The sequence below is a fragment of the Parahaliea mediterranea genome (genome assembly GCF_017255185.1).
Classification (GTDB): domain Bacteria; phylum Pseudomonadota; class Gammaproteobacteria; order Pseudomonadales; family Halieaceae; genus JAFKCZ01.
Genome location: NZ_JAFKCZ010000005.1, coordinates 288,358 through 346,028, shown reverse-complemented (window position 1 = coordinate 346,028; position 57,671 = coordinate 288,358). Strand labels below are relative to the sequence as shown.

General features: G+C 66.5%; 43 protein-coding genes (1 of these 43 running past the window's edge). 25 read left to right on the top strand and 18 right to left on the bottom strand.

The annotated features are described in order from the left end of the window. Window positions 1-278: the 3' portion of a PspA/IM30 family protein gene (locus tag JYP50_RS08350; protein WP_206560036.1), read on the top strand. 415 nt of this gene lie to the left of the window's left edge; only the last 278 of its 693 coding nucleotides appear in the window; its start codon lies beyond the left edge, outside the window; the stop codon is at window positions 276-278. Between the two features lie 235 nt (window positions 279-513). Here JYP50_RS08350 and JYP50_RS08345 read toward each other — a convergent pair whose 3' ends face one another. Then, window positions 514-1,977, bottom strand: a complete 1,464-nt coding sequence (locus JYP50_RS08345; RefSeq protein WP_347136746.1) for a coniferyl aldehyde dehydrogenase — start codon at window positions 1,975-1,977, stop codon at window positions 514-516. A gap of 180 nt (window positions 1,978-2,157) precedes the next feature. Here JYP50_RS08345 and dinB point away from each other — a divergent pair, with 180 nt between their 5' ends. Continuing rightward, window positions 2,158-3,276: a DNA polymerase IV gene (gene dinB, locus JYP50_RS08340; protein WP_206560035.1), complete on the top strand. Its 1,119-nt coding sequence runs from the start codon at window positions 2,158-2,160 to the stop codon at window positions 3,274-3,276. Between the two features lie 66 nt (window positions 3,277-3,342). On the opposite strand, the gene JYP50_RS08335 is transcribed toward dinB, so the two are convergent. Continuing rightward, window positions 3,343-5,490 carry a TonB-dependent siderophore receptor gene (locus JYP50_RS08335; RefSeq protein ID WP_206560034.1) on the bottom strand — a complete coding sequence of 716 codons (2,148 nt, stop codon included), beginning with the start codon at window positions 5,488-5,490 and terminating at the stop codon, window positions 3,343-3,345. Window positions 5,491-5,616: 126 nt separating this feature from the next. Then, window positions 5,617-6,243 (bottom strand): TetR/AcrR family transcriptional regulator, encoded by a 627-nt coding sequence (locus JYP50_RS08330; RefSeq protein ID WP_206560033.1) that lies wholly within the window; start codon window positions 6,241-6,243, stop codon window positions 5,617-5,619. Between the two features lie 112 nt (window positions 6,244-6,355). Here JYP50_RS08330 and JYP50_RS08325 point away from each other — a divergent pair, with 112 nt between their 5' ends. Together JYP50_RS08325 and acs are read left to right on the top strand one after the other, a co-directional pair. After that, window positions 6,356-7,861 (top strand): FAD-dependent oxidoreductase, encoded by a 1,506-nt coding sequence (locus JYP50_RS08325; RefSeq protein WP_241262950.1) that lies wholly within the window; start codon window positions 6,356-6,358, stop codon window positions 7,859-7,861. A 139-nt stretch (window positions 7,862-8,000) separates the two neighbouring features. Then, on the top strand, window positions 8,001-9,932 hold the full coding sequence (acs, locus tag JYP50_RS08320; RefSeq protein ID WP_206560031.1) for an acetate--CoA ligase: 1,932 nt from the start codon (window positions 8,001-8,003) through the stop codon (window positions 9,930-9,932). Between the two features lie 6 nt (window positions 9,933-9,938). Here the strand turns inward: acs and JYP50_RS08315 are convergent, their stop codons facing one another. Both JYP50_RS08315 and JYP50_RS08310 read right to left on the bottom strand, forming a co-directional pair. Beyond that, complete coding sequence (locus JYP50_RS08315) at window positions 9,939-10,631, bottom strand: 3'-5' exonuclease (RefSeq protein WP_206560030.1); 693 nt, start codon at window positions 10,629-10,631, stop codon at window positions 9,939-9,941. Beyond that, a complete protein-coding gene (locus tag JYP50_RS08310) occupies window positions 10,631-12,526 on the bottom strand; it encodes a DUF294 nucleotidyltransferase-like domain-containing protein (RefSeq protein WP_347136745.1) in 1,896 nt (631 codons plus the stop codon). The genes JYP50_RS08315 and JYP50_RS08310 overlap by 1 nt, the downstream gene beginning before the upstream one ends. A 191-nt stretch (window positions 12,527-12,717) precedes the next feature. Here JYP50_RS08310 and JYP50_RS08305 point away from each other — a divergent pair, with 191 nt between their 5' ends. Next, window positions 12,718-13,800 (top strand): alpha/beta hydrolase, encoded by a 1,083-nt coding sequence (locus tag JYP50_RS08305; RefSeq protein ID WP_206560029.1) that lies wholly within the window; start codon window positions 12,718-12,720, stop codon window positions 13,798-13,800. 12 nt (window positions 13,801-13,812) lie between these two features. Here JYP50_RS08305 and JYP50_RS08300 read toward each other — a convergent pair whose 3' ends face one another. The 5 genes from JYP50_RS08300 to JYP50_RS08280 form a co-directional block, all read right to left on the bottom strand. Further along, window positions 13,813-16,026 (bottom strand): phospholipase D-like domain-containing protein, encoded by a 2,214-nt coding sequence (locus JYP50_RS08300; RefSeq protein ID WP_206560028.1) that lies wholly within the window; start codon window positions 16,024-16,026, stop codon window positions 13,813-13,815. Between the two features lie 93 nt (window positions 16,027-16,119). Further along, entirely contained in the window at window positions 16,120-16,596 is a 477-nt protein-coding gene (locus tag JYP50_RS08295) for a hypothetical protein (protein WP_206560027.1), read from the bottom strand. Window positions 16,597-16,615: 19 nt separating this feature from the next. Continuing rightward, window positions 16,616-18,346: a sodium:solute symporter family protein gene (locus JYP50_RS08290; protein WP_206560026.1), complete on the bottom strand. Its 1,731-nt coding sequence runs from the start codon at window positions 18,344-18,346 to the stop codon at window positions 16,616-16,618. Between the two features lie 4 nt (window positions 18,347-18,350). Beyond that, the gene (locus JYP50_RS08285; RefSeq protein ID WP_206560025.1) at window positions 18,351-18,617 is read right to left on the bottom strand and encodes a DUF4212 domain-containing protein; all 267 of its coding nucleotides are present in this window, start codon (window positions 18,615-18,617) and stop codon (window positions 18,351-18,353) included. 108 nt (window positions 18,618-18,725) lie between these two features. Beyond that, entirely contained in the window at window positions 18,726-20,045 is a 1,320-nt protein-coding gene (locus JYP50_RS08280; RefSeq protein ID WP_241262949.1) for a DcaP family trimeric outer membrane transporter, read from the bottom strand. Window positions 20,046-20,240: 195 nt separating this feature from the next. Between JYP50_RS08280 and JYP50_RS08275 the strand changes: the two genes are divergently transcribed. Further along, window positions 20,241-20,912, top strand: a complete 672-nt coding sequence (locus JYP50_RS08275; protein ID WP_206560024.1) for a response regulator — start codon at window positions 20,241-20,243, stop codon at window positions 20,910-20,912. Here the strand turns inward: JYP50_RS08275 and JYP50_RS08270 are convergent. Beyond that, window positions 20,909-24,406, bottom strand: a complete 3,498-nt coding sequence (locus JYP50_RS08270) for a PAS-domain containing protein (RefSeq protein ID WP_206560023.1) — start codon at window positions 24,404-24,406, stop codon at window positions 20,909-20,911. The genes JYP50_RS08275 and JYP50_RS08270 overlap by 4 nt on opposite strands. A gap of 83 nt (window positions 24,407-24,489) precedes the next feature. Here JYP50_RS08270 and JYP50_RS08265 point away from each other — a divergent pair, with 83 nt between their 5' ends. The 3 genes from JYP50_RS08265 (at window position 24,490) to JYP50_RS08255 (ending at window position 29,214) form a co-directional block, all read left to right on the top strand. Continuing rightward, the gene (locus JYP50_RS08265; RefSeq protein WP_206560022.1) at window positions 24,490-25,242 is read left to right on the top strand and encodes a hypothetical protein; all 753 of its coding nucleotides are present in this window, start codon (window positions 24,490-24,492) and stop codon (window positions 25,240-25,242) included. 169 nt (window positions 25,243-25,411) lie between these two features. Further along, window positions 25,412-27,385 (top strand): NAD nucleotidase, encoded by a 1,974-nt coding sequence (nadN, locus tag JYP50_RS08260; protein ID WP_206560021.1) that lies wholly within the window; start codon window positions 25,412-25,414, stop codon window positions 27,383-27,385. Between the two features lie 194 nt (window positions 27,386-27,579). Continuing rightward, window positions 27,580-29,214: a succinylglutamate desuccinylase/aspartoacylase family protein gene (locus tag JYP50_RS08255; protein ID WP_241262948.1), complete on the top strand. Its 1,635-nt coding sequence runs from the start codon at window positions 27,580-27,582 to the stop codon at window positions 29,212-29,214. 46 nt (window positions 29,215-29,260) lie between these two features. Here the strand turns inward: JYP50_RS08255 and JYP50_RS08250 are convergent, their stop codons facing one another. After that, a complete protein-coding gene (locus JYP50_RS08250) occupies window positions 29,261-29,758 on the bottom strand; it encodes an Lrp/AsnC family transcriptional regulator (RefSeq protein WP_206560020.1) in 498 nt (165 codons plus the stop codon). Window positions 29,759-29,888: 130 nt separating this feature from the next. Between JYP50_RS08250 and JYP50_RS08245 the strand changes: the two genes are divergently transcribed. The 12 genes from JYP50_RS08245 to JYP50_RS08190 all read left to right on the top strand — a co-directional run bounded on the left by JYP50_RS08245 (window position 29,889) and on the right by JYP50_RS08190 (window position 43,778). Next, window positions 29,889-31,181, top strand: a complete 1,293-nt coding sequence (locus tag JYP50_RS08245; protein ID WP_206560019.1) for a cytosine permease — start codon at window positions 29,889-29,891, stop codon at window positions 31,179-31,181. Window positions 31,182-31,185: 4 nt separating this feature from the next. Then, a complete protein-coding gene (locus JYP50_RS08240) occupies window positions 31,186-32,745 on the top strand; it encodes a hydantoinase/oxoprolinase N-terminal domain-containing protein (RefSeq protein ID WP_206560018.1) in 1,560 nt (519 codons plus the stop codon). Beyond that, window positions 32,742-33,854 carry a DUF917 domain-containing protein gene (locus JYP50_RS08235; RefSeq protein WP_206560017.1) on the top strand — a complete coding sequence of 371 codons (1,113 nt, stop codon included), beginning with the start codon at window positions 32,742-32,744 and terminating at the stop codon, window positions 33,852-33,854. Before JYP50_RS08240 ends, JYP50_RS08235 begins: the two co-directional genes overlap by 4 nt. 40 nt (window positions 33,855-33,894) lie before the next feature. Beyond that, window positions 33,895-36,312, top strand: a complete 2,418-nt coding sequence (locus JYP50_RS08230) for a TonB-dependent receptor (protein WP_206560016.1) — start codon at window positions 33,895-33,897, stop codon at window positions 36,310-36,312. Between the two features lie 654 nt (window positions 36,313-36,966). Further along, window positions 36,967-37,458 carry an Rrf2 family transcriptional regulator gene (locus tag JYP50_RS08225; RefSeq protein ID WP_206560015.1) on the top strand — a complete coding sequence of 164 codons (492 nt, stop codon included), beginning with the start codon at window positions 36,967-36,969 and terminating at the stop codon, window positions 37,456-37,458. A gap of 45 nt (window positions 37,459-37,503) precedes the next feature. Then, window positions 37,504-38,943 (top strand): Fe-S cluster assembly protein SufB, encoded by a 1,440-nt coding sequence (sufB, locus tag JYP50_RS08220; RefSeq protein WP_206560014.1) that lies wholly within the window; start codon window positions 37,504-37,506, stop codon window positions 38,941-38,943. A gap of 31 nt (window positions 38,944-38,974) precedes the next feature. Further along, window positions 38,975-39,721: a Fe-S cluster assembly ATPase SufC gene (gene sufC / locus JYP50_RS08215; protein ID WP_206560013.1), complete on the top strand. Its 747-nt coding sequence runs from the start codon at window positions 38,975-38,977 to the stop codon at window positions 39,719-39,721. Continuing rightward, window positions 39,721-41,037, top strand: coding sequence for a Fe-S cluster assembly protein SufD (gene sufD, locus JYP50_RS08210; protein ID WP_206560012.1), 1,317 nt, complete (start codon window positions 39,721-39,723; stop codon window positions 41,035-41,037). The genes sufC and sufD overlap by 1 nt, the downstream gene beginning before the upstream one ends. Then, window positions 41,030-42,277, top strand: coding sequence for an aminotransferase class V-fold PLP-dependent enzyme (locus tag JYP50_RS08205; RefSeq protein WP_277602442.1), 1,248 nt, complete (start codon window positions 41,030-41,032; stop codon window positions 42,275-42,277). Before sufD ends, JYP50_RS08205 begins: the two co-directional genes overlap by 8 nt. Before the next feature lie 148 nt (window positions 42,278-42,425). Then, on the top strand, window positions 42,426-42,782 hold the full coding sequence (locus JYP50_RS08200) for a HesB/IscA family protein (RefSeq protein WP_206560011.1): 357 nt from the start codon (window positions 42,426-42,428) through the stop codon (window positions 42,780-42,782). Window positions 42,783-42,822: 40 nt separating this feature from the next. Next, window positions 42,823-43,341, top strand: a complete 519-nt coding sequence (gene sufT, locus JYP50_RS08195; RefSeq protein WP_241262947.1) for a putative Fe-S cluster assembly protein SufT — start codon at window positions 42,823-42,825, stop codon at window positions 43,339-43,341. Next, window positions 43,341-43,778, top strand: a complete 438-nt coding sequence (locus tag JYP50_RS08190; protein WP_206560009.1) for a SufE family protein — start codon at window positions 43,341-43,343, stop codon at window positions 43,776-43,778. Before sufT ends, JYP50_RS08190 begins: the two co-directional genes overlap by 1 nt. 82 nt (window positions 43,779-43,860) lie before the next feature. On the opposite strand, the gene hmpA is transcribed toward JYP50_RS08190, so the two are convergent. Continuing rightward, the gene (hmpA, locus tag JYP50_RS08185; protein WP_206560008.1) at window positions 43,861-45,039 is read right to left on the bottom strand and encodes an NO-inducible flavohemoprotein; all 1,179 of its coding nucleotides are present in this window, start codon (window positions 45,037-45,039) and stop codon (window positions 43,861-43,863) included. 182 nt (window positions 45,040-45,221) lie between these two features. On the opposite strand from hmpA, the gene norR reads away from it, so the two are divergent. Then, complete coding sequence (gene norR, locus JYP50_RS08180; RefSeq protein ID WP_206560007.1) at window positions 45,222-46,814, top strand: nitric oxide reductase transcriptional regulator NorR; 1,593 nt, start codon at window positions 45,222-45,224, stop codon at window positions 46,812-46,814. A gap of 17 nt (window positions 46,815-46,831) precedes the next feature. On the opposite strand, the gene JYP50_RS08175 is transcribed toward norR, so the two are convergent. The 3 genes from JYP50_RS08175 to JYP50_RS08165 all read right to left on the bottom strand — a co-directional run bounded on the left by JYP50_RS08175 (window position 46,832) and on the right by JYP50_RS08165 (window position 49,980). Then, entirely contained in the window at window positions 46,832-48,196 is a 1,365-nt protein-coding gene (locus tag JYP50_RS08175) for a phenylacetate--CoA ligase family protein (protein ID WP_206560006.1), read from the bottom strand. Window positions 48,197-48,240: 44 nt separating this feature from the next. Then, entirely contained in the window at window positions 48,241-49,020 is a 780-nt protein-coding gene (locus JYP50_RS08170; protein ID WP_206560005.1) for an enoyl-CoA hydratase/isomerase family protein, read from the bottom strand. Window positions 49,021-49,131: 111 nt separating this feature from the next. After that, window positions 49,132-49,980 carry a helix-turn-helix domain-containing protein gene (locus tag JYP50_RS08165; protein ID WP_206560004.1) on the bottom strand — a complete coding sequence of 283 codons (849 nt, stop codon included), beginning with the start codon at window positions 49,978-49,980 and terminating at the stop codon, window positions 49,132-49,134. A gap of 177 nt (window positions 49,981-50,157) precedes the next feature. On the opposite strand from JYP50_RS08165, the gene JYP50_RS08160 reads away from it, so the two are divergent. The 3 genes from JYP50_RS08160 (at window position 50,158) to JYP50_RS08150 (ending at window position 55,235) form a co-directional block, all read left to right on the top strand. Continuing rightward, window positions 50,158-52,512: a TonB-dependent receptor gene (locus JYP50_RS08160; RefSeq protein WP_206560003.1), complete on the top strand. Its 2,355-nt coding sequence runs from the start codon at window positions 50,158-50,160 to the stop codon at window positions 52,510-52,512. Window positions 52,513-52,594: 82 nt separating this feature from the next. After that, the gene (locus JYP50_RS08155; RefSeq protein WP_206560002.1) at window positions 52,595-54,034 is read left to right on the top strand and encodes a Na+/H+ antiporter NhaC family protein; all 1,440 of its coding nucleotides are present in this window, start codon (window positions 52,595-52,597) and stop codon (window positions 54,032-54,034) included. Between the two features lie 190 nt (window positions 54,035-54,224). Continuing rightward, a complete protein-coding gene (locus JYP50_RS08150; RefSeq protein WP_206560001.1) occupies window positions 54,225-55,235 on the top strand; it encodes an HPP family protein in 1,011 nt (336 codons plus the stop codon). 30 nt (window positions 55,236-55,265) lie between these two features. On the opposite strand, the gene ppnN is transcribed toward JYP50_RS08150, so the two are convergent. After that, window positions 55,266-56,627 carry a nucleotide 5'-monophosphate nucleosidase PpnN gene (gene ppnN, locus JYP50_RS08145; RefSeq protein WP_206560000.1) on the bottom strand — a complete coding sequence of 454 codons (1,362 nt, stop codon included), beginning with the start codon at window positions 56,625-56,627 and terminating at the stop codon, window positions 55,266-55,268. A gap of 280 nt (window positions 56,628-56,907) precedes the next feature. Next, window positions 56,908-57,411, bottom strand: a complete 504-nt coding sequence (locus JYP50_RS21790) for a PEP-CTERM sorting domain-containing protein (RefSeq protein ID WP_241262946.1) — start codon at window positions 57,409-57,411, stop codon at window positions 56,908-56,910. Window positions 57,412-57,671 lie beyond the last annotated feature (260 nt).

Sequence of the window (57,671 nt, the reverse complement as noted above, 5' to 3'; positions counted from 1 at the left end):
TGCAGTTATTGGCCTCGGAGGTGGCCCGCGGCGGCTGCCAGGTGGTGGAGCGCTACCGCGATACCGTCGCTGGGCACCTGGCCACGCTGCGCGAGACCCGCGAGCACATCAGCGGCGGCGTCGCCGCCAGCGACACCGCGGAAGCGGGCATGGCGGAGGCCATCGAGCGCGTCGACGGGGACCCGCTGGAGCGCCAACTGGCGCGGGAGGGGCTGGACGACGAGTCGCGGCGGCTGGATGCGGTGTTGTCGAGGTTGCGCGGTCTCGGGGCGCAATAGAGAGGCCGGGGCTTTTTGGTCGAATGAATTCGACCCTACACGGACGGTGGCGCATCCCCCTGTAGGGCGGAATTCATTCCGCCGCTTTTGGTCGAATGAATTCGACCCTACACGGACTACACGGACGGTGGCGCATCCCCCTGTAGGGCGGAATTCATTCCGCCGCTTTTTGGTCGAATGAATTCGACCCTACGGGGGCGCGCCGCGGGTACGGGTGAGGTGGCGGGGTTTTACGTCAGCCCTTCATTTTCACCATGGTGTCGAGAATGCGGGTGGCCAGCTTGCCGTAGGGGGGCGCCAGCAGTTTCATCGCGGTCCGCTTGGCCTGGTAGAACACCGGGCGCATCTTGGAGCAGGCCACGAAACCTTCGTAGCCGTGGTAATGCCCCATGCCGGAGGGGCCGACGCCGCCGAAGGGCAGGTCGTGCTGGCCGACGTGGAACAGGGCGTCGTTCACCGTCACCCCACCGGACATGATGCGCTCGATATACATGTCGGACAACTTGCTGTCGTTGGTGAAGGGGTAGAGCGCCAGCGGCCGGTCGTGGCTGTTGACGTAGTCCACCACCTCGGACGGCTCGCTGTACTCGAGCACCATCAGCAGCGGCCCGAAGGTCTCGCGCTGGCGGATGGTCATCTCCGGCGTGGTGTCCAGTACAAGGTGCAGGGGCATTTTGCGCAGTTCCGCGTTCGGCTCCTGGCCCTCGCAGAGATTGATCACCGTGGCGCCCTTGTCGCGGGCATCCCCCAGCGTGTCCCGCAGGCGCTGGAAGGAGCGATCGTCGATGATCGAGGTGTAGTCGATGTGGTTGATGTCGGGGCAGTGCTTCGCCGCGTAGGCCCTGGCCAGCTCGATAAAGGCCTCGCGCTGGCTCCGGTGCACAAACACATAGTCCACATTGGTGCAGATCTGCCCGGCGTTGAACTGCTTGACGAACATGATCCGCTCGACGGCCTTCTTCAGCGGATAGGCCGGGTCGATCACCGCCGGCGCCTTGCCGCCGAGCTCGAGGATCACCGGGGTCAGGTTCCGCGCCGCGGAGGCCATCACCGCGCGGCCGGTCTGGCCGGAGCCGGTGAAGATCAGCAGGTCGAAGGGCACCTGGGAGAACTGGATACCCACCCCGCCGGTCTCCTCGAAGAAGGCCAGTTTGTCCTCCGGGAAGTAGCGCGGCGCCAGTTCCTTCAACAACCGCGACAGGGCAATGGAGTTCTCCGACATCTTGACCATCGCGCGGTTGCCCGCGGCGAACACTGCGGTGAGCTGGGAGAACGTCAGGTTGACCGGGAAGTTCCAGGGAATAATCAGCCCCGCCACGCCCAGGGGCTGGGGAATGAGCCGGTTTTTGGCGCCGAGGTACATGGACTTGTCCACATGCCGCTTCTGCGGCTTCATCCACTTTTTCAGCTGCTTGATGGTGTCGTTGATGCCGTCGGTGACGGTGACGATCTCGGCGAACTTGCTCTCGTGGCGCGAGCGGTTGCCGTAGTCCTCGCTGATGGCGTCGATCATCGCGTCGAGGTTCTCGCTCACCATGCGCTTGAGATTGAGCAGGTCCTGTTTGCGCTCATCGAAGCTGGGGTAGGGTGCCTCCAGGTAGGCCGCCCGCTGGCTCTCGAAACAGGCCATCAGTTCGGCGCGCACGGCCTCGGCGGCTCCGGTGTCAGTCATGGGGCTGACGGTCGCAGGGTTGTTCACAGCGCTTCCTCCCGCCTATCGCAATAGGCAATTCCCGGTTAATGCAGCGTAGCACAGCGCCGGCCACGGCCGGCCGCGACGCACATGGATGTCCGGGGGCACTATACTCCCCCGCGGGGCGCAAGACTGGCAAACAAGCGACATTTGCCGCGCCCGCGACCGAAGCCTACTATCTGCGCCATGCCCACCGAGCCCAGCGACAATCTCCGCAAGATCATCCATATCGACATGGATGCCTTCTTCGCCAGCGTCGAGCAGCGCGACAACCCCGCGCTGCGCGGCAAGCCCATTGCGGTGGGGGGCTCCTCCGCCCGCGGCGTGGTGGCGGCGGCCAGCTACGAGGCGCGGGAGTTCGGGGTGCGCTCGGCGATGCCCTCGGTGACCGCCAGGCGGCGCTGCCCGGAGTTGATTTTCGTCAAGCACCGTTTTGAGGTATACCGCGAGGTCTCGCGGCAGATTCACGGCATCTTCGCGCGCTATACCGACCTGATCGAACCCCTGTCGCTGGACGAGGCCTACCTCGACGTGACCGCGGACAAGCGGGGCGTGGGCAGCGCCACTGGCATCGCCCAGCGAATCCGCCACGAGATTCGCCGGGAGACGGGACTCACCGCCAGCGCCGGGGTGAGCTACAACAAGTTCCTGGCCAAGATCGCCTCGGACCAGAACAAGCCCGACGGCATTTGCGTGGTGCGCCCCGACCAGGGCGCCGACTTCGTGGCCGCCCTGCCCGCCCGCCGCTTCTACGGCGTGGGACCCAAAACCGCGGCGAAGATGGCGCGCCTGGGTATCCACACCGGCCTGGAGCTGCGCGAACGCGACCTCGATTTCCTGCGCCAGCACTTCGGCAAGTCCGCCGAATACCTCTACCGCGCCAGCCGCGGCGTGGATCACCGCCCGGTCAAGCCCGACCGCATCCGCAAGTCGATCGGCGCCGAACGCACCTACGGCGAGGACCTGCTGGAGGACGCGGCCCTGTACCAGGCCCTCGAGGTGATCGCCGACACGGTGTGGGAGCGCATCGACAAGAACGGGGCCCGCGGCCGCACCGTCACCCTCAAGGTGAAGTACAGCGATTTTCGCCAGATCACCCGGGCCCACTCCCTCGTCGACCCGGTGCGCGACCGCGCGCACCTCGGCGAGCTGGGCCGCGAACTGCTGGCGGCGCTATTGCCGGTTCCCCTCGGCGTGCGCCTGCTGGGCCTGACCCTCTCCAACCTGCTGGACAGCGCAAGCGCGGACGAACCCGCCGCCGCGGTGGCCGAGCCCGCACCCGCCCAGGGGCGCTTTGACTTCTAGGCCCCGGCCGGTGGCGGCACCGGCACGACACCGCCGCCGGCCGGGGCGGCATCAAGCATCCGCCACTCAGAAGCGGTAGTTGAAGGACAGACGGTAGTCCCGCGGCGCGCCGAACTCCAGCTGCCGGTAGAAACCGATCTGGCTGTAGTAGGTTTCGTCGAGGGCATTCTGCACATTGAGCTGGGCCGACAGCCGGTCGGTGAAGTCGTAGCGCAGCATCATGCTCACCAGGGCATAATCGTCCTGCTCCACCCGCTCGGGGGCGCCGGTCACCGCGTTGAAGGTGTCGGTGTAATTGCCGTCCTGCCAATTGACGCCGCCGGACACCGTCAGCCGGCTCCACGCGCCGGGGAAGCGGTAGGTGGTGAACACCTTGAACAGCTTGTGGGGATTTTCGGTGTTGACGGCGTTGCCGTCGGCGTCCTCGGCGTCGAAGTCGGTGTAGCTGGCGCTGATATCCCAGCCCTCGGCCAGCAGGCCGGTCACCTCCACTTCGTAGCCGGTGCTGTTGGCACCCTCGGCCTCGTAATAGGCCTGCTCATTGTCGGTGCCGGGGACGATGACGACGCCATCGGCCTGGGCGAGGTTGTCCTGCTCGACGTCGAAAAAGGCTACCGTGGTCTGCAGCGCGCCGTCCAGGAACTGGCTCTTGAGTCCGATCTCGTAGCTCGTGCCGATGATCGGGTCGAGGAAGTCGCCATTGCGGTCCCGCCGCGACTGCGGCTGGAAAATTTCCGTGTAGCTGGCGTAGACGCGGTGGCTGTCGGTCAGGTCGTAGAGGACGCCGGCATAGGGCACCACCACTCCGGTGTCGCCGTAGTCGACCGCAACCCCGTAGGTACTGCCCGACTGCTCCCAGTCCGCCACCCGCGCGCCGAGAATCACTTTCAGCGGGTCGGCCAACGACAGGCGGGTGGCCGCGTAGACGCCGCGCTGCTCCGTGGTCATCTCCACATCCCGGCCCTTCGCGCCCCAGTCGGGCTGCGGGTAATTGCCGTTCCAGGCGAAAAAGTCGCCGGGGTCGGCAATGTTGCTCCGGGCATGGGACCAATTATCCTCGTCCTGCTCGCTGTCGATGGCCCCGAGGGTCAGTTCGTGCCGCTGGCCGAACAGGCGATAGGTACCGTTAACCTGGGCGCTGATATTGAGCTGTTCGCGCTCGGTGTCCGCCTTGCGCGGGGAGGCGCGCATGCCCAGGCCGGTGACCGGGTCCGGGGCGCCGGACAGATACAGCAGCAGCTGCTCCGAGGCATTGGTATTGTGGTTCACACTCAGCTTGGCCTGCCAGTCGCCGCCAAAGTCGTGCACCAGGTCGAGGTAGTAGTTCTCCACGGTGGAGGACCAGCTCGCCCAGCGCGGCGCGGTGGTGTCGGAGCGGTCCCAGTCGGCCAGGCTGCCGTCCCCCAGCCAAATCGGCAGCCCGCCCCAGGTGGAGGCGGTGGGCGAGTTATCCTGGTAGCTGCCGCCCACGCGCAGCAGCGTGGCCTGGCCGAGATCGGCTTCGACCACCCCGTAGAACACCGATTTTTCATCACCGGCGTAGTCGCGGAAGGAGTCGCTCTCTTCAAGATTAACCACCACCCGGCCGCGCACGCTGCCGCTGCCGTTCAGCGGACTGCTGACATCGGCCATCGCCCGGTAGCTGTTCCAGCGCCCGGCGCTGACGATGGTTTGGCCAGTAAACTCGCGGCTGTCGGCGTGCTTGCGCACCAGGTTGATGGAGGCCGAGGGGTTGCCGGCGCCGGTGAGCAGGCCAGTGGCGCCACGCACCACTTCCACGCGCTCGAACAGGGTCGTGTCGGTCTGTGTCTCGCCGGCGTTACCGCCCGGCTCCCAGCTGATCGGGATGCCGTCGATCTGGTAGTTGTCGATCGCGAAACCGCGCGCGGCGTAGCTGTAACGGCTGCTGTCCTGGGCGCGGGCGGATATACCGGCGGCGTTGTTGACCACGTCGGTGAGCGAGCGCAGGTCCTGGTCAATAATGCGCTGGGCGGTCACCACGCTGACTGACTGCGGCGTTTCGGCCAGTGTCAGGCCGAGGCCGGTGGCGGTGTCGATGCGCTCGGAAATGGTGTACTGGCCGGTGACCACCACCTCTTCCAGCTGCCCGCTGGCGGTGCTGTTGTTCGCGACCTGCGCGGCGGCGGCGTGGCTCCCCAGCAGGGCAAGGGCGAGGACCAGCGGGCGGCGGGTCAGCGGCGGAACGGAACGCATGGTGAAGACTCCTGCGATGAAGGTTCAAAGAGGCCTGAACCTTAATGATAAACATTATCATTTGCAAGTCTTCTAAACGATGGCTCCTCCCGGACCGGCATCCAGACGCGATCAACCATGCGCGACTCAGCTCGGCCACGGGGCCTGGAACCCGGCGCTGATAAAGCGCTTCAACTCGGCGATGAGGCTTTCCAGGTCGGCGGCGCCGACACCTTCCCCGGATGACACGTGAACGGGAAAATTGACACAGGCGAGACTGTTCAGCATCGCCTCGAGCGCGAAGCCGTAGCGCAGGCGCAGCTGCTCCCCGGGCAGCCCCGGCAGCGCGCGCGCCAAGGCCTCCATCAGCTTGTCCACGGGTGAACGAAATTCCTCGATCAGTGGAAAATGCGGTTCCTCGCCCTGCTCCGAGTAGAGGCGCGCGATAATCCGCACGTAGTCCCGCCCACCCTCGGGATCGGCCAGCAAAATCCGGCTCAGCGGCGCCAGCAGAAGCTCCACCACATCCTCGACCGCCGGCTCAGCGCCCGCCAGCAGCGCATCGATAGGCCCCTCGCGCTCCGCGAACGGCGGCATCCGGCTGCGCAACACCGCGTTGATCAACTGCTCGCGGTTCTTGAAGTGGTAGTGCACCGCCGCGGCGCTCAGCCCCGCGGCCTCGTTGATCTCCCGTATGGATACCGACAGCCCGCGGCGCGCCAGCAGGCGGGTGGCGGTGTCGATGATGATGTCTCTGGATGACGGCTTGGGCATTAATGGTTTCCCCGATGCGATGAACTGGCTTGACGGCCGATACTTATCATGTGATAAGTTACGCGCTGAAACCAGCGAATACAAATACGGCGCCATTTTTCGAGGAGACAGCATGACCCCCACCCTGCCCGGCGACAAGATCCGTCCCTTCGAGGGGATATCCGACTTTGCCTGCGACACCGAGGTCCTGGTCTGCGGCTACGGCGGCGCCGGCGCCGCGGCGGCGCTGGAGGCGGCCCGGGCCGGCGCGCGGGTGACCGTGCTGGAGCGGGCGAGCGCGGGCGGCGGCGCCACCGCCATGTCGAGCTGCGAAATGTACCTGGGCGGCAGCGGCGGCACCGCGCTGCAGAAGGACCTGGGCATCGAGGACAGCAGCGACAACATGCTGGCCTATCTGCGCGAGGCCCTCGGCCCCCGGGGCGACGACGACAAGATCCGCTGCTATGTCGACGGCGCGGCCGCGCACTTCGACTGGGTGGAGTCCCTGGGTGTCAGCTACCGGCGCGCCGCCTTCCTCGAGCGCACCGTGGTTCCCCTCACCGACGAGTCCCTGCTGTATACCGGCAACGAAAAATCCCACCCCTTCAACCGCGTCGCGCAAGCCGTTCCCCGGGGCCACGTGCCCTCGAAGGAGGGCGACGAGGGCGGCAAGCTGTTCATGGACGCGATCATGCAACGCGTGGCCGAGGCCGGCGTGGAGGTCGTGAACGACTGCCGTTTAATGGCCTTGCTGGTCGACAGGGCCGGCGCCGTGCGCGGCGTTATCGCCAAGCGGGACAACCGCGAGATCGCCATTCGCGCCCGCCGCGGGGTGGTGCTGACCACCGGGGGCTTCGTGATGAACGAGCAGATGACGCGGCACTACCTCCCCGAGATCCACTCCTACGCCGTACCCTACGGCAATACCTACGACGTCGGCGACGGCATCGCGCTGGGCATGGCCGCCGGCGGCCAGGTCGTCAATATGGACCAGGCCTTTATGTCCTTTCCCCTGTACCCGCCGGCCAGCCTGACCCACGGCATCCTGCTGAACCAGCTCGGGCAGCGCTACATCAATGAAGACGCCTACCTGGCGCGCCTGGCCTGGTTTTCCTGCCAGCAGGCCGAACGCAAGTTCTACCTGCTGGTCCAGGAAGAGGACTATGCGCCGTCGGACTACCTGGAGCGCGCCCCGATTATCGCCACCGGCGACACCATCGAGGAAGTGGCCGCCGAGGCGCCCTTCCCGGCCGGCATGCTGGCGCAGACAGTGGACTACTACAACCGCCACGCCGCGGAAGGGCGCGACCCGCTGTTCCACAAGACCGGGGAGTGGCTGAAGCCACTGGACAAGCCGCCCTACGCGCTGCTGGAGTACTCCGCCAGCGAAATGAAGGCGGTGATCATGCCGGGCACCGCCGGGCCGCTGATCTTCACCCTCGGCGGCCTGAAAACCCGCACCAGCGGTGAAGTCCTGGACCAGGACGACCGCGCCATTCCCGGGCTCTACGCCGCCGGCCGGGCCACCGCGGGCCTGCCGCGCACGGCCCAGGGCTACGCCAGCGGCATGTCGGTGGGCGACGCGACCTTCTTCGGCCGCCGCGCCGGTCTCGCCGCGGCGGCCAACGGCGAAGCCTGAACCCCGCGGGGACCGGCCCCGGCGCGGAGCCGGGGCCATCCCGGCCCGCGGGAGCGCCGTTCGACCTTGGTCGAGTTGCCCCGCCCCACCCGAGGAGTATCATCGGGGGCCGGTATTCATAACAAACGGACCGCGAGACATGTCTGAATTCCCGCTTCATAAAGTACCCGACAACTTCCAGGACGCCCATATCAACGCCGAGCAGTACCGGGAGATGTACCGGCGCTCCATCGACGACCCGGCGGCTTTCTGGGCGGAACAGGCCGAGCAGTTCCTGACCTGGGACAAGCGCTGGGACCGCGTGGTCGAGGCCGATTTCACCCAGGGCAAGGCCGAGTGGTTCGGCGGCGGCAAGCTCAACGTCAGCGTCAACTGCATCGACCGCCACCTGCCCGCGCGGGCCGACCAGACCGCCTTCATCTGGGAGGGCGACGACCCCGCCGACAGCAAGCACATCGCCTACGCCGAATTGAAGGACGCGGTATGCAGGCTGGCCAACGCGCTGCGCGAGCGCGGGGTGAAAAAAGGCGACCGGGTGTGCATCTACATGCCAATGATCCCCGAGGCGGCCTACGCCATGCTGGCCTGCGCGCGCATCGGCGCCATCCATTCGGTGGTGTTCGGCGGCTTCTCGCCGGAGGCCCTCAAGGACCGCATCCTCGACTCCGACTGCCGGACCGTGATCACCGCCGACGAGGGTCTGCGCGGCGGCAAGAGAGTCCCGCTCAAGGCCAATACCGACGCGGCGCTCGCCCACTGCCCCAACGTCCACACCTGCCTGGTGGTGCGGCGCACCGGCGGCGACATCGCGTGGCAGGAAGGCCGCGACACCTGGTACCACGAGGCCACCGAAGGCGCCAGCACCGACTGCGAGCCCGAGTCGATGGACGCCGAGGACCCGCTGTTCATCCTCTACACCTCCGGCTCCACCGGCAAACCCAAGGGTGTGCTGCACACCACCGCCGGCTACCTGCTGCAGAGCGCGCTGACCTTCAAATACACCTTCGACTACCGCGAGGGCGAGGTCTACTGGTGCACCGCCGACGTGGGCTGGGTCACCGGCCACACCTATATCGTGTACGGCCCGCTGGCCAACGGCGCCATCTCGCTGATGTTCGAGGGCGTGCCCACCTACCCCGACGCCGGCCGCTGCTGGGAAGTGGTGGACAAGCACCAAGTGGCGACCTTCTACACCGCCCCCACCGCCATCCGCGCCCTGCATGCGGTGGGCGACGAGCCGGTCAAGCGCGCTTCCCGCGCCAGCCTGCGCCTGCTGGGCACGGTGGGCGAGCCGATCAATCCCGAGGCCTGGGAGTGGTACTACACCGTGGTCGGGGACAGCCGCTGCCCCATTGTCGACACCTGGTGGCAAACCGAAACCGGCGCCCACATGATCACCCCGCTGCCCGGCGCCACCGACCTCAAGCCCGGCTCCGCCTCCTTCCCCGTGTTCGGCGTGAACCTGGCGCTGCTCAACGAGGACGGCTCCGAAATCGAGGGCCCCGGGGCCGGCTACCTGGTGGTGAAATCGCCCTGGCCATCGCAGATCCGCAGCGTGTACGGCGACCACCAGCGCCTGATCGACACCTACTTCAGCGCCTACCCGGGCTACTACTTCACCGGCGACGGCGCCTCCCGGGACGAAGACGGCTATTACTGGATCACCGGCCGCGTCGACGACGTACTCAACGTCTCCGGCCACCGCATGGGCACCGCCGAAGTGGAGAGCGCGCTGGTGTTGCACGACAAGATCGCCGAGGCCGCGGTGGTGGGCTTCCCCCACGACATCAAGGGCCAGGGCATCTACTGCTACGTGACCCCGATGGCCGGCGTGGAACCCTCCGACGAACTGCGCAAGGAACTCATCGACCTGTGCGTGAAAGAGATCGGCCCCATCGCCAAGCCCGACGTGATCCAGTGGGCTCCCGGCCTGCCCAAGACCCGCTCCGGCAAGATCATGCGTCGCATCCTGCGCAAGATCGCCGAGAACGAGCTGGAAAACCTGGGCGACACCAGCACCCTGGCGGACCCGACGGTGGTGGATCACCTGGTCGAGAACCGGGCCTCCTGACGGCGGTCAGTGCCGGCTCAAATCCCCCAGCCGCGCCGGCCGCGGCCGGCCCTGGCGGTCCACCCCGCCGCGGTGGCTGGCGATCGCCAGTAGCAGTTCCGCCGTGGCCACGGCGTCCACCAGGGCGTTGTGGGCCGGGTAGTCCGGCAGGCCGTAGCGGCGCCGGCAGGCGGTGAGGGTGAGCGCGCCCGGCTGTGGCGCAGTGTCCAGCCGTTCGCGGCGCCGCTGCTCGATGGCCAGGGTATCGAGATAGGGTAGCAACAGCGGCGCCGAGAACAGGCGCCGGCTGGCGCGATCGAGGTAGGCCAAATCCAGCGGCGCGTGGTGGAACACCAGGATGCGCCCGCGTGCCGCCTCGCAAAGGCGCCGCAGCACCAGTGCTTCCGGCTCCGCGCCGTGCAGGTCGCAGTCGCGCAACTGGTGGATGCCGGCGCTTTGGCCCACGCTGCGGCTGGCGGCCACCAGGTGGTGGGCGGCGCTGTCGAGCCGCACCTGCCCCCCCTCGACCACCACCCAGCCCAGGCTGAGCAGCTCGCCGCGCGCGACCTCCAGCGCCGACATCTCGGCATCGCACACCAGGTACTCATAGTCCAGCCACGCCTGCCGCGTCGACGGCCAGGGGCGCGCCCAGCAGTCCGCCAGCGGGGTACCGCGCACCCGGGCGCGGTAGTACCACCGGCGCCAGCGGTGGCGCCGCATCAACCCAGCCCCTGGCGAAAGCGCAGGCGCACCGCCCCCTGGGCGTCGTGGATGATGGCGAAGGCGTCACGCAGCTGTTCCCGGGCCATTTTCGGCAGCTGCCGGGGATTGAGGAAGTTGCTCAGGGGCTCGCCGCGCAACTGCTGGTCGACGTGGTTCTGCAGGCGCAGGCGTTGCAGGCAGTGCAGGGCGTCGGTGAGGTTGCGGGCGTCCACCAGGGCCAGTTCGCCGCTGTCCGCCAGGGCCTGCAGACGCTCGTCGGTGTTGACCGCGCCGACCCCGCGCGCCAGGGCGTGCAGGCGAACAATATCGGTGATCGGCAGCACCCCGCGCTTTTTCAGGTCGAGGCTGTCGCGGTGCTGGCCGTCGCGATCGACCACGAACCGGCGGAAGATACCCAGTGGCGGCGGCCGGTCCAGGGCGTTGGCCGCCAGCGCCGCCAGGAAAATGGTATTGCGCGAGGACTGCTCCAGCATGGTCTGCTGCAATTGCCGGCACAGCGCCGCCTCGCCGTGGATCGCCCGCAAGTCGAAGAAGATCGACACCCGCATGACCGCGTCCGGTGTCGGCGTGCGGGTCCAGCTGCGCACGGTTTCCCGCCAGCGCTCCAGCGGCTGCCGCCACTGCGGATTGCTGGCCATGACCTCGCCCTTGCAATAGGGATAGCCGCAGGCGTCGAGGCCGTCGCAAACGAAGGTCGCCAGCTGTTCAAACCAGGGCGCATGCTCCGGCGCCATGGCGTCGTCGATGACCAGGCCGTTGTCCTGGTCGGCGCCGAGCAGTTGCTCCTGGCGACCCTGGGAGCCGAAGCCGAGCCAGCAGTAGGGCACCGGCGGCGGCCCCAGCTCCTCCTCCGCCAATTGCAGCAGGCGCACCACCACCGCGTCGCTGATCGCGGTCAGCACCCGGCTGACCTGGCGCGCGCGAATACCGGCGCCCACCCACTGCACCATCAGGTTGGGCACCCCCCGCAGCACCTCGACCATGCCCGCCACCGTCTCCTGGCGCGAGATGTGCTGCACCAGGTAGACCGGGTCGTCCTGGCGGGCCAGCATCAGGTCGGAGGTGGTGACCACTCCGACCAGGCCGCCGTCGTGTTTCACCGGCAAGTGGTGGCAGCCGTGACGGGTCATCGCCAACGTCGCTTCGAACAGGCTGGCGTCGGCATCGATCCACAGGGGGTCGGCGGTCATCACCGTGCGCACCGGGGTATCGGGCGACAGCGCCGGCGCCAGCACCCGCGCGCGCAGGTCGCGGTCGGTCACGATGCCGCACAGCTCACCGCCCGCCATCACGAAAGCGGAGGACACCCGGCGCTCGCTCATGACGACGGCGGCGTCGCGCACCGTGGCGTCGGCGGCGACGGTCAGCAGGTCGCGGCACATCACCGCGGATACCGGCTGGGTCATCAGGTGGGGTTCGGGTTCGTAGCGCGCGGCCCGGCGCAGGCGCCGATCGCGCTGGCCGTGGAAGTGGCGATCGAAACGCCGGTCGGCATCGCGCAGCGCGCGGTAATCGGCGTCGGGCAACAGGTACAACAGGCAATCCTCGATCACCGTGGCCGTCACCTTGTCCTCACCCGCGGTATTGAGACGACCAATGTGGAAGCTCTCGCCCTCGCCGAGCCGGTCCAGCAGTTTGTTATTGGCGTCGCGGAGGTCGATCGCGCCACTGCGCACAATGCGCAGGGCGCTGTCGCTGTCGCTGTCGGCGTGAAACTGCTCGCCCTGGCGGTGGTAACTGACCCGCATCGCCGCCGCGGCGGCCACCAGCGCCTCGGGTGACAGCTCGCCGAAGGGCGGCGTCTGGCTGAGAAAATCGACCACCGCCTGCAGCTCCGGCGCGATTACCCGCGTGTCTCCAGGCTGCTTCGCTCGAGGCTCTTGCGCGCTCACCCGGCTCCCTCCCGTGATCCAATCACTCACAGTATGCGGCCCTTGCGGTGGCGAAGCCAAGGCGACCAAGGTCGATAGCGTGCCGCCCGTATCGAGGCCGGCGCACCTGCAAGGGTGTTCAATGCGCAAAGTGGCGCCCCCCGCCGGGCTGGCCTACCTTGTATCAATAACAGGCACGGGGAGGGCGGGCCATGTACGTGGTCACCAATCGGGTACTACACGAAGGCCGGGGGGGGCTGGAGGTCTTTGGCAAGGAGCCCAATCCCAGCGGGCCCAATGAGCTGCGCCTGGTGGAGGTTACCGGCAAGACGCGCTTCACCACCACCGTGCTGGAGGATCGCCTGCAACAGGCGGAGGTGGAAGACCTGAAAAAACGCTACCGCCTGCCCATCGACCCGCAAGAAACCTGGTTCGTAAGCCTGAAGGTGGCCTGCGAACTGTTCGAACGGGCGCGGCGGGAAAGCCGGCACCTGCTGCTGTTCGTCCACGGCTACAACAACGACATGCGGGATGTGATCACCACCGCCAAGGAACTGGAAGCGCTGTATAACGTGATTGTCATTCCCTTTTCCTGGCCCGCCGACGGCGGCGGCCAGATTGAGGGCACCATCGCCTACAAGAGCGACAAGGACGATGCGCGCGCCTCCGCCACCGCCCTGCACCGCACCATCGGCCTGATGCACAAATACCACAGCCTGTTGACCCGCGGCCTGCAGTCGGACCTGATGGAGCTCGCCCGCCGGAAACACCCCGACAACCGGGAAGAGGCCCACGCCCTGTTTACCCGCCTGCTGGAGCGCGAGTGCAAGCTGACCCTCAACCTGCTGTGCCACTCAATGGGCAACTACCTGGCCAAGTATGCCTCGAAGCCGGGCACCAGCAGCCTGCGGCAACTGGTGTTCGACAATATCGCCATGGTTGCCGCCGACGCCAACAACCCCGGCCACGAGGAATGGCTGGGCAATTTCCTCACCCGCAATCGCCTGTACGTGGTGATCAACGAGAACGACTACGCCCTCAAATGGTCCCGGCGCAAGCCCGGCGGCGAACAGCGGGAACGCCTGGGCCAACATACCCGCAACCTGGTCTCGGGCAACGCGAACTATATCGACGTCACCGGCAGCAAGGGCGTCGGCTCCGATCACAGCTATTTCCAGGGGAAGCCCGTGACCGGCAACCCGTCGCTGAGGCAGATGTTCCGGCGCATGTTCGAGGGCGGCAATGCCGAGGCCGGGTTGACCTACCATATGGACCGCAATCTCTACCGCTTCTAGTGAGCCGCGGCGCTAGATCACCTTCAGCAGACTATTGAAACGCTCGGCGGCGCCGGCATCACCCTCCAGCACCTCCCCGCTGAGCTGGTAAATGCGCGTGAAGAATTCAGCGGCATGGGCCTTGAGCGCGGCCATCTGCTGCGGCTCGACCCGGTCCCGCCGATCGTACTTCTCCACCAGCTGCTCCACCGCGGCCAGATTGTCGCGCATCAGGGTCTCCAACTCGGGGCCCAGGGTTTCACTCAACTCGCGAATGCGCCCCCGCTCCCGCTGCGTCTGCAGCCACGCTTCCCAGGCCACCACCAGGCGCGGGGCGTTTTCGATGTACAGGCCGTTGTTGGTGTCCATTACGAAGCTGCGCACGTCCGCGTTGGCCGAGCCGACAAACAGTGCATCGCCGAACAGCATGACCTTGCTGTGCAGGCTGAGCAGGGGCGCGCCGGGCCGCGCCTGGTATTCGCCGTAACTGAAATCGGCGGCGCCCGGCGCGCCGTCGTGCGCCCGGCGATAATCGTCCAGCGCCTTGAGTTGCCAGGCCGCCGCCAGATTCACCGCGTTTAAATCGGTGGTGGCGAAAGAATTGGTGACTACTTCGATGCTAACGTTACCGCAATCCCGACTACCGTCGAGCATGCCGCCCAGGGCACGCAGCAGATTGGCCGGCAGCAGGAAATAGGCGTTGTGCATAACCACCCGCGTGGCCTCGCCACCGCAACTGCCCTCCAGCGCCGCCAGCCACTGGCCGTGGATGTGCTTGCTCCAGGCGTCGGGGGCGTCGTCCTCGGCGCCGTAGCCACGCTGCCCGTCACGGAAGGGCAGGTTTTCCAGGTAGTACAGCCGGGCCCCCGGGTCCAGTGGCAAGGCGGGCGCGGACGGCGCGGGGCGGTATTCCCCGCGATAGCGCGCCAGGTGCCGCTGCATCAACTGGCGTTGGTCGGCGAGCCGTTCACCCGGATCCCGCAGGCGCGCGGCGAACTCCGAGGCGACGCAGACTTCCCGCTCGCTCCGCGGCCGGCCCTCGCAGCGGGCCATTGCCGCGCCGTGCGCGGCCAGGGCGGACAGGGATTCATTCGGCGCGTGGGCGCGGACTTCCCCGAGCGTGGCCACCATCGCGCGAAAATCCCACAGGCGCTCGAAGGAGGCGGTGATGTCGTCTCCGCCACCGGCGATTTCCGCCACCAGGTCACTGTCCTCGAACACGTATTTCGCGGTCAGCTCGCCCGGGTGCATGTGGTAGCTGTCCTGTACATTGCGCCCGCCGAGCTGCAGCCGCCGCCCATCCACCCACAACAATTTGTGGTGCAAAAATTCACTCTGGTAATCCCAGTCGCGGCGGGCGGCGCGGTTGTCCGGGCGCTCCAGCGGCATATAGGCCGACAGCGCGTCGTACACCGGGTTGATCTGCTCGCCATAGAGGCCGCGGGCAAAAGCCAGCTGAATGCGCGCGCTCACCGTGTCCAGGCCACCGCCATAACGCGCCTGGAACCACAGCTTGCCCAGGCGCTTGAGCGACTCCCGCCCGGCGCTGTCGGCGCCCCCGGCGCGCCCCTTGAGCGCCTCGGGGTCCACGCCCTGGCCTTCCTGAACCGCCAGCGCCATCAACTCCGGGTCGCGGCCGTACAGCCCCGCCAGGAAATCGCCCGATCCGGCCACATTCAGGTTGGAAATATTCAGCGCCGCGGCGCTGGCGCCATCGATACGCTCCTCGGCAAAGCGCCGCTCGAGATCGGCGAACTTCCGCGGCGAGCAGTCGCCGCGATCACCGGCCGCCGCGGTGCAGCCCAGGGTCACGTAGGCCGCGTCCATCACCATGTTGCGCGTGGGCCGGTTGTAGAAGCGCACTTCCAGCCGCCCCCCGCTTTCCGCCTCCAGCATGTCGAACCAGTCGAGCCGGCTATAGGCCGCGCTGTAATCCGTGAGCAGGCGCACGCGCACGCCGCGGCGCGCGGCGCGCAGCAGGGCGTCCGCCAGCACCGAGGAACTGTAGTCGCGGTCAAAGATGTAATAGGCGATATCGATGGTGTGGCTGGCGGCGTCCACCAACGCCAGCTTGCTGGCAAAGGCGGCATCGTTGTCCAGCAACAGCTCGCCGCCGCTGGCTTCCAGTACCGCCGAGGCGCGACTCTCCACACCCCCGTCATTCCTGTCGCCGGGTTGACTGCCACAACCACCACAACCCACCAGCAGGCAGCACAGCAATACGGCTGGCATCCCGAGCGCTTTCATCGCGCCTCCCAGTTGGCGAACTTCCACCACCTCCGGCGCCTGCTAACTGATAGCGTAGCCGCCTTGTCGTCTAGAAAGTGTAGACGGCCCGGACTACTCGTCCACCCGGGCAAAGCGGGTGGCGACCTCGGCGGTAAAGCGGTTGTCGCTGGTGGCGGCCACCAGGCGCAGCCGCGCACCCTCCGGCGGCACCGCCGGCAGCGACAATTGCCAGTGCGTTCCACTGGCATCCGAGGACGCCATGGCGCGGGGAGGGGGAGCGTCGCCGGCGGCCGCGCCGGGGGGTACCACCGCGACCAGTACGCCCTGAAGCTCGACGCTGGAGTTCAAGGCCAGCCGCGGGGAGCTATCCGGCGACAGCAGCCGCAGGGTCAGGGACACATCGCCATTGACCATTTGGCAGCGGCCACTGGGGTAGCGGCAGTTGCTCTTTTCCAGCAGGGGGTAAACGCCGCCGGCCACCGCGGCATGGGGCTGTTCCCCCACCAGGTTGCCCACCGCGAACCAGGCCAGGAGCGAGAGCACCGGCGCGACCAGCAGGGCGAGAATCACATGCTTGTTGGTCAACATGGCGATGCTCCCGCGGCGCTCAGTGATCGTGGGCCGTGGTGGCCCCCACCGGTACGCGGATGTGGTCCACCAACTCCTGCACCGACTCCGGCGGTTCCGCGGTCACCCGCGCCACTATCACGGCCACCGCGAAGTTCACCACCGCACCCACCGCGCCGAAGGCGTTGGGCTCAATACCCAGGAACCAGTTCTCCGGCATGTCGCCGAGGAAGGCGGTGCCGGGTATGAACATGATCCCCTTGTGCTGGAAGACATAGAACAGGGTTACGCCGATACCGGCCACCATGCCCGCGATGGCGCCCTCCTTGTTCACCCGGGTGGAGAAAATCCCCATCATCAAGGCCGGGAAGATCGACGAGGCGGCGAGACCGAAGGCCAGCGCCACGGTGCCCGCGGCGAAGCCCGGTGGATTGAGGCCGAGATAGCCGGCGCCGACGATGGCCAGGGCCATGGCGACGCGGCTCGCCGTCAATTCCGTTTTCTCGCTGATATTGGGCGCGATCATGCCCTTGAGCAGGTCGTGGGAGATCGCCGAGGAGATCGCCAGCAACAGCCCCGCCGCGGTGGACAACGCCGCTGCCAGCCCGCCCGCGGCCACCAGGGCGATCACCCAGTTGGGCAGGCGGGCGATTTCCGGATTGGCGAGCACCATGATGTCGTTGTCGATCTTGACCATCTCGTTGCTCTCGGCCTGGGACGTGTACTGGATCAAGCCGTCGCCGTTCTTGTCCTCGAAGGCCAGCAGGCCGGTGGTCTCCCAGTTCTTGAACCACTGGGGCCGCTCGTCGTAAGCCAGGTATTGGCCCGGTTCGGGCTCGATGGTCTGCATCAGGTTGAGGCGCGCCATGCCGGCGACCGCGGGCGCGGTGGTGTAGAGGATGGCGATGAACACCAGTGCCCAGCCGGCGGAGGAGCGGGCGTCCCGCACCTTGGGCACGGTAAAGAAGCGGATGATCACGTGGGGCAGGCCCGCGGTGCCGATCATCAGCGACAGGGTGTAGGCGAACATGTTCAGCGTCGACAGCCGCGCATTGGTGGTGTACTCGGCGAAACCAAGGTCCGTCACCACCTGGTCGAGCCTATCCAGCAGGTAGGTATCGGTACCGGCCATGGTGCTGCCCAGCCCCAATTGCGGCAGGGGGTTGCCGGTCAGCTGCAGGCTGATAAAGATCGCCGGGATGGTGTAGGCCAGGATCAACACGCAGTACTGGGCGATCTGGGTGTAGGTGATGCCCTTCATGCCGCCGAGCACGGCGTAGAAGAACACGATAATCATGCCCACGTAGAGCCCGGTGTCGTAATCCACTTCGAGGAAGCGGGAGAACGCCACCCCCACGCCCTTCATCTGCCCGATGACATAGGTCACCGAGCAAATGATCAGGCAGATCACCGCCACCACCCGCGCGGCGCGGGAGTAGTAGCGGTCGCCGATAAACTCCGGCACGGTGAACTTGCCGTACTTGCGCAGGTAGGGCGCCAGCAGCATCGCGAGAATCACGAAGCCGCCGGTCCAGCCCATGAGAAAGACCGAGCCGCCGTAACCCATGAAGGCGATAAGCCCGGCCATGGAGATGAAGGACGCCGCCGACATCCAGTCCGCGGCGGTGGCCATGCCGTTGGCGACGGGGTGCACGCCACCGCCCGCCACGTAGAAGTCCTTGGTGGAGCCGGCCCGCGACCAGATCGCGATGCCGATGTACAGGACGAAGGTCGCCCCAACCACAATGTATGTCAGTGTGCGAAGATCCATGGGACTACTCCTCGTCTACATTGAACTCTCGGTCCAATGCCGCCATGCGCCGTGTGTAGTAGAAAATAAGTGCGACAAACACGTAGATCGAGCCTTGCTGGGCAAACCAGAAACCCAGCTTGTAGCCCCCGATCTGCACCTGGTTGAGCACATCCACCAGCAGGATGCCGCAGCCGTAGCTGACGACAAACCAGATCACCAGCAGCTTTACCATTAGCGCGAGGTTGCGTTTCCAGTAGGCCTCGGCCTGTTGTTCGGTCATCTTGGACATGACAGATCTCCGTTTAGCGTTGTTATGGTGAGTGGCGCCCACTATAGCACCGGGCTCCCCCGCCTTTGTGTTCGACTTTGGTCGCAGACACCGACGCGGGGACAAACATCAAAAGGCGTACTTGACCGCGAACTGCAGGCGGTTCAAATCGCCCTTGCGGCCGTCCTCCAGCTCCTTCCTGCCGTAGCTGTACTCGCCGCCAATCTGCAGTTTCGGCGCGGGCAGCCAGTTGAGGTTGGCGTGCACCGACTGGTATTCGCTGGCCAGGCTGCCGGCGGCGCTAAAATCGTCACGGCCCGGGTTGTCCGCGGCGCTGGCGGACAGCGAGAAGGTACTGCGCCAGGCATCGCTCCAGTAGTGCTGGTAAGCGATAAACCCGCCCCACTGGTCAATGGTCTCGATGTTGCCACCGGCATCGATATAACCGTCGTTGTAGGCATTGAGCCCGAGGTAACGCCCCAGTGCATCGCCGTAGCTGAACATAAAGCGCAGGTCGTCGCGCCCCAGGGTCCACTTGCCGGCGAGGCTGAGGCCATAGCCAAAGCGGCTGTCGTCGGCCACCTCCACCGCGCTACCGGAGCGGGCCTCATAGCTGAGCTGCCGGCCCAGCGCCGCCACCGACCAACTCAGCTCGCCCGCCTCGCCGTTGTAGCGGGCGATGATGTCCGGCAGGGTCTCGACATCGTCCAGGCGCGTGGTGACGCCGCCATCACTGGACTCGTTGAGCCGCGTCGCGGGGTTCTCCAGCGACAACTGCAGCGGCCCGCTGGTCCAGCGAATCTGGGGCTGGCGCACGAAGATGGTGCCTACCGGCCCCACGAAATCCAGCACGTCGGGCAGCGCGCCGACGTTGAAGAAGGTACTCCAGCTCTGTCCCGCCATGAGCGAGCGGCCCTCGCCGTATTCCCAGTTGACAAAGGCGTGGCGCAGCCGCGAGTTCCAGGAGTTGGAAATGCGCTCGTCGCCGCCGGGGCTCAACATGAAATCGAGCTCCAGGCGGGTGGAAATGGCGCCGGCGTCGGTGCGTGTCTTGGTGGTAAAGAAGAATCGCGACGACTTGGCGTGCAGGTTGAAATCGCTGTAGGCATCGGCGTCGCCGGAGGACGGCTCCACCGGAATCAACGAGCCAACGACAAAATCGTCGATGAGGGCGCTGGCGGGCTTGCCCTCGGAATAATTGCTGGCGATGCCGTCGAGCTGGATAAAGCCACCGTAACGCATGCTCGTGCCGGCGGCCACGGGCCTGGCCTCCTCGATGTCGCGACTGTTGTCGGTAATGGATTCGTCATGCGCGGCTACCTGGGCCTTGAGTGCGGCCAGTTGCCGCTCCAGCTCGGCGATGCGGTCGTCGATACCCTGGGCCAACACCGGACCGGCGACCATGGCCGCGCCCGCGGCCAGCAGTAACTGCCTGATAGGCTTGTGCATAATCAACGCTCCTATTGTGCTTATCCGTTGAACACTGACAGTATTGGACGCGAAGGGCCGGCAACGGTATTAGACCTTGGTCAAAATTCGACCAAAGTCTAGTGCCCCCATCGCCTTGCGGGAGCGCGAACCTTCCGTTTGACGGTGGCACGGGCTACATTGCCGGGTACATCCGGAATTCCCTGGAGCGGGAATGTGAACGAGCACTGCATACTGATCGCCGACGACCACCCGCTGTTCCGCGCCGCGCTGGAACAGGCGGTCACACAACACTTCCCCGAACACCGGGTGCGACTGGCGCCGGACGTGGGCGAATTGCAACAGCTGACCCTGGGCGGCGAACCCATCGACCTGTTGCTGCTGGACCTGCATATGCCGGGAGCCGTGGGGTTTTCCGCCCTGTCCTGGTTCGGCGCCCACGCGCCGCGGACGCCGGTCATCATGATTTCCGCCAACACCCACCCCGACACCGTCCGGCGCGCTCTCGATCACGGCGCCGCCGCCTTCCTGTCGAAATCGGCGGACCTCGAGGCGATACAGGACTGCATCGCGGCCGTCATGCGGGGGGAGCGTGGCCTGCACCCCGGTCTGACAGTGGGCGACCAGGGCGCCAGCCTGCAATCCCTCGACGCCGCCGAGTCCCTCGCCAGCCTCACTCCGCAACAGTTCCGCGTGGCCTCGATGCTGGTGGAGGGCCTGCTCAACAAGCAGATCGCCTACGAACTGGCGGTAAAGGAAGCCACCGTCAAGGCGCACCTCACCGAGATTTTCCGCAAGCTCGGCGTGCACTCGCGCACCCAGGCGGTACTGGCGCTTGCCAGCCTGAGCGTGGAACCACCGGAGGACCTGGCGGGCCCGGTCAACTAATCGCGCAGCAGCGCCAGCAACAGGGCGCGCAGGCGCGCGGTGTTCACCGGCTTGGGCAGGAAGCGGTAGCCCGCCGCGCGCACCCGCTCGCGGACTTCGGCGCCATCGTCCGCCGACAACACCACCACCGGCGGCAAATCCCGCGCCCAGGCCGCGAGCGCGTCGACACCGGTATCGCCGGCGTCGAGGTGGTAATCGACCAGCAACAGGTCCGGGGCGCGCTCCGCCAGCACCTCGTGCAGGGCCGCGCGATCACTCACCGGGCGCACCGCGGCACCAAAGCCCAGCAGCAACTGACACAGTCCCTCGAGCACCAGCGGATCGTTGTCGAGACAGACGATATCGACACCGGCGAGATCCGCGACCGGCGCCTCGGGGGCGCGGCCGGCCAGCGCCCGGGGCTCGCCGTAGGGCACCAGGATGGAAAACAGCGTGCCGCGGCCCGGCGTGGAGTCCAGGCGCAATGGATGCTCAAGCAGCGCGGCGCAACGCTGGACGATGGCCAGGCCCAGGCCGAGGCCTTCCGCTTCCGCGCCCGCCGGCCTGGCCAGGCGCTGGAATTCCTCGAAAATCCGCACCCGGTCCTCCTCGGCGATACCCGGGCCATTGTCCAGCACCTGCAATTCGGCGCCATCGCGCCGCCGGCGCACACCGACGCACACCCTGCCGCGGGGGTTGTAGCGCAGGGCGTTGGACAGCAGATTCTGCAGGATACGGTGCACCAGCGCCTCATCGGAGTGCAGCCAGCAATGGCTGGAAACCACCCGCAAGCGCGCCGCCGCGTCGGCGGCGCCGGCAAATTCGTCGCGCAGGGCGTCGAGGATGCGATCGACCGGAAAGTCCGCGAGCTTCGGTTGCTGCCGGCCCGAATCCAGGCGCGCGATCTCGCGCAACTCCTCGATCATCTGTTCCGCGCGACGCAGCGAGCGGTCGATCTGGCTCACCACCCGGCCGCCGTCCCCGCCACCGTCGTCAGTCAATTGCTGCTTCAGGCTGGCGGTGAACAGGCGCGCGGCGTTGATCGGCTGCAGCAGGTCGTGACTGGCGGCCGACATGAAACGCGACTTGCCCAGGTGCGCCTCCCGCAGGCGGGCCTCCGCCTCGGCGCGCAGGCGGTTTTCCCGTCGCAACAGGGCGTTGCTGGCGCTGAGGGACTCGGTGCCGGAGACCACTTTCTGCTCCAGTTCTTCCTTGGTGTCCTGCAGTTCCGCCAGCATGTCGCGGTACTGGGTAATATCGATATAGGTGGTGACAAAACCGCCGGTGGGCATCGGCTTGCCCTGGATGTCGATGACCCGGCCGTCGGGCAGGGTGCGCTCCAGGCGGTAGGGGCTGCCGTCCCGCAACCATTGCAGGCGGCGCGCGATCTGCTCGTCGGTGGAGCTGTCCGGTCCCGCCTGCAGGTAACCGCGCTCGGCGTTATAGCGGTACACGCGCTCGATGGGGCAGCCGATGTACAGGAAGCGCTCGGGATAGTTGAACAGGTCCCGGTACACGCCGTTCCACGCCACCAGCCGCAACTGCTCGTCCACCACCGACACCCCCTGCATCAGGCTTTCCACCGTGGTCTGCAGGAGTTCGCGGTTGAACGTGTGCAGGCGGCTGGCGTCGCTGACCATCGCCGCCAGGTCGTCGTAGGCCAGCTGCTGGAAGCTCTCCAGCTGGGCCATCGCCTTGTGCGCCGAGGACGCCCCGATCATGGTGGCCAGCACCGATTCCACCTGGCTGATCACGAAGCGGGGCACGCGGTCGCCGGGGAGCAGGCGCTGCTGGTAGCGGTCCTCGAAGGACTGCCACATGTCCCGCAGCTCCGCCGGCTCGACGAAAGGCCCCAGCAGCGCCTGCAACTGACTGCCGCGAATCAGGCTCAATTCGAATTCGGAATCCGGGTCGTGGCCCTGGCCGGGCTCGCCGAGAAACAGGCCGGCCTGGCGAATATCGGCCCGCGAGGGCCGCAGCAGGTAGGAGACCGCCACCAGGCACAGGCTGTTGAGGGACAGGCTCCAGAGCGCGGCGTATACCAGCCGGTCGTCACCCCCAATGCCGAACAGGCCCAGCGGGCGCAACCACTCGATGCCCAGCGGTCCGGCGACCAGTAGCGGCGCCTCCGGCGACAGCACCGCCGGCAGCACCCCGCTGTAGAACCACAGGCTGATGCCCACCAGGATTCCCACCGCCACCGCGCTGCCGTGGGCCCGTCGCCAGTAGAGCCCCGCCACCAGGGCCGGAGCCAGCTGCGCCGCGGCCAGGAAGGAGATAAAGCCGATCTGGGTCAGCCAGGGCAGGGCCATCAGCTGCCGCGTCACCAGCCAGGCGGCCAGCAGGATGGCGACGATGATCAGCTGCCGCGCGCGGCGCAGGCTGTCGCCCAGGCGCAGCACCGCCGTCGGGGACTCGCGGTTGAAGCGCAACAGCAGGGGCGCCAGCACCTCGTTGGTGAGCATGATCGACAGGCTCACCGTGGCCACGATCACCATGCCGGTGGCGGCGGAAATGCCGCCGAGGAATGCCGCCATCGTCGCCACCGGCGCCTCCAGCGCGATGGGCAGCAGTTGCACGAAGGTGTCGGGATTGACGTCCCCGGCCACCGCGAACACCTGGCTGCCGGCGAGGCCGACCGGCACCACCATCAGCAGGAACAGCAACAGGTAGACCGGCAGCAGCCAGCGCGCCAGGCGGGTATCGGTGCCCGGCTGGGCCTCGACGACCATGACGTGGAACTGCCGTGGCAGGCAGAGAATGGCGAGGCCGCTGATCAGGGTGCGCACCAGAAATTCCCCCGTCAGGGAGAACTCGCCCAGCGCGGCGGTAGCGACATCGAACTCCTCGCTGGCAGGCAATTTGGCCAGGTAGCCCACCGCCAGTAGCGCCACCACCAAAAAAGCCAGCAGCTTGACCAGGGACTCCACCGCCACCGCCGTCACCATGCCCTGGTGCCGTTCGTGGCTGTCCAGGCGACGGGCGCCGAACAGGATGGTGAACACCGCCAGCAGGATGGCGGTGAACAGCGCGCTGTCCATGCCGATCTCGCGCAGCGGCTGGTCCGAGCCGCCGACAATGGCCCAGGCCTGGGCCAGTGCGCGGAACTGCAGCGCGATGTAGGGCAGCACCGCCGCCGCGGCGACCACCGTCGCCAGCACCGCCAGGCCCTGGCGCTTGCCGAAGCGCGCGCCGATATAGTCGGCGATGGAGGTCACGCGGTGCTGCTCCCCCACCGCCATCAACCGGCGGATCAGCGGCCAGCCCAGCAGGAACACAAGAATGGGGCCGAGGTAGATGGGCACATGGCTCCAGGGTTCCGCGGTGGCGCTGCCAACCGCGCCGTAAAAGGTCCAGGAGCTGCAGTACACCGCCAGCGACAGGGCGAACACCACGCCGCGCCAGGCGGGCCCGCGGGCGGCCCCCCGGTCGGTATTGCGATCGACGCGCCAGGCCACGACGAACAGCACGCACACGTAGAGCAGCGCCAGACTGAGCAGGTTCGAGGATGTCACCGGGCCCGGCTCCCGTGGTTGTTATGCACGTGTCGGCCATCTGCTAGACTGGCCATTCCCACAGCGATAATAACAGAGGCACTATGGACTGGCGCGTCGCCTTCGGCCTGGGGGTCACCCTGACCTGGATCAGCGCTGGCCTGATGTACCTGCTGGGCATCGTCGGCTGGGACAACTTCCTGCACCTGCCCACCGCGGATATTGGCAGCTTCCTCGAGGGGGCCTTCGCGCCGCTGGCCTTCCTGTGGCTGGTGATCGGCCACTTCATGCAGCAGAAGGAAATCACCGCCAACACCAAGGCCATCAGCCTGCAGGAGCAGAGCGCCCGCCGGCTGGAGCTACACTCCCAGCGCGACAGCTACTTCAAGCTGTTGAGCCTGGTGCAGGACCAGCTGGGTTCCATCGCCGGCTTTCACTACATGTCGGTCTGCGGCCCCACCGGTACCGGAGAAATCACCCAGGAGGAATTCGCCGAGCAGCGCTCCCACGCCACCACCGGCGACCACGCCTGGTTCATCCGCAAGATGATCGCCCTGGCCATGGAACACCGGCACGACGACGCCATGCTGCAGGACATTTTTTTCGGCACCGAGGTGCGGCGGCGCCACTCCGACAATTTCTCCCAGACCTTCGCGCGCCTGCTGGACGCGGCCCGGCAGGTGGATACCGGGGACATGGTGACCCACGCCCTGCTCTACGGCTCGGCCTCGGGCATGTTTTACCGCATCATTCGCCACGCCCGGGGCGAGGAGGCCATGGACCCGATCACCGGCCTGTCCACCGCCGCGACGCCAACCCCGGAAGCCGTCGCGGACAGACCCCAAACACAACCTTAATCCCCCGGTCACCTCCCGGTCACAAAAGCAACACGCAAGCTCGCTACCCTCGCGGGAGCGCTGCCCTCGAATTCCGCCGTTAACAGATCGCCCTACTGCCTCCTGTTACGCGGGGGGGACGGCGCGGCCGACAACAGCCAAACCGCATACGTCAAAGAGGGAAGAGACCATGAAACGCCTACCGAGGGCCATAGCCGCGGCCTCCCTGGGCAGCCTGTTGCTGCTCGCGGGCTGCTCGGACAGCAGCGACAACCCGAACACCCCCGACCTGCCGGACACCACGGAGCCCCCCACCGAACCCGAGCCCGAGCCCGCGGGACAGCCACTGGATCTCACCATCCTGCACATCAACGACCACCACTCGCACATTCCGGCGGAACGCTTCGACTTCGACGTGTCGGGCCTCGGCCTGTCCGCCGCCACCGAGGCCGGCGAACCCGTCGCCGAGGTGGAAGTCACCTACGGCGGCTTCCCGATGATGGTCACCCTGTTCGACCAACTGGCCGCCGACAGCGAGCACGTGCTCAAGCTGCACGCCGGCGACGCCATCACCGGCACCCTCTACTACAGCCTGTTCAACGGCAGCGCCGACGCCGACGTGATGAACCAGATCTGCTTCGACGCCTTCGCCCTGGGCAACCACGAGTTCGACGACGGCGACAGCGGCCTGGCCGCCTTCCTGGACGAGCTCGCCGGCGGCGCCTGCGACACGCCGACCCCGGTACTGGCGGCGAACGTGGTGCCGGGCGACTCCTCGGCCATCCGCGAGGGCTACATCGCGCCCTACACCATCGTCGAGCGCGGCGGCGAGCAAATTGGCATTATCGGCATCGACATCGCCGGCAAGACCAAGAACTCCTCCCAGCCGGACGACGACACCGAATTCCTGGACGAGACCGAAACCGCCCAGCGGTACATCGACGAACTGCGCGACATGGACGTCAACAAGGTCGTGCTGCTGACCCACTACGGCTACCAGAACGATGTAGCCATGGCCGGCGCGCTCGATGGCGTGGACGTGATCGTGGGTGGCGACTCCCACTCGCTGCTGGGTGACGACACCTTTTCCACCCTGGGCTTCAACCCGGTTGGCGAGTATCCCACCCAGGTCACCGACTCAGCCGGCGCGCCGGTGTGCGTGGTGCAGGCCTGGGAGTACGCTCACCTGATGGGCAAACTCGACGTCAGCTTCGACGCCGAGGGTATGGTGACCGCCTGCGCGGGCAGCCCGCTGATGCCCGTCGCCGACCAGTTCAGCTACGAATACAGCGACGCCGAAACGCGCATCCTCGACGCCGGCGACGCCATGGCCGTCGCCGATCGCCTGAGCGCGGAAGACGAGATTGTGGTCACCGCGGCCGACGCCGCCACCACCGCGCTGATCGCGGGCTTCGACGAAGAGGTCTCGGTGCTCGAGCAAACCGTGATTGGCACGGTGGCCGGGGACCTGTGCCTGGAGCGCTTCCCCAACCAGGGCCGGTCCACCCTTTGCGATGTCTCCGCCACCTATAATAGAGGCAGTGACATCTCCAACATCGTCGCCAAGGCCTTTATGACCGTAACCCCCACCGCGGACATCGGCATCCAGAACGGCGGCGGCGTGCGGGTGGACGTGGCCGCCGGCGACTTCACCATCGCCGACGCCTTCACCCTGCTGCCCTTCTCCAACACCCTGGTGACCCTGGAGATGACCGGGCAGGAGATCATCGACGTGCTCGAGGACGCCCTGGCCAACGCCCTGGACGAGGGCGGCTCGAGCGGTTCCTACCCCTACGCCTCGGGCCTGCGCTACGACGTTGACGCCTCCCAGTCCTTCGGCGCCCGGGTTAGCAACGTCGAGGTCAACCCCCGGGTCGCAGGCAGCTGGGCTCCCATCGACACCGGCATGGTCTACACCGTGGTCACCAATGACTTCATCGCCTCGGGCCAGGACGGCTACGACACCTTCGGCCCCATCTTCGACGCCGGCAACTTCGTGGACACCTTCACCGAATACGCCCAGGGCTTTATCGACTACGTGGAGGCGCAAACGGCGCTGGGCATGCCGCTGGGCAAACTGCCCGCGGAGGAATATTCCACCCAGTCCTACATCGGCAGCGACGGCTGCGATCACGGCGCCGCCACCGACTGCGAGGGCTTCTGAGCCCTCCCCCACCCACCCGCCGCGCCAGCGGCGGGCATCCCGCCCCTCGCAACAAGCACCTTTGCGGCAAGATACCGCCGCTGTACTATTTTTGATCAGCGCCAAGCTTGTTAAACTAGTGGCGGACCATTACGTGAAACAACAATGTATCTGCCGCCAGCGGTCATGGCGGTAAGGGGATGCCTGGTTAGTCAATGAAATATCACCGCCTGGGGGCAGCGGCGACCGGCCTGGCACTTTGCGCCATGGCGGCGTTCGCCCACGCCTCCGACCCCACCGGGACATCAAGCCCGGAACCTCCCGCCAACACCACCACCGCCAGCCAACGCGAATCCGGACCCGAAAACCCGTCTGGCGGGGCCGACGATCTCGCGTCCCGGGCGCGCGGAACCGGCGAAGACGCGGGGGAAGCAAGCCCCGCCGAAGTGCGCAAGGCGCGCAATGTCGCCCTGGATCAACCGATCTCCAGCGAGGAAGCCTCCAGGCCCGCCAGCGAACCGGCGGACCCCAATAGCGCCGCGCCCGCCAGCGCCGCGGCGGCGGAGGCCGACCGCGAGGCCCCTACCACCGAGGCGCAGGAGGATGTGGCGGAACCCGCCGCCGATGCCGGCGCGGCGGAACAGCCGCCCGCGCCCGCCGAAGCCGCGTCCCCCACCCCCGCGACGGAGGCCGACGACGACGGTCCCGACTCACCGGCGCCCTTCGTCCTGCTGGGCACCGAGGTACCGCCGGCGACATCAACCCGCCTGGCCTGGGCGCCCAGCCAGTCCTTCGAGGGCATCTACAGCGCCACTCCCGTGCTGGTGGTCAACGGCGCCGAGCCCGGCCCCACCCTGTGCCTGACCGCCGCGGTGCACGGCGACGAACTCAACGGCGTGGAAACGGTGCGCCGGGTGCTCTACAACCTGGACGCGGACAAACTCAAGGGCACGGTGGTCGGCGTGCCGATCGTCAACCTGCAGGGCTTCCACCGCAGCTCGCGCTACCTGAGCGACCGCCGCGACCTCAACCGCTACTTTCCCGGCGACCCCGGCGGCAGCTCCGCCTCGCGCATCGCCCACTCCTTCTTTCACGAGGTCATCAAGCACTGCAGCGCGGTGGTCGACCTGCACACCGGCTCCTTCTACCGCACCAACCTGCCGCAGCTGCGCGGCGACCTGCGCAACCCCCAGGTGGTGAAACTCACCGAGAGTTTCGGCTCCACCGTGGTGCTGCACAGCGAGGGCAGCGCGGGCACGCTGCGGCGGGCGGCGGTCGAGGCCGGCATCCCCGCGGTCACCCTGGAGGCCGGCGCGCCGATGGTGCTCAGCGAGGACAGTGTCAGTCACAGCGTGAAGGGTATCCGCACCCTGCTCAACCACCTGGATATGGTGAGCAAATTCAGCCTCTGGGGCGACCCGGAACCGGTGTACTACAACTCCACCTGGCAGCGCGCGCCCGAGGGCGGCATCGTGTTCAGCAGCGTGAGCCTGGGCCAGGTGGTGCGCAAGGGCGACCTGCTGGGCACCGTGACCAACCCGATCACCAACGTGCGCACCGAGATCCGCTCCAGCTACAACGGCCGCATCCTGGGCATGGCCCTGAACCAGGTGGTGCAGCCGGGCTTCGCCACCCACCACATTGGCATCCAGGCGCCCCAGGAACAGATCAGCGCGCCCGAGGACGTGCCGGTCGCGCCCACCGGCGAACCGGAGGCGGGCGCCCCCGCGATCGATACGCCCGATGCGGGCCCGGAACCACCGCCGGCCAGCGCCGAGGACGAGGACTTCGAGGCCGACCCCGCGCCGGCGGACGCCATCGAGGACGACATGGCCGCCGCCGAGGAATAGCGGGCGGCGCGGCGGCGGTGCGACTTGCCGGCCTAGCGGCCGGCCGCTACAACCACTTCAGCTTCTCGATCGGGTAGCCCAGGTAGAACTTGGGCCGCTCCAGCACGATGCGGGTCACCACCCGGCTGATGCCCAGCGCCTCGTTGCCGCTGAGCTCATCGCACAGGCGGTTGAGCTCGTTGACGTCGCTGCAGCAGGTGAAGGAGATATAATCGGTGTCGCCGCTCAGGCGCAGGCAATCCATGAATTCGGGCATGGTCTCGATGGCGGCCTCGAAGCGCCGGCGCGCGGGCAGGCTGTTGTCGCGCAGGGTGAACTCCACATAGGCGATCACGTGCTCGCAGATGCGGTCGAGGTCGACCTCGGTGTGGCAATTGAAGTAATACCCGGCGTCGCGCAGGGCCTTGGTGCGCTGGGAGCAGGCGGCCGGGGACAGGTTCACCAGTTCCGCCAGCTTGGCGTTGGTGATATCGGACTGCAGGTGGATAGTGGCCAGGATCTTGCGGTTGATCGCATCCAGTTTGACCGACTTCTTCTTGGCCATAACAAAAACTTCTTTCAATTCATAGCGCGTGACCCGAAGATTCTAAAGCACCGGCAGGGCAGTTCAATAACCCATTTTCCCGCCGCCTCGGCATAATTTCTCCCCTCACGCTCACCGCCTGGTACCCGCGATGGAGACAGAGGCCAACGAATTCGCCACCGAGCCGGTCCCGGACGCCAACACCGTCGGCTGGTTCCGGGTCGCCATGGTATCGGCAATGGTGGCTTTTTCCCTGCCCACCTTCCTCACCGGCCTGGAAGTGGCCGCGGTCTACTCCGCCGCCGATACCGCCAGCGTGCTGGTCGCCGGCGCCGCCATCCTCACCCTGCTGGGCTGCATTACCGGCGGCATCGGCGCCGCCACGCGCCTGAGCTCCTACATGCTCAATCGCATCGCCTTCGGCGAGCGCGGCGCGGCGCTGGTCAATCTCGCCTTCGCGGTGTCCCTGCTGGGCTGGTTCGGGGTCAATATCGATCTGTTCTCGGACGCAGTGTTGCGCCTGTCCCGGGACCTGTTCGCCCGGGACATCCCGGCCTGGCCAGTGGAGCTGTTCGCCGGGGCGCTGATGACGCTGACTACCTTCTTCGGCTTCCGCGCCATCAACCTGCTGTCCATCCTGCTGGTGCCGGTGCTGATGGTGGTCACCGTGCAGCTGATCGCGGGTTCCCTCGCCGTGGCTTCCCTCGACGAACTGATGGCGCGACCGGCCACGGCGCTCGCCGCCTACGGCAACGGGGTTTCAGCGGTGGTGGGCGGCGTTATCGTCGGCGCCGTCATCCTGCCCGACATCACCCGCTTCCTGCGCCACTGGCGCCACGCGATCTACGGGGTGGTGCTGTCCTACTTCTTCGTCACCATCGTGGTCATGGGCGCCGGCGCTATCGCCTCCACGGCGCTGGTGGACGACGACCTGCTGAATATCCTGGTCGCCCTGGGCATCGGCTGGGCCGCCTTCGCGGTGGTGATCTTCGGCAGCTGGGTGCTCAATTCCCTGAACCTCTACAGCACCATGCTCAGCGTGGAGTCCACCCTCCCCGCGCTGAACAACCGGGTACTGATCCTGGCCAGCGGCGCGCTGGGCACCGTGGCGGCCTTCTTCAACATCCTGGAGTACTTCCTGGACTTCCTGTTTTACCTGTCCATCGCCTTCGTGCCGGTTTCCGGGGTGATCGCGGTGGACTACTGCCTGTGCCGGCGCGAGGCCTACCACGGCGCGCGTATCCGGCAATTACAAGCGGCCCGCGTGAGCGCCATCAGCGCGTGGCTGGTGGGCGCGGCGGTGGCCCTGATGGGCTCCTGGGGCTGGTTCGCCCTGTCCAGCATCGCCGCCATCGACGCGGTGCTGGTGGCCAGCGCTGTGTACTACCTGTTGCAGCGGGCGCAGCGGGGCGCCCCGGTAAGTGGCAAGACAATCGAGGAGTGATGCGGTGAGAATTGGCATAGACGTCGGCGGCACGCATACCGACGCGGTACTACTGGACGGGGACCAGGTGGTTTCCGCGATCAAAACCCTGACCACGGCGGATGTCAGCGGCGGCGTGTTCAACGCCCTGGAACACCTGCTGGACGACAGCGCCGTGGAAACCGACCGTATCGAGGCGGTGATGCTGGGTACCACCCAGTTCACCAATGCGGTGGTCGAACGCCGGCAGCTGTCGGAGGTCGCCGCCATTCGCATCGGCCTGCCCTCCGGCCGCGGCCTGCCGCCGATGACCGGCTGGCCCGGGGATATCGCCGGCGAACTCGGCGGCCACGCCTACATGGTGCACGGCGGCACCCTGTACGATGGCCGCCCGCTGGCGGAACTGGACGCGGGCGAGATCGCCACCGTGGTCGCGGACATCCGCCGCAAGGGCCTGGATACCGTGGCGATCAGCGCCGCGTTCTCGCCGATGGCGGCGGCCCCGGAGCTGGCAGTGGCGGAGCAGCTGCGCGCAGCCCTGCCCGGGGTGAATATCACATGCTCGCACCAGATCGGCCGCCTCGGCCTGCTGGAGCGCGAAAACGCCGCCCTGCTGAACGCCTCCCTGCTGGCCTTTTCCGACCGCGTGGTGCGCTCCTTCAGCGAGGCCCTGGTCCGGCGCGGCCTGCGCTGCCCCTTCTACATCAGCCAGAACGACGGCACCCTGATGGATGCCGAATTCGTGCGCCAGTTCCCCGCCCTGACCTTTGCCTCCGGCCCCACCAACTCCCTGCGCGGGGCCAGCAAGCTGACCGGTCTCGAGGATGCCATCGTGGTCGACATCGGCGGCACCACCTCCGACATCGGCGTGCTGCAGGGCGGCTTCCCGCGGGAATCCAACGTGGTGATCGAGGTGGGCGGCGTGCGCACCAATTTCCGCATGCCCGACATCCTGGCCATCGGCCTCGGCGGCGGCAGCCTGGTGCGCGACGACGGCCACAGCATCGGCCCGCGCTCGGTGGGCCACAAGCTGGTCACCGAAGGCCTGGCCTTCGGCGGCTCGACCCTGACCGCCACCGACCTGCTGGTAGCCGCCGGCAAACTGGACCTGGGCGGCGACGCGCGCCCGGTCTCCCTGGCGCCGGCAGTGGTGGCCAACGGCCTCGCCACCATCGGGCGCATGCTCAACCAGGGCATCGAGCGCATGCTGCCCAGCAAGGACCGCCTGCCGGTGGTGCTGGTCGGCGGCGGCGCGGTGCTGGTGAGCGGCGAACTGGAGGCCGCGGCGCGCATCCTGCGCCCCGAGCACGCCGGCGTGGCCAATGCCATCGGCGCCGCCATTGCCCAGATCGGCGGCGAGGTGGAGCGCCTGGTGTCCTACAGCGAGGAGCCCCGGGAGGACGCCATCCGCCGCCTGTCGCGGGAAGCCCACGCCAATGCCGTGGCGGCGGGCGCCGACCCCGCCACGGTGCGGATCGCGGACATTGAGGAGACCACCATTTCCTACATGGCCGAGGGTTCCACCCGCCTGCGCCTGAAGGCGGTGGGCGACATTGCACGCATCAACAAAGGAGTGGCCGCATGATCAAGCTGGGCAGTGAATCCCTGGCCGACCTCTCAGCCGGGGCGGTATTTTTGGCCACCGGCGGCGGTGGCGACCCCTACGTGGCCCAGCTGGTAGCCGAGCAGGCCCTGGACACCTACGGCCCCGTGGACCTGATGGCGCCAGAGGAACTCGACGACGAGGCCTACGTGGTGGCCATCGGCGGCGTGGGCGCGCCCACCGTCAGCCTGGAGTTGCTGCCCTCCATCGACGAGGCCATCGCCACCCTCGACGCCTTCGAGCAGCGGGTTGGCCGGCGCATTGACGCCCTGGTGTCCTTCGAGATCGGCGGCGGCAACTCCCTAATCCCCATCGTGGCGGCCGCCGCCCGCGGCATCCCGGTGATCGACGGCGACGGCATGGGCCGGGCCCTGCCCGAAGCGCAGATGATGACCTACCCGATCTCCGGCGTGCTGCCCACCCCCGCCGTGGCCACCGACTACGAGGGCAAGGTCACCACCTTCGACACCACCGACATCCTCGCCTTCGAGCGGGACATCCGCCAGTGCGCCCTCAGTTCCGGCGGCATGATCACCTCCGCCGAACACCCCATGAGCGGGCGCCAGCTCAAGGCCGCCATCGTGCCCAACACGGTGAGCTTCTCCATCGCCCTGGGGCGGGTGTTGCGCGCCAACCGCGGCAATGCCCGGCAGATCTTCGAGCCCCTGGCGGCGCTGTTCCGCGATTCCATCTACGGCGGTTTGCACCATCTGTTTACCGGCAAGGTCGTCGACAGCAGCACCCGGATCATCGGCGGCTACGACATTGGCCAGGCCCACATACAGGCCTTTGACGACGAATCCCGGGTGCTCAATATCAGTATCAAGAACGAATACCTCACCGCCGAGCTGAACGGCCAGTTGCTGGCCTCGGTGCCGGACCTGATCACCATCGTCGACTACGAGACCTCCACCCCGATCAATGCCGAGCGCCTGCGCTTCGGCCAGCGGGTCACGGTGTTCGGCATTGGCTGCCCGGCCTTCTACCGCAGCGCCCGCGCGCTGGAGTTCGTCGCGCCGGGCTGTTTCGGTTTCGATTTCGACTACCGCCCCATAGAAGAGCTGGTGGCCACGCGCACGCCAGCCGCCTGAGCACGCAGCCCCATACAAGTTAATCCAAGAGGGACAAGCCATGAACCTACCCTATTCCAAAACCCTGCTGTCCGGCGCCGTGTTCAGCGCAACCCTGGCCACCCTGCCCGCCACCGCCGTGGCCCAGGGCCCCGCGCTGGAGGAAGTCGTGGTCACTGCCACCCGCAGGGACGCCTCGGTACAGGACGTGCCCTACAACATCAGCGCCCTGACCGGCAACGACCTCAACAAGGCGGGCATCAGTTCCGCGGCGGACCTGTTCCGCGTGACCACCGGGGTCAACTTCATCGAGCAGGGCCCGCGCAGCGGCGTGAACAACGCCAACCTCATCATCCGCGGCATCAACTCGGAAGTGCTGTCGCGCAACCAGGGCCCGATGCAAACCGCCCCGGTGGTCTCCACCTACATCAACGAAACGCCCCTGTTCGCCAACCTGCGCCTGCGCGATATCGAGCGGGTGGAAGTGTTGCGCGGGCCCCAGGGCACCCTGTACGGCTCCGGTTCCCTCGGCGGCTCGGTACGCTACATCTACAACAAGCCCGACCTCAGCGCCTTCTACGGCGAGCTCAGCGGCGGCGTGAGCCAAACCAAGAACGGCGACGGCATCAATTACGAGAGCGACCTGATGCTGAACCTGCCGGTCACCGACACCTTCGGCCTGCGCGCCAGCGTCGGCTACGCCGAGCAGGCCGGGTTTATCGACCAGGTGGCGCGCTACAGACGCCACCCCGACGGCTCGCCGGTGCTGGACAACGGCGCCACCGACCCGATCAACGACTCCGCCAATGTCTACGCCGGCCAGCCGGTGTTCGAACACGCCGAGGGGGTCAACGACGCCGAGACCGAAAGCTATCGCCTGGCAGCTGCCTGGCAGCCCAGCGACAGGATGGCCGCCCACCTGAGCTACCACCACCAGAGCGACGACGTGGGCGGCACGCAGATGAACTCCTACGCGATGTTTGGCGAGGACTCGCTGAAAAACGCCGCGCTGATCGCCGAGCCCTTCGAACGGGAGGTGGATGTGTTCGCCCTGGATGTCGACGTCGACATGGGCTTCGCCACTTTTACCGCCTCGGCCTCGCGCTACCAGTCCGAGGGCCAGGGCTCCCGCGATCTCACCGGGTTCTACGAGCTGTTCAGCTTCTGGGAAGCCTATTACGGCAACAGCCCGCGTCCGCTGATCGAGGACAAATCCGCCTTCGACGATGAAGGCGACGTGTTCGAGGCGCGCCTGGTATCCCAGGGGGACGGCCCCTTCAACTGGGTGGTGGGCGCGTTTTACATGGAGCAGGACACGGCGATGTCGGCCCGCCAGTACTACTACGGCTACGACGACTACGCCAATGCCTGTTTTATCGAGACCGGCACCTTCGGCGGCAACCCCTGCGGCCTGGGCACCCTGTTCGGCTTGCAGGATTCCAACGGCCCGGTGCCCATCGTCAAGGACGAGGCCTACCTGGTGGACCAGAACAACACCTTCGAGGACCGCGCCCTGTTCGGCGAGCTGACCTGGCACATCACCGAGCAGTGGCAGGTGACCGGCGGCGTGCGCTACTACGACCAGACCTTCGAGACCACCCAGGTGGGCGGCCTGGAGTTCGTGCCCGGCGGCATCGCCGCGCGCAGCCTCGACACCGAGGACTCGGACTCGCTGTTCAAGTTCAACAGTTCCTACTACCTCAACGACGACACCAACCTCTACGTGGTGTGGTCGGAAGGCTTCCGCCGCGGCGGCGCCAACGGCCTGCCCAACGAGGCCTTCGGCGCGGCGATCAACAACAAGGCCTTCCTCTACGAGCCCGACACCACCGAGAACCTGGAAGTCGGCGTCAAGGGCAGCCTGGCGGGGCGCTACCGCTACTCCCTGGCGCTGTACGACATCGACTGGGACAACATGCAGTCCAACCTGTCCTGCACCGGGCTCGGGCTGCTGTGCGTGGTGAACGTCGGCGAGGCCCAGTCCCGCGGCGTGGAGGCGGAGTTCAGCGGCCACCTCAGCGACAACCTGGAAATTCGCACTAGCTACACTTACAACGACACCGAGCTGAAGTCCCTGTCCCCCACCCTGCTGGAGTTCATCGCCGACGGCACGTCCTTTGTCGCGGTGGAGCCCGGCGTCGCCCTGCCCGGCGCCAGCGAGCACACCCTGTACCTGGGCGCCAACTACTTCCAGGACCTGGCCAACGGCTGGGAGCTGGTCTACGGTGTCAACGCCTCCTACCGCAGCGATGCCGAATCCAGCCTGGAAACCTCCAAGGTCACCCTGGACGGCTTCTGGCTGGTCAACGCCGGCCTCAACCTGAACGCCGACCAGTGGAGCCTGCGCGCCTTCGTCAACAATGTCGCCGACGAGCGCGGACTCACCGCCGCCGACTCCGCGGAGCTCTGGGGTCCCCGGGCCAACGCCATTGTCAGCACGCCCCGGACCTTCGGCCTGAGCGCCCGCTTCCATTTCTGAGGCGCGGCGCGCACGGAACAAGGGCCGGGCTGAACTACAGCCCGGCCCTTTTTCGTTGTAATGAACAACCCACACCCCGCGGCCATTCACGCCCCACACCCTGTAGGGTCGAATTCATTCGACCAAAAAGCGACGCAATACATGGCGCCCCACAGGGAATAAACCCGAGCCCTGTAGGGTCGAATTCATTCGACCAAAAAAACGACGCATGCATAGCGCCCCACAGGGGATAAACCCGAACCCTGTAGGGTCGAATTCATTCGACCAAAAAGCGACGCAATGCATGGCGCCCCACAGGGGATAAACCCGAACCCTGTAGGGTCGAATTCATTCGACCAAAAAGCGACGCATGCATAGCGCCCCACAGGGAATAAACCCGAACCCTGCAGGGTCGAATTCATTCGACCAAAAAGCGACGCAATGCATCGCGCCCCACAGGGAATAAACCCGAACCCTGTAGGGTCGAATTCATTCGACCAAGGCGCAATGCATGGCCCCCCAAGGCGGGAGATACCCTTCCCCCTGCCGCATCGAGAGCCCGCCCTTTGCGGGCGGCGGAATACCCGAGTATTGCGCGGGGTTTTATACTCGACTAAAATAGTCAGGTATGAACAGACTCAATCGGGATCCCTCGCCTTCGGGCGCCGACCAGCCATGCGATTAACCACCCGCGGCCGCTACGCCGTCACCTCCATGCTCGACCTGGCGCTGCACGAAGGGCAGGGCCCCATTCCCCTGGCCGGCATTTCCGCGCGCCAGGATATCTCCCTGTCCTACCTCGAGCAGCTGTTCTCGCAGCTGCGCCGGGGCGGGCTGGTGCGCAGCGTGCGCGGCCCCGGCGGCGGCTACCACCTGGGCAAGTCCGCCGGGGAGATCAGCGTCGCCGAGGTGATCGAGGCGGTGAACGAGAGCACCGACGCCACCCGCTGTCACGGCAAGGGCGACTGCCAGAAGGGCAGCACCTGCCTCACCCACCACCTGTGGATGAACCTCAGCGACCAGATCCACGACTTCCTGTTGGGCATCTCCCTGTCCGACCTGGTGGAGCGCCGGGAAATCCGGGACATCGCCCGGCAGCAGGAGGAGCGCACCGCGCCCGCCGACACGATCAAGGCGGACCTCATCACCGATTTGGAACAGGCCTAGCCCCCGCCGCCCGGGGCCGCCCAGTCAACTTACAGGTCACACACTATGTCGCAGCAACAGATCGATCGCGCCATTTCCAAGGAATACGCCGCGGGCTTCACCACCGACATCGAGTCGGATACGCTCCCGCCGGGGCTGGACGAAGACGTCATCCGCGGGATTTCGCAGCGCAAGAACGAGCCGGAATGGCTGCTGGAATGGCGCCTGGAAGCCTACCGCGGCTGGCTGGAGATGCAGGAGCCCAGCTGGGCCCACGTCAATTACCCGCCGGTGAAGTTCGACGAAATTTCCTACTTTTCCGCGCCCAAGGGCCTCAAGGACCGGCCCAAGAGCCTGGACGAGGTGGACCCGGAGCTGCTGGAAACCTACAACAAGCTGGGCATTCCCCTGCACGAGCAGGAGGCCCTGGCCGGCGTGGCGGTGGACGCGGTGTTCGACTCGGTCTCCGTCACCACCACTTTCCGCGAGAAACTGGCCGAGGCCGGGGTCATCTTCTGCCCCATCTCCGAGGCGGTGCAGGAGTACCCGGAGCTGGTGCGCAAATACCTCGGCAGCGTGGTGCCGCGCAAGGACAACTTCTACGCCGCGCTGAACAGCGCGGTCTACACCGACGGCTCCTTCGTCTATATTCCCAAGGGCGTGCGCTGTCCCATGGAGCTGTCCACCTACTTCCGCATTAACGAACAGAACACCGGCCAGTTCGAGCGCACCCTGATCATCGCCGACGAGGGCAGCCACGTCAGCTACCTCGAGGGCTGCACCGCGCCGATGCGCGACGAGAACCAGCTGCACGCCGCGGTGGTGGAACTGGTGGCCCTGGACGGCGCCGAGATCAAGTACTCCACGGTACAGAACTGGTACCCCGGCGACGCCGAGGGCAAGGGCGGCATCTACAACTTCGTCACCAAGCGCGGGGTGGCCCACCGCGACGCCAAGATTTCCTGGACCCAGGTGGAGACCGGCTCGGCCATCACCTGGAAGTACCCCAGCTGCATCCTGCGCGGCGACAACGCCGTGGGCGAGTTCTACTCGGTGGCGCTGACCAACAACGCCCAGCAGGCGGACACCGGCACCAAGATGATTCACCTGGGCAAGAACACCCGCTCCACCATCATTTCCAAGGGCATCTCCGCGGGCAAGAGCTCCAACGCCTACCGCGGCCTGGTGCGCATGAGCCCGCGGGCCGACGGCGCCCGCAACTACACCCAGTGCGACTCGCTGCTGATCGGCGACCAGTGCGCGGCCCACACCTTCCCCTACATCGAGAGCCGCAACCCCGGCGCGGTGGTGGAACACGAGGCCACCACCTCCAAGGTGAGCGACGACCAGCTCTACCTGTGCCAGCAGCGCGGCCTGGACCCGGAAAAGGCGGTGTCGATGATCGTGAACGGCTTCTGCAAGGAAGTGTTCCGCGAGCTGCCGATGGAATTCGCCATGGAAGCGGGCAAGTTACTCGAAGTGAGCCTCGAGGGCTCGGTAGGTTAGGCCTGCTCACACTATTTGAAGAGAGACAGACATGCTGAAGATCGACAACCTCCACGCCCGCGTGGAAGACAAGGACATCCTCAAGGGCCTCAACCTCGCCGTGCAACCCGGCGAGGTGCACGCCATCATGGGCCCCAACGGCTCCGGCAAGAGCACCCTGGGCCACGTGCTGGCCGGGCGCCCCGGCTACCAGGTGACCGCCGGCACCGCCACCCTGCTGGGGCAGGACCTGCTGGCCCTGGAAACCGAGGAGCGCGCCCACCTGGGCCTGTTCCTGGCCTTCCAGTACCCGGTGGAAATTCCCGGGGTGAGCAACATGGAATTCCTCAAGGCGGCGGTGGACGCGGTGCGCGAGGCCCGCGGCCTTGAAGCCATCGACAGCGTGGGCTTCATGAAGAAGGCCCGCGAGATCTGCAAACAGGTGGACCTGGACCAGAGCTTCCTCAAGCGCGGCGTCAACGAGGGCTTCTCCGGCGGCGAGAAGAAACGCAACGAGCTGATGCAGATGATGCTGCTGGAACCCAAGCTGTGCATCCTCGACGAGACCGACTCGGGCCTGGACATCGACGCCCTGCAAGTGGTGGCCAAGGGCGTCAACGCCATGCGCGACGCCGGGCGCTCCTTCGTGCTGGTGACCCACTACCAGCGCCTGCTCAACTACATCGAGCCCGACCACGTGCACGTGCTGGCCGGCGGGCGCATCGTCAAGTCCGGCGACAAGTCCCTGGCCCTGGAACTGGAAGAGAAAGGCTACGCCTGGCTGGAGGACGCGGCCTGATGAGCGACTTCATGCAACAGCCCCAGGAGGCCGCGGCGAAAACCGCGCCGCCGTGGCTGGCGGACATCCACGCCCGCGGCCAGGCCGTGTGGCAGGGCAGCCCCATGCCCACGCGCAAGACCGAGGACTGGAAGTACACCAACCTGCAGCCGCTGCAGCAGAAATTCATCGCCCCGCTGAGCGGCAGCGCGCCGCAACTGTCCAATGTCAGCTACCCGGACCTGCCGGGCAGCCTGCTGGTGTTCACCGACGGCGGCTACCGCGAGGATTTGTCCCGTCTGGAACTGCCCGAAGGCGCCCGCCTGCTGCGCTTCGCCGAGGCGGATAGCGACCAGGCCGAGGCCATTCGCGAGCACCTGGGCCGCGCGGTCAACACCGGCCGCCACCTGTTCGCCTCCCTCAACGAGGCCACCCTGGCCGACGGGGTGTTCCTGCAGGTGGACCCCGGCGCGGTGATCGAGCAGCCCATCCACCTGGTGTGGCTCACCAGCGGCCAGGTGGACGCCCTGAGCGTAACCCAGCGCCTGCTGGTACGGATGGGCGCCAACAGCCAGGCCACCGTGGTCGAGAGCTTCGCCAACACCGCCACCGGCGGCACCGCCTTCACCAACGGCATCAGCGAACTGCTGCTGGCCGACGGCGCGCGCCTGGACCACTGCCGCCTGCACCTGGAACAGGGCGAGGCGGTACACATCGGCGGCGTGCACGCGACGCTGGCGGCCAACGCCACCCTGAACGGTTTCCACCTGGCCCTGGGCAGCCGCCTCAAGCGCATCGACCTGGTGGTGGAACACCGCGGCCAGGGCGCCCACTGCGAGCTGAACGGTATCTACCTGCCCCGCGGCGAGGAGCAGGTGGACTACCACACCTGTATCGAGCACGCGGTGCCGCACTGCACCAGCAACGAGACCTTCCGCGGCATCATCGGCGACTCCGCCAGCGCGATTTTCAACGGCCGTATCCACATCCACCCGCAGGCGCAAAAGACCCGGGCGGAACTGTCCAACAAGAACCTGCTGACCAGCCACCAGGCGGAGGTCAACACCAAGCCGGAGCTGGAGATCTACGCCGACGACGTGCAGTGCGCCCACGGCGCCACGGTGGCGCAGATGGACCCGGCCACCCTGCACTACCTGCGCACCCGCGGCGTGCCCCGGGACGAGGCCGAGGTCATGCTCAGCTACGGCTTCATCAACGAGCTGGTGGAGAGCGTGCACTGCGCGGCGGTGCACGATTTCCTCAAGCCGATGCTGGCGCGGCGCTTCGCCCGCAACCCCAAACTCACCCGGCACATCCTGGAAGACGGCGATGAGTAGCATGGCTCCCGCAACACGCCCGGCCTTTGATGCCCAGGCGATCCGCGCCGACTTCCCCATCCTGCATCAGGAGGTGAATGGGCACCCGCTGGTCTACCTGGACAACGCCGCCACCACGCAAAAGCCGGAGCAGGTGATCGAGGCGATCGCCAACTACTACCGCCGCGACAACGCCAATGTACACCGCGGCGCCCACGCCCTGTCGGACCGCGCCACCGCGGCCTTCGAACAGGCCCGGGAGACCGTGGCGCGCTTTATCAACAGCCCCGCCGCGCACCAGTTGATCTGGGTGCGCGGCACCACCGAGGCGGTGAACCTGGTGGCCCACAGCTGGGGCCGGGAGAACCTGGGGCCGGGCGATCGCGTGCTGGTGCCCTACCTGGAGCACCATGCGAACATCGTGCCCTGGCAACTGGTGTGCGGCGCCACCGGCGCGGAGGTGGTGCCGGTGCCGATCACCGAGGCCGGCGATATCGACTTGGCCGCCTTCGAGACGCTGCTGGACGAGCGCGTCAAGATGGTCGCGGTGAACCACGTATCCAACGCTCTCGGCACCGTGAACCCGGTTGCGGAAATCATCGACAAGGCCCACGCCGTGGGCGCCCGGGTGCTGCTGGACGGCGCCCAGGCCATCGCCCACTTCCCGGTGGACGTGGCGGCCCTGGACTGTGACTTCTACGCCTTTTCCGGCCACAAGCTGTTCGGGCCCACCGGTATCGGCGGCCTCTGGGGCAAGGAGGAGCTGCTGGAGGCCATGCCGCCCTTTTTGGGCGGCGGCGAGATGATCGAGACCGTCAGCTTCGCCGGCACCACCTTCAATAGCCTGCCCTTTAAATTCGAGGCCGGCACCCCCAATATCTGTGGAGCCATCGGCCTGGCCGCCGCCATCGACTATTTGCGCGGGGTCGACATGGCCGCCGCCGCGACCCACGAGCTGGCCCTGCTGGAGCGCTCGATCGAACTGGCCAGCGAGGTGGACGGCCTGCGCCGCATCGGCAGCCCGGCGCGCTCCATCGGCATCTTCAGCTTCGTGCTCGACGGGGTGCACCCCTCGGACCTGGGCATGCTGCTGGACCAGCAAGGTGTCGCGGTGCGCACCGGCCACCACTGCGCCCAGCCGTTGATGGACTTCTACAGTGTGCCCGGCACGGTGCGCGCCTCCTACGCCCTGTACAACACGGCGGAGGAAGTGGAGCGGCTGTTCGAGGGTATCCACAAAGCGAAGCGGCTTTTTACATAGAGTGATTTCACCGATCTCCCGATCGGTGAAATCATCGCCCGGGAAATCCCGGCGCAGATGTGTGCATCTGCTTGGATTTCCCGGGCTCGCGCCGGCATAGCCGGCGGGGACACATCCGTGTGCCCCCTGGATTCGGAGGAGTTATTACATGTCAGTAGAGACCTTTGATGCCAGCCGCGACGCCATCCGCGTGTCGGAGGCCGCCGCCAGCCACCTGAAGAAGCAGCTCGCGCAGAAGGGCGGCCGCGGCGTGCGCATCAGCGTCAAGGAAAGCGGCTGCACCGGCTACATGTACGTGATGGACGAGGTGGAGCACGGCGAGGAAGGCGACCTGGTCATGGCCCTGGACAACGGCGTGGAGCTGTACATCGACCGCGCCTCGTTGCCGGTACTGCAGGGCACCGAGATCGCCTACGAAAAGGAAGGCATCAACCGCACCATCAAGTTTCTCAACCCGAACGTCACCGCCGCCTGTGGCTGCGGTGAAAGCTTCAGCGTCAATTAAGCGAGGGCCGACCAAGACCATGAGTGCCCAGGAACGCACAATGCTGACCACCCGGCGGGACTGCCCCGGCCGGCTGGTCCCGGTGGGCGACGCCGTGACCATACCCGCCCATACCTTCGTGACCCTGACCCAGTCGCTGGGCGGTAACTACACCGTAATCCACAACGGCAACATGGTGCGGGTGGACGGCACCGACGCCGACGCCCTGGGCCTGGAACCCCTGGAGCTGGCCTTCGAGCCACCGGCGGACGGCCGCATCAGTGAAGACCAGGTATGGGAAGCGCTGCACACGGTCTACGACCCGGAAGTGCCGGTGGACCTGGTGAACCTGGGCCTGATCTACAAGCTGGACATCGACCAGGACGCCGGCCGTGTCGGCATCCACATGACCCTCACCGCCCCCGGCTGCGGCATGGGCCCGGTGCTGGTGGGCGACGTCAAGCACCGGGTGGCGCTGGTGCCCCACGTCAATAGCGTGCAGGTGGAACTGGTGTTCGACCCGCCCTGGAGCCGGGAGATGATGTCCGAGGAAGCGCAGCTGGAAACGGGGATGTTTTGATGTCGGACAACAACCCCTTTGGCGACAGCATCACCGCGGACGATATCGTCGACACCCTGTCGTTCTTCGACGACTGGGAGGAACGCTACAAGTACATCATCGACCTGGGCAAGGAACTCCCGCCCCTGCCCGAGGCCTTCCACACCGAGGACCGCAAGATCCGCGGCTGCCAGAGCCAGGTGTGGATCGACACCCGGGTCGAGGACGGCAAGTTGCAGATGGCGGTCGACTCCGACGCCTTTATCGTCAAGGGCCTGCTGGGTGTGGTACTGGCAGCCTACAACAACAAGGCGCCGCAGGACGTGCTGGCCTTCGACATCGACGGCTACTTCAACCAGCTCGACCTGCTCAACCACCTCTCGCCGACCCGCGGCAACGGCCTGCGCGCCATGGTGGCGCGCATCCGTGAGATTGCGACCCAGGCCGAGGCGGCCTGACTGGTCGCACCCCCTACTCCTTCCGGGCGATAAGCGCCCTGTGTGGCGGGACCGATAACGCCCCGCCCACACACAAGCGCCGCTAGGATGCCAGCTCTTCGGCCGGGCCGAAGAACTCAAAATGCACCTGGTCCTCGGGCACACCCAGTGAGGAGGCGATGCGGCGCGCCTGCTGCATGAAGGGCTTGGGGCCCAGGAAGTAGAACTCCACATCGCGCTCGTCCCCGAGCTGCTCCGCCACCAGTTCCGCCGAGACAAACCCGCGGGCGTGGGGTTCGCAGTCGGCGGAGGGCTCGTTGTAGACATAGCAGGCATGAACATGGCTGTTGGCCGCGGCGAGCTCATCCACATGCGCGCGGAAGGCGTGCACCTGGCTGTTCAGGGCGGCGTGGATAAAGTGGATGCCGCGCCCGCTGGGCAGGGCGCTGTTGAGCATGCTGATGGCCGGGGTGATGCCCACGCCCCCGGTCAGCAGTACCAGCGGTTTGCCGTTGTCGCGCAGCACGAAATCGCCGCAGGGCGGCAGGATGTTCACGCTGTCCCCCGGCTGCAGCGTATCGTGGAGGTAGCCCGATACCAGGCCCTCCGGTTCGCGCTTGACGCTGATACGGAAGTAATCCCGGCCGGGCGCGTCCGACAGACTGTAGTTGCGCCGCACACTCTGACCGTCGATGTCCAGCACCAGGGTGAGGAACTGCCCGGGGCGGAATCGGGGCAGCTCGCCGCCGTCGGCGGGACGGAAGTAGAAGGAGGTGATCACCGCGCTTTCGGGTACTTTCTCCACCAACTCGAAGCGGCGCTCGCCGCGCCAGCCCCCCGGCTGGGCGGCATTGGCGGCGTACACCGCCTCCTCGGCCTCGATCAGCAGGCCGGCGAGCTGGCCGTAGGCCGCGCCCCAGGCCGCCAGGACCTCTTCGGTGGCCGCCTCGCCCAGTACCTCGGCGATCGCCGCCAGCAGGCACTCGCCGACGATATCGTACTGGTGGGGCTGGATGCCCAGGGCGCAGTGCTTGTGCACAATGCGGCTCACCGCCTCGTCGAGGTTGCCCAGGGCGTCAATGTTGGCGCCGTAGGCGACCACGGCGTTGGCCAGCGCCCGGGCCTGGCTGCCGGTGCCCTGGTGGCTCTGGTTGAAGTAAGGAATGACTTCGGGATAGCGCTCGAACATGAGCGGGTAGAAGCACTGGGTGATCTGCTCGGCGTGGGCCTTGACGGCGGGTACGGTGGCCTTGATGGTGGCGACGGTGGCTGCGTCCAGCATGAACGGCTCTCTCCTGTAGGTGGCTCTGGTCGGTTACCGAGCGGCGCCTTGCCGCCCCGGCACATCCAGGTAGTCAAAAATCGTGCCACCCTGTAAAACCGCGCCGCACCCGGCCCGCCAGACAAAAAGAGTCATAATGACCCAAGCAAGAAGGCGGTCAATTTGACCCAGAAAGGGTTATAATGACACGCATGAACATCCTGCCCTTTATCGACCTGATCGAAGACCTCAACCGCGAGCTCACCCCGGCCCAGCGCCACCAGCGGGTCGTCGAGGCGATCCACGCGGCCATTCCCTGCGACGCGGTGGCCCTGCTGCAGCTGGAGCGCGGCAGCCTGCGCCCGATGGCGGTGATCGGCCTGCATCACGAGGCCCTCGGCCGCCGCTTCGACATCGAACAGCACCCCCGCCTCTCCAACATCCTCACCGGCGACGGCCCGGTCCGCTTCCCCGCCGATTGCGACCTGCCCGACCCCTACGACGGCCTGGTGGAGGGTGGGGAAGAGGCGCTGCACGTTCACGACTGCCTCGGCTGCGCGGTGTATGTCGGCGGCGAGCTGTGGGGCGCACTGACCCTCGACGCCCTCACGCCCGACCGTTTCGACGGACTCAAGCTGACCGAGTTGCGCGCCTATGTCGCGGCCACCTCCGCGGCCATCCTCACCAGCCAGACCATCGACGCCCTGCGCGAGCGCGCGGCGCACACCAGCGAGGTCGCGCGCCACCTGATCGCCGCCGCGGCGCCGCCGGAAATGATCGGTGACAGCATCGCCATGCGGGCGCTACAGCGGGAAATCCACACCGTCGCCCCCAGCGACCTGTCGGTACTGATCACCGGCGAGACCGGTGTCGGCAAGGATCTGGTGGCGCGCGGCATACACCGCCATTCAAAGCGGGCGGACGAGGCCCTGGTGCAGGTCAACTGCGCCGCGCTGCCGGAATCGGTGGTGGAAAGCGAGCTGTTCGGCCATGTGCGCGGCGCGTTCACCGGCGCCCTGCGGGACCGCATTGGACACTTCGAGCTGGCCGACCGGGGTACCCTCTACCTGGACGAGGTCGGCGAACTGCCCCTGTCGATCCAGGCCAAGCTGTTGCGCGCCCTGCAGAACGGCGAAATCCAGGCGGTGGGGAGCGACCGGGTCAAATCGGTGGACGTGCGCATCATCGCCGCGACCAACCGCGACCTGCAGCGGGAAGTAGCCGCCGGCCGTTTTCGCGACGATCTGTACCACCGCCTGAGCGTATACCCCCTGTCCGTACCACCGCTGCGCGAACGGGGACGAGACATCGAGACCCTCGCCGGACATTTTCTGGAACGCCTCCAGCACAAGCTCGGCTACCACCGCCTGCGCCTGGACCGGGAAGCCACCACGCTGCTGCGCGATTACGACTGGCCCGGCAACGTGCGGGAGCTGGAACACATGCTCGCACGGTCGGCGCTCAAGGCCGCCAGCGAGCAGGGACGCGACGCCGGGATCATCAGCGTGGCGCCCCGGCACCTGGACATTCCGCAAGCCCCGCGCGCCGAAAGCCCGGAAATACCCGACGAGCCCATTGTCGAAACGGCTTTCGCCGGGAAGGAGGCCGGCCTGCGCGAACAGGTTGACGCCTTCCAGCGGCAACTGATCACCCGGCAGCTGCGGGCCTGCGACGGCAACCTCGCCGCCACCGCCCGCGCCCTGCGGGTGGACCGCAGCAACCTGGCGCGGACCCTGCGCCGACTGGGCATCGCGGAACCGACGCCCGAGCGCGGCGGCCAGGCGGTCGTCAACTGAACCGCCGACGAGGGCTCTCAGCCCGCCGGTTCTTCCAGCAGTTTGACCTTGCCCGTGGCGCCGTACTCCATGACCAGCTCGCCCTCGGGATACAAGCGGACATCGGCGCGAAAACGCAGCTGGCGCTGGATTCGCTCCTCCAGCCGCCGCTGCAGGTCCGCCCGGGCAGCGTCATCTGGCCGCCCCCTGCACTCAACCCTGACCGCCATCGGCGGCTGGATCACCGGCGAGGCATCGGTTTTGACGACGCGGACATTGCCGGTCACCTCGCCCTCGAAACCCAAAACAAGGTCGCGCACCGCGCTGGGGAAGACGTTGACCCCCTTGACCAGCAGCATGTCGTCCACCCGCCCCAGGATATTGAAACGCATGCCGGGCAGCCCGCAGCCACAGGGCTGCATTTTTACCCGCATCTTGTCGCCGTCCATAAAGCGGATCAGCGGCCCGCATTCGCGGTCGAGCCCGGTGTAGACAAATTCGCCCTCGGCGCCGTCTTCCCAGGGTAATACCTCACCTTTCTCACGGTTGTACAGCTCGATATAGGCGCTGTCCGGAGCGATAAAGTGCATGCCATCGTGCTCCCGGCACTGGCTAAAAATCGGGTTGAGACAGCCTGTGCCGCCGCTCATGTCAAAGATTTCCGCGCCGCCAAAGCCTTCGGAAAGCTCGCGCACGATCTCCGGCACACTGCCGCCGGGCTCGCCGTAGACCGACAGCGTGCGCACCCCCATGACGCTGAGATCGACCGCCATCTCCTGGCGCGCCTTTTTCAACAGCTGGCGCGCAAACGAAGGCGTACAAACAATCACCTCGGGGCGGGTGAGCTCGATCATCTCGATCACCTTGGCCGAGCCGACCAAGCCGCCAATGGGGATGACATTGGCGCCGTAGGCGAGTAGCGCATCGACGGTGGGAATGCCCGCCACCCACATGCTCATCACCCCGGCCATCATCACCCGGTCCCCCGGCCGCAGGCCGGTCAATTCCGCCATGCGCGCGAAATTGCGGTTCATGATCGCGCGGTCGTTGGCCGTATGTCCCTGGAAGCTCGGCGTTCCGGTGGTGCCCGAAGAGGCGCTCATGCGGTTGACCGCCCGGTGATCGCAGGTCAGGTGCATGCCCAGGGGATGCCCCAGCTCCGCCCGCGAGCGCGCCTGGCTCTCGCGCTCCTCGTACTTGTCGAACAGGGGGTAGTCCCGGTATTGCGCCAGCGATGTAAGCCGCCGGGGATCCACCCCCGCACGGTCGAACTTCTCCCGGTAGTACGGCGAGTGTTCGTAGACGCGCAGCAACTGCTTTTTGAGCAAAGTGAATTGCATCTGCCGCACCGACTCGCTGGTGATGTCCAGGCGCGAGGGATCTTTCCAGGAAGTGTTACTCATGGGACTCCATGTTCTCGTGATTCAGTGTTGCCGGGCGCGCCGGATCAGGCGCCGATAAATTTCGGCGCGCGCTTCTCCAGAAAAGCCCGACGGCCCTCGGCGGCGTCGTGGCTGGCCAACAGCGCGTCGCGACGGCGGGCCCCCAGCGCGGCCGATTCGGCGAACCCCCGGCTGTGGCCGCGCGCGGCCATGTCCTTGGTGATGCGGTTGGCCAGCGGGCTCAGGGCAGCGATCTTTCGCGCCCACGCCAAGGTTTCGTCCAGCACCTGGTCGTCGGGCACCACGCGATTGACCAGGCCGGTGCGGCGGGCCCATTCGGCGTCGCGCTGCTCGCCGAGCAACAGCAGTTCCAGGGCATTGGCGGTGCCCATGATGCGCGCGCCATGCATGGCGGCGTTGATAGTGGGCAGGCCCACGCGGCTTTCCGGAAGGGCAAACCGCGCCCCTTCCCCGGCGATGCGCAGGTCACAGCCCAGCGCCATGCTCAGGCCCTCGCCAATGCAATAGCCCTGTATCGCCGCGAGGATCGGCTTGTCGCAAAAGTACTCACCCTCCAGCTCGATATCGAAGGTTTGCGCCAGCGCGCCGGGATCGTCCGCCGACGCCGCCAGTGCATCCAGCGCCTTGATATCGACTCCGGCGGAAAACGCGCGGTCGCCAGCCGCCGCGATCACCGCCACCCAGGCGGCGTCATCGTCGCGGAAGCGGGCCGTGGCGGCATTGAACGCGCGATACATATCGGGATTGAAAGTGTTCATCGCCTCGGGGCGATTGAGGGTAATCAGCGCAACGTGGTCCTGCAGTTCATAAGTCACCACCGGCATATCCGTATCTCCTGCATCACTCGGGAAAGTCATCCTGTCGGAGACGGATTATGTCGATGTGTCCACACCCCCGCCATGACCCGGCAGGTCCGGGTAGCCCGGGTGACGGTATCAGTAAAGCAGCAGCGGATGCTCCCCGCCCTGTGCCAGCAACGCCACCAGGTCCAGCTCCTCGTCCCGCGGGGTAAAGGTCATCATCGCCATATTGGGTACCGACGAAAACACCAGTGGCCCAAGCAGGTTCTCGATGTGGCTGTGAATGACGAAGCTGTGAACCTTGCCCGCCACCAGCAGGTTGGCCTGGAACTGCTGGCCGGCATCGCGCGCGGCCGCCTGGGTCGCCCAGTTCGCCGGGGCGTAGGGTGAGGACTCCAGCCGCCGCAGCAGGTTCAGCACGCTCTCATCCTCGTCCCCCTGCAAAAACAGCAACTGCTGCAGCGACAGCATCAACACCGACAGCGTGCCGCTCCACTGCTGGGGCAAGGCATTCAATGCCGCGTAGTCGAACAGGAAACCGAAGATATTGCCGGTGTCGGCCACCCGGCGCTCCGGGTCAAGCTGCGCCTGCAGCGCGGCCCAGGCGCGGTTGACCATCAGAATCTGCCCGGTCATGTCCACCAGTAGCGAGGGATGGGGGTCGAGCGCCTTCAGCTTGAGCAGCAGCTCTTCCCGGCGGTGCTGGAATTCCGGCTGATCCAGGTGCAGGGAACGCGAGTAGTCGGTATAGCCCGCGGCCAGCAACAGGTTGGTGGTATCTCGCAGGCCCAGGGACAGGGCGCCGGCGATGCGCTCGACCATCTCCTTGCTGGGCCGCGCATCGCCTTTTTCCAGGCGGCTGATATAGCGGCTGGCGGACTCGATGCGGTGGGCTAGCTCTTCCTGGCTGATATCGAGGGCGCCGCGCCAGAACTTGAGCATGCGACCGAATGCCGCCGGCCCGGGGTCACCTGAATTTGCCATGCTACGTACGCGCCCTGCCTGAGCGTTACCTCGCCCCACCACATACCAACCGATTGACCTTGCGCCCAACCGGACCTGCGAGGTCATGGTAACGCGGGCACCGGCTACCCACAATGCGCAACATCCCTCACCAGCGGCGCTGGCCGCGGGGCACCATAGAACAACAGGAGAATGGCCATGACCCATCCGCGTTTTCACTACCGTCCGGGACCACTGTGCGCCGCGCTCGCGCTGGCCGCCTGCGCCGCGCCGGCGGGCGCACAGGATGCCAGCAGCGGCAACTGGGCCCTGGAGGAAGTGGTCGTCACCGCCCAGAAACGCGCCCAGAGCAGCCAGGATTTGGGGCTGTCGGTATCGGCCTTGAACGGAGACGCCCTGCGCGAACAGGGTATCGCGCAGGTCGAGGATCTCGCGCGGTTCGTGCCCAACGTCAGCTCCCTGAACATCTCAGGCGGCGGCGTTCCGATCGTCATCGTGCGCGGCGTGGGCCTGCAGAACTTTCGCGTCAACGACAGCCCCACCACCGCGCTGTACATCGACGAGGTCTACCAGACCTCGGTCATCTCCGCCGACTTCACCATGTTCGACCTGGAGCGGGTCGAACTGTTGAAGGGCCCCCAGGGCGGCCTGTACGGGCGCAACAGCATTTCCGGCGCCATGCAGGTCATCTCCAACAAGCCCTACGTCGGCGAACCCGCCGGTGGCTACCTGAACGCGGAATATGGCAGGTACAACCGGCGCCAGCTGGAGGGCGCCGCCAGTTTCCCGCTTAACGACACCGCGGCGATGCGCGTCAGCGGCCGCTGGGAGCAGAGCGACGACACCCAGTTCAAGAGCCAACCCGGGGGCTTCCACCACGGTGAAGCCGACCGCTGGGCGGCGCGCAGCCTGTTGCGCCTGGAGCCTGGCGACAATGTGGACATCCTGTTCAAGGTCCACGGTGGCGCCGACCAGTCAGAATTGCCGTTGCTGCAACCCGTCGGCACCTTTGCCGACCTCGGTACCGCGGCGGACGCGGGCCTGGATATCGCCAACGCGGACAACATCGCGCTCGGCTCCCTGATCCCCGCGCTCTGTCCCTCGCTACTCGCGGGACGCGGCGTCAATGGCGACTGCGTCTATAACACCGGCGGCCGCCCCTCGGACTACGGCCTGGACGGCGGGCGCTACCAGTCCGCCGCCGATTTTGGCGGCTACTTGGACAATACCTGGTACGGTGCCAGCATCAACGCCAACCTGGCGCTGGGTGACTACACGCTGACGTCCATCAGCGCCTACGACAACATCGACTACCGCCGCGACACCGATCTCGACGGACTGCCCATCGAACACACCCACAGCGATTACCGGACCCAGATCGACTCCTGGTCGCAGGAGTTCCGCGTCGCCTTCGACGACAGCGATACCGTCTCCTGGGTCGCCGGCCTCACCTACGGCGAGGACGAGCTGGTCGAGGCCAGTGACCTGCGCGGCAGCGAGGGCCTGTTGCCGGTAGCCTTCGGCGGCGCACAGCGGGTGGACCAGAACTACGAGCAGACCACCCGCGCCCTGGCGCTCTACGCCCACGGCGAGTGGCGCTTCAGCCCACAATGGAACCTGGTAGCCGAGCTACGCCACACCAATGCCGACAAGCAGTTCGAGGGCCTCCAAGTACTCGACTTCGGCAGCTTCGCGGCACCGTTCATCAGCTACGACGACGACACCGACTTTGACAACCTCAGTGGCAAACTCGCCCTGGAGTGGACCCCGGCGGACAACCTGCTGTTTTACGGTAGCTTGTCAGAAGGCTTCAAGACCGGCGGCTTCTACGGCGGCTTCATCACCGCCCCCGAACAATTGGCGCCCTACGACGAGGAAACCATCCTCGCCTACGAAGCCGGCCTCAAGAGCGACTGGCTGGACGACCGCCTTCGCCTCAACGGCTCGGTGTTCTACTACGACCGCCAGGACGTGCAGCAAAGCGCCACCGACACCAGCGGCCCCGTCGCGGTCACCCGACTGACCAACGTCGGTGACGTGGAGGTCAGCGGCGCCGAGCTCGACCTCACCTACCAACCGGTGCAGGCGCTGACCCTGCAACTGGGACTCGGTTATACCGACTCGGAGCTGATCGACAGCGATCTGGTGAGCGCCACCATACCCGGCATGCCGGAGAGCCCCATCGAAGGCACCAACACCCCCAACTACTCCAAGGTGAACGCCAACTTCCTGGGCCGCTACCAGCGCGACCTGGGCGACGACCTGTACGGCAGGCTGCAGCTGGAGGTCAGCTACCGCTCGGAGCGCGACCTCAACCTGGTCACCAATTGGCGTGAAGGCGCACTGCTCACCGAGCCGGCCTACACGCTGACCAACCTGCGCCTGGGGCTGGGGTCGCACCAGAACGACTGGGAAGTGATGCTGTTTGTGGAAAACCTCACCGATGAACGCTATCGTACGCTTCTGCGCGACAATGGCCTGCGCGGCATGCACACCCTCTACGGTGACCCGCGCATCTGGGGCGCTTCCTTTACCTATCACTGGGGCAGCTAGGTTTTACACTCCGATAGTGCGTGCGGCCAGCGGTCGCCCGCACTAGTCCCCCTGCGCTCCTCCATCCCTAGCGAGTACCGCCATGACCAGCCACCCGCAACCGTCCGATGGCAACGGTTTCTACCTCACCCGCTGGGCCGCCTGCGTGCCTCTGCTGCTGATGGTAGCGCCGGCGATCGCCCTCAGCCTGCGCGGCGTACTATCGACCGACGTGGTGATCACCGGCGGTGTGGTCGGCCTGATGGTGGGCTCGCTACTGGCCAGGGACAAGCGCCACTACTGGCACGCGGTCACCAAAACCCTGGGCGACCCCACTGGCATGCTGGTGTTCGCCCTGTTCCTGATCGTTGGCATCTACGGCAAGCTGCTGGCGGAATCGCAGCTGGCGGAGGGGCTGATCTGGCTGTCGCAACAGTTGCACGCAGGGCCCGCCCTGTTCGCGCTGTTCACCTACGTCGCCTGTTCGATCCTGGGGACCGCGATGGGCACCTCTATGGGGATTGTGGTCATCCTGACGCCGGTACTGTACCCGGCGGCGGTGGCCATGGGGGTTCACCCCGCCATCGCCGCCGGCGCCATCCTCAGCGGCGCCGCCACCGGGGACCACTTCGCGCCGGTGTCCGATACCACCATCATCTCGGCCTCGACGCAGCGCTACCGCTACCGGGATGGCTGCGCGGAGATCGGCGAGGTGGTGCGGGCCCGCCTGAAGTACGCCGCGCCAGCATTCCTGCTCAGCTGCCTTCTGTACCTGGCGATCGGCGGCGCCAGCGCCCAGCAACCGCTGCAGGCCTCGGCGCCCCTCATCGGCGGAGCCCATCCCGCCGGCCTGATCATGCTGTTGCCGATGCTGCTGGTAGTTATCGCCGCCATCGCAGGGCGCAGCGTGTTCGAGGCACTGACCTACGGCACCTTTATCGGCCTGCTGCTGGCCCTGGGCTGCGGCCTGATCGACTGGCACCAGGTCGCCTACCTGGAGGACCGCCAGGTGAAGGGCATTCTGGCGGAGGGCGCCACACAAAACCTGGGCACGATCATCATGATCGTGCTGATGATGGGCGCCTACGGGGTCATGCGCGCCTACGGCTTGCTCGACGCCATCGTGGCGGGGCTCAAGGGCGGCGCCGGGGCGTCCGCCCGAGCCACGGAGCTGACCCTGTTTGGCGTGACCTGGCTGTTCAACTTCCTGCTGGTGGGCCTGGTGGCGCGCATCACCGTCATCGCCGGCCCCATCGTCGACGAACTGGGCCGCGCCCAGAACCTGCACCCCACGCGACGCGCCAATATTCTCGACGGCGTCGCCAACAGCTTCAGCTTCGTGGTGCCCTGGCACGTGTGGCCGCTGCTGATGCTGATGACCATCGCGCCGCTACAACAGCTCTATCCCCACCTGCCGATACCCGCCAGCACTGATTTTTTCCTGAGCACCTACTACCCGCTACTGATCTGGCTGGTGATGCTGGCCGCGGTGCTTACCGGCTACGGCCGCCGCTACGAACCCCGCGCAGCTCCCCCTAGGTGATCAAGGCCAGGCAGGCCCCGTCCACAGAGGAAAGCTCCAACCCCCAAGAGGCCCCACGAGAGTCGGGAGCAGCTGCGCCGCAGCGGTGAATCTCCCCACCACTTATCACCGTGACAGATAATTAATATCGGAATAATCGGCTTTTCCGATCGATAAATTCCAGCTACAGTGCGCGCTTTTGATCAGGCCCATGTTCCGCAAACCCGATAGCGCACAATCGTCCCTCTGGCAGCACACAAGGCAGTTGCTCGGCATCGCTTCCGGCGGCGTTTCCCACCGCGAGAAACTGCTCTCGGCCCTCGGGGCCTTTATCGCCGTGGCCGTGCTGTGCCTGGCGGCGCCCCACCTGTGGGGCGAGGCGGACGTACTGTTCGCCACCTCGATCGGCGCCTCCACGGTCCTGTTGTTCGCGATACCCCACGGCCCCCTGTCCCAGCCCTGGCCGGTGCTGCTGGGCTACAGCGTATCCGCCGTCATCGGCGTGGCCTGCCAGCAGTGGATACCCATCACCGAACTGGCCGCCGCCAGCGCGGTGGGCGGCGCGGTACTGGCCATGCACTACCTGCGCTGCCTGCACCCGCCGGGGGGCGCGGCGGCCCTGGCCGCGGTACTCGGCGGCGAACACCTGACCGCCCTTGGCTATGACTACCTGCTAGCCCCGATCCTGTGCAACGCGGCGCTGATGGTGGCGCTGGCGGTGGCCTACAACCTGTGGCTGCCGCACCGCCGCTACCCGGCCCACCTGGCGCGCAGGCCGCACAGCGACGGCGATACCGCCGTGCAGGCGGACACCCGCGCCGCGCCGCATATCACCCACGAGGACGTGGCCCACGCGCTGCAGCAAATGGACCTCTACGTCGACGTTTCCCCGGAGGATCTGTGCGAGCTGTTCGAGCTGGCGGAGAACCACGCCCGGGAGAGCGCCGACTCCGCGGTGGCAATCGAGCCCCGGGCCTTTTACAGCAATGGCGAAACCGGTTTTCGCTGGCAGATCTATGAGGTCGAGGCAATCGCCGCGGCTAAGGACGAGGCCGCCAACGACGACCGCGTCCGGGTTACCTACCGCATCGTGCACGGGCCGGATTGCGGCCAGTGCCAGTCGCTGCCCCTGGTCGATTTTCGCCAGCGGGTGCGCGCCCGGGTGCGGCGCTCACAGGGGCACTGGGTACGGGAGACCCCCGCGGCGAGCCAACCCCGCTGAACAGGCGCCGCCCGCCCACAAGTGGGCGCCCTAGACCAGCTCGTAGCAGGGCTGGTAACTCCCCGCGCACTCGCCCAGTTTCATGCGGTTCTCGCGCACCATCATCCGCAGTAGGCCGTCCATGGACTGCATCAGGCGGCGATCGCCCTGCAGGCGGTAGGGGCCGTGCTGGCGCACCTGCTCGATGCCGAAGGCTTTCACATTGCCCGCCACCAAACCGGAAAAGGCCCGCCGCAGCTGGCTCGCCAGGGCGTCCCGGGGCAGGTCCGGCGACAGGTTGAGCCCCGCCATATTCTGGTGCGTGGGCAGGAAGGGCTCCTGCAGCGAGGGGTCGATCTGCAACGCCCAGTTGAAATAGTAGGCCTGCCCGGATTTGCGACGGCCGTTGTGGACCCGCTCCACCGCCTTGCGCGCGGCGCGCCCAACCTCTTCCGGCTGGCCGATGATCACCTTGTAGTAGTCGCGAACCTCCGGCCCCAAACAGGTTTCCAGAAAGCCGTTGAGCTCGTCGAAATAGCCCCGGCAGCTCTCCGGCCCGGCAAAAATCAGCGGCAGGGTGTTCGCGTTGTCGGGGTGCATCAGGATACTGAGCAGGTACAGCACCTCCTCCACCGTGCCCACGCCCCCGGGGAAGACAATGATTGCATGGGCCAGGCGCACGAAAGCCTCCAGCCGCTTCTCGATATCCGGCATGATCACCAGTTCGTTGACGATCGCGTTGGGGGACTCGGAGGCGATGATCCCCGGCTCGCTGATGCCGATATAGCGCCCGTCCTTGATCTGCTGCTTGGCGTGCCCCACCGCGGCCCCCTTCATCGGCCCCTTCATCGCGCCGATGCCGCAGCCGGTGCCGATATCCAGGCCGCGCAGGCCCAGCTCGTAGCCCACCTGCTTGGCGAAGTCGTACTCCTCCCGGGGAATGGCGTGGCCACCCCAGCACACCACCAGCTTGGGCGGCACGCCGGGCTGCACCAGGTTGGCATTGCGCAGAATCCGGAACACGGTATTGGTGATCTGCTCCGGCGACAGCGGCTGGCGCTGGACGCCGGTGATCTTGAAGTCCGTGTACACAATGTCGCGCAGGGCGGAAAACAGGTGCTCGCGGATACCGCGAATCATCCGCCCGTCGACAAAGGACTGGCCCGGGGCATTGAACAGCTCCAGGCGCAGGCCCCGGGGCTGGGGCACCACGCGGATATCGAAGTCGGAGTAATCCGCGTAGATTTCGGCGGCGTCGTCCTTGCTGCTGTCGGTGTTGAGAATTGCCAGCGCGCAGTTGCGAAACAGGGTGTACAACTCGCCGCGACTGGCCGTCAGCCCCTCGATTTCCACCTGGGAGAGCAGGTTGAGGGAGGAAATGGGGTTGATCACGGTGTGGGGGATTTTGTGCATGCAGGGGCCTTCCCGAAGCTATCTGGACCCCCACAATAGCACCGCCGGTGGCGATGCGCCCCCCACATGGTCATCGGCAAGCGAGTCGCGCCTGGTCGTTTGCAAGCACAACAGGCATCGCACCCGTCGCGCCACGGAGCCGCCCCGGTGGCGGCCCCCGCCCAAAATAGACGCGATTTAGATGCGGTAAGCGGGCGCGTCGCGACTTGGGTCGCTGAAATCACCGCCAACAAAAAGCCCGCCGAAGCGGGCTTTCATCAGCAGTTCTTCACGCTTTTCTTCACGCTTTCTTGCGCGCTGACCAACCAAGGCCGACCAGACCCAAGCCGAACAGGGCAAGCGTGGCCGGAACGGGAACCGGTGCTGCTTCAACCTCCCCCAAAGTGATGCCCCCGACACCCTGGATCCGCGCCGTAAAATTGCCGGTAGCTCCAGCAAAACCTCTGACACCCAATGTGTACTGGGTATTCGACTCCAGCGCAAAATTGATCAGAGAAAGCAAGCCAACGCCACCGTCGTCATTTAAGGCCAGGTAGGACCCCGCATCCGCCGGAAATGAGGGTGTACCCGGGAATAAAAACATGTAAGTGTCGAAGTTTGCCGCCGTGGTCTGCATGGAATAGAAGCCATCGGTATCTACATAGAAGGGCTGCAGGTCCATGTTGTAACCGTTCCATAGGGGTGCGCCAACGTTTGTGTCGCTATAACTCACTAGCCCCGCGGACGCGGAATTGGCGAGTGCGCCAAAAATCAATATCGCGAGCATTCCGGCTGTTTTATTCATATGCACCCCTTAGACGCTGTTTTCAAATAGACACGCCGTATTCGACAGCAAAAATCATACCACCCCAGTAAATACAAGGTCTCAAGCAGCCGGTGGCAGCGCGGGGCCTATATATAACCAACAATTGTAAAAAAATCTGACACTAGCGAATTGTGGCTTATAGCCCCCGGACGGGCTTCACTCCAGGTGCGGGTGACTCGAGCTCGGCGCACGCGGACTTCGCGGCCAAACGGGCTGCGGCGAGACCCAAACGGACACCG

Bases quoted from the DNA above. Each gene is read 5' to 3' on its own strand.
- JYP50_RS08290 (WP_206560026.1), bottom strand. From the start codon at position 18,346: ATGGATCTTCGCACACTGACATACATTGTGGTTGGGGCGACCTTCGTC.
- JYP50_RS08225 (WP_206560015.1), top strand. From the start codon at position 36,967: ATGCGATTAACCACCCGCGGCCGCTACGCCGTCACCTCCATGCTCGAC.
- JYP50_RS08305 (WP_206560029.1), top strand. From the start codon at position 12,718: ATGTACGTGGTCACCAATCGGGTACTACACGAAGGCCGGGGGGGGCTG.
- JYP50_RS08175 (WP_206560006.1), bottom strand. From the start codon at position 48,196: ATGAGTAACACTTCCTGGAAAGATCCCTCGCGCCTGGACATCACCAGC.
- nadN (WP_206560021.1), top strand. From the start codon at position 25,412: ATGAAACGCCTACCGAGGGCCATAGCCGCGGCCTCCCTGGGCAGCCTG.
- sufB (WP_206560014.1), top strand. From the start codon at position 37,504: ATGTCGCAGCAACAGATCGATCGCGCCATTTCCAAGGAATACGCCGCG.
- JYP50_RS08325 (WP_241262950.1), top strand. From the start codon at position 6,356: ATGACCCCCACCCTGCCCGGCGACAAGATCCGTCCCTTCGAGGGGATA.
- JYP50_RS08170 (WP_206560005.1), bottom strand. From the start codon at position 49,020: ATGCCGGTGGTGACTTATGAACTGCAGGACCACGTTGCGCTGATTACC.
- JYP50_RS08330 (WP_206560033.1), bottom strand. From the start codon at position 6,243: ATGCCCAAGCCGTCATCCAGAGACATCATCATCGACACCGCCACCCGC.
- JYP50_RS08155 (WP_206560002.1), top strand. From the start codon at position 52,595: ATGACCAGCCACCCGCAACCGTCCGATGGCAACGGTTTCTACCTCACC.
- JYP50_RS08335 (WP_206560034.1), bottom strand. From the start codon at position 5,490: ATGCGTTCCGTTCCGCCGCTGACCCGCCGCCCGCTGGTCCTCGCCCTT.
- acs (WP_206560031.1), top strand. From the start codon at position 8,001: ATGTCTGAATTCCCGCTTCATAAAGTACCCGACAACTTCCAGGACGCC.
- ppnN (WP_206560000.1), bottom strand. From the start codon at position 56,627: ATGCACAAAATCCCCCACACCGTGATCAACCCCATTTCCTCCCTCAAC.
- JYP50_RS08160 (WP_206560003.1), top strand. From the start codon at position 50,158: ATGACCCATCCGCGTTTTCACTACCGTCCGGGACCACTGTGCGCCGCG.
- JYP50_RS08295 (WP_206560027.1), bottom strand. From the start codon at position 16,596: ATGTTGACCAACAAGCATGTGATTCTCGCCCTGCTGGTCGCGCCGGTG.
- JYP50_RS08150 (WP_206560001.1), top strand. From the start codon at position 54,225: ATGTTCCGCAAACCCGATAGCGCACAATCGTCCCTCTGGCAGCACACA.
- sufC (WP_206560013.1), top strand. From the start codon at position 38,975: ATGCTGAAGATCGACAACCTCCACGCCCGCGTGGAAGACAAGGACATC.
- JYP50_RS21790 (WP_241262946.1), bottom strand. From the start codon at position 57,411: ATGAATAAAACAGCCGGAATGCTCGCGATATTGATTTTTGGCGCACTC.
- JYP50_RS08200 (WP_206560011.1), top strand. From the start codon at position 42,426: ATGTCAGTAGAGACCTTTGATGCCAGCCGCGACGCCATCCGCGTGTCG.
- JYP50_RS08205 (WP_277602442.1), top strand. From the start codon at position 41,030: ATGAGTAGCATGGCTCCCGCAACACGCCCGGCCTTTGATGCCCAGGCG.
- norR (WP_206560007.1), top strand. From the start codon at position 45,222: ATGACACGCATGAACATCCTGCCCTTTATCGACCTGATCGAAGACCTC.
- JYP50_RS08245 (WP_206560019.1), top strand. From the start codon at position 29,889: ATGGAGACAGAGGCCAACGAATTCGCCACCGAGCCGGTCCCGGACGCC.
- hmpA (WP_206560008.1), bottom strand. From the start codon at position 45,039: ATGCTGGACGCAGCCACCGTCGCCACCATCAAGGCCACCGTACCCGCC.
- JYP50_RS08230 (WP_206560016.1), top strand. From the start codon at position 33,895: ATGAACCTACCCTATTCCAAAACCCTGCTGTCCGGCGCCGTGTTCAGC.
- sufD (WP_206560012.1), top strand. From the start codon at position 39,721: ATGAGCGACTTCATGCAACAGCCCCAGGAGGCCGCGGCGAAAACCGCG.
- JYP50_RS08190 (WP_206560009.1), top strand. From the start codon at position 43,341: ATGTCGGACAACAACCCCTTTGGCGACAGCATCACCGCGGACGATATC.
- dinB (WP_206560035.1), top strand. From the start codon at position 2,158: ATGCCCACCGAGCCCAGCGACAATCTCCGCAAGATCATCCATATCGAC.
- JYP50_RS08315 (WP_206560030.1), bottom strand. From the start codon at position 10,631: ATGCGGCGCCACCGCTGGCGCCGGTGGTACTACCGCGCCCGGGTGCGC.
- sufT (WP_241262947.1), top strand. From the start codon at position 42,823: ATGCTGACCACCCGGCGGGACTGCCCCGGCCGGCTGGTCCCGGTGGGC.
- JYP50_RS08165 (WP_206560004.1), bottom strand. From the start codon at position 49,980: ATGGCAAATTCAGGTGACCCCGGGCCGGCGGCATTCGGTCGCATGCTC.
- JYP50_RS08285 (WP_206560025.1), bottom strand. From the start codon at position 18,617: ATGTCCAAGATGACCGAACAACAGGCCGAGGCCTACTGGAAACGCAAC.
- JYP50_RS08300 (WP_206560028.1), bottom strand. From the start codon at position 16,026: ATGAAAGCGCTCGGGATGCCAGCCGTATTGCTGTGCTGCCTGCTGGTG.
- JYP50_RS08280 (WP_241262949.1), bottom strand. From the start codon at position 20,045: ATGCACAAGCCTATCAGGCAGTTACTGCTGGCCGCGGGCGCGGCCATG.
- JYP50_RS08250 (WP_206560020.1), bottom strand. From the start codon at position 29,758: ATGGCCAAGAAGAAGTCGGTCAAACTGGATGCGATCAACCGCAAGATC.
- JYP50_RS08265 (WP_206560022.1), top strand. From the start codon at position 24,490: ATGGACTGGCGCGTCGCCTTCGGCCTGGGGGTCACCCTGACCTGGATC.
- JYP50_RS08235 (WP_206560017.1), top strand. From the start codon at position 32,742: ATGATCAAGCTGGGCAGTGAATCCCTGGCCGACCTCTCAGCCGGGGCG.
- JYP50_RS08255 (WP_241262948.1), top strand. From the start codon at position 27,580: ATGAAATATCACCGCCTGGGGGCAGCGGCGACCGGCCTGGCACTTTGC.